Annotated in this window: 33 protein-coding genes and 4 pseudogenes; 14 read left to right on the top strand and 23 right to left on the bottom strand. The window is 62.7% G+C overall.

Features of this window, described 5'->3' with window-relative positions:
• Together H6X51_RS17310 and H6X51_RS17305 are read right to left on the bottom strand one after the other, a co-directional pair.
• Positions 1 to 177: transposase (locus tag H6X51_RS17310; RefSeq protein WP_185268717.1), on the bottom strand; the 177-nt coding region annotated here is incomplete at its 3' end.
• Between the two features lie 63 nt (positions 178 to 240).
• Positions 241 to 1911, bottom strand: a pseudogene (locus tag H6X51_RS17305) (FdhF/YdeP family oxidoreductase); the annotation flags it as partial.
• A 161-nt stretch (positions 1912 to 2072) separates the two neighbouring features.
• Between H6X51_RS17305 and H6X51_RS17300 the strand changes: the two are divergent.
• From H6X51_RS17300 to H6X51_RS17280, 5 genes and pseudogenes are all read left to right on the top strand, one after another.
• Complete coding sequence (locus tag H6X51_RS17300) at positions 2073 to 2999, top strand: quinone oxidoreductase family protein (protein WP_185268716.1); 927 nt, start codon at positions 2073 to 2075, stop codon at positions 2997 to 2999.
• A gap of 164 nt (positions 3000 to 3163) precedes the next feature.
• Positions 3164 to 3454 (top strand): annotated as a pseudogene (locus H6X51_RS17295) (helix-turn-helix domain-containing protein); the annotation flags it as partial.
• 59 nt (positions 3455 to 3513) lie between these two features.
• Positions 3514 to 3822 (top strand): DUF1153 domain-containing protein, encoded by a 309-nt coding sequence (locus tag H6X51_RS17290; protein WP_185268715.1) that lies wholly within the window; start codon positions 3514 to 3516, stop codon positions 3820 to 3822.
• Between the two features lie 11 nt (positions 3823 to 3833).
• Positions 3834 to 4646, top strand: a complete 813-nt coding sequence (locus H6X51_RS17285; RefSeq protein ID WP_185268714.1) for an IS3 family transposase — start codon at positions 3834 to 3836, stop codon at positions 4644 to 4646.
• Positions 4647 to 4668: 22 nt separating this feature from the next.
• Positions 4669 to 5508 (top strand): annotated as a pseudogene (locus tag H6X51_RS17280) (integrase core domain-containing protein); the annotation flags it as partial.
• A gap of 250 nt (positions 5509 to 5758) precedes the next feature.
• On the opposite strand, the pseudogene H6X51_RS17275 reads toward H6X51_RS17280, so the two are convergent.
• Positions 5759 to 6486: pseudogene (locus tag H6X51_RS17275) on the bottom strand (group II intron maturase-specific domain-containing protein); the annotation flags it as partial.
• 119 nt (positions 6487 to 6605) lie between these two features.
• Between H6X51_RS17275 and H6X51_RS17270 the strand changes: the two are divergent.
• Entirely contained in the window at positions 6606 to 7340 is a 735-nt protein-coding gene (locus H6X51_RS17270; protein ID WP_328795750.1) for a Fic family protein, read from the top strand.
• A gap of 151 nt (positions 7341 to 7491) precedes the next feature.
• On the opposite strand, the gene H6X51_RS17265 is transcribed toward H6X51_RS17270, so the two are convergent.
• Positions 7492 to 8499, bottom strand: a complete 1008-nt coding sequence (locus tag H6X51_RS17265; RefSeq protein WP_185268713.1) for an AraC family transcriptional regulator — start codon at positions 8497 to 8499, stop codon at positions 7492 to 7494.
• A 167-nt stretch (positions 8500 to 8666) separates the two neighbouring features.
• Between H6X51_RS17265 and H6X51_RS17260 the strand changes: the two genes are divergently transcribed.
• On the top strand, positions 8667 to 9509 hold the full coding sequence (locus H6X51_RS17260) for a TauD/TfdA dioxygenase family protein (protein WP_185268712.1): 843 nt from the start codon (positions 8667 to 8669) through the stop codon (positions 9507 to 9509).
• A gap of 87 nt (positions 9510 to 9596) precedes the next feature.
• Here the strand turns inward: H6X51_RS17260 and ypfJ are convergent, their stop codons facing one another.
• On the bottom strand, positions 9597 to 10490 hold the full coding sequence (ypfJ, locus tag H6X51_RS17255) for a KPN_02809 family neutral zinc metallopeptidase (RefSeq protein WP_185268711.1): 894 nt from the start codon (positions 10488 to 10490) through the stop codon (positions 9597 to 9599).
• Between the two features lie 204 nt (positions 10491 to 10694).
• Here ypfJ and H6X51_RS17250 point away from each other — a divergent pair, with 204 nt between their 5' ends.
• Positions 10695 to 11948, top strand: coding sequence for a PQQ-dependent sugar dehydrogenase (locus H6X51_RS17250; protein WP_185268710.1), 1254 nt, complete (start codon positions 10695 to 10697; stop codon positions 11946 to 11948).
• Between the two features lie 96 nt (positions 11949 to 12044).
• Here the strand turns inward: H6X51_RS17250 and H6X51_RS17245 are convergent, their stop codons facing one another.
• From H6X51_RS17245 to H6X51_RS17230, 4 genes are all read right to left on the bottom strand, one after another.
• The gene (locus H6X51_RS17245) at positions 12045 to 12986 is read right to left on the bottom strand and encodes an AEC family transporter (RefSeq protein WP_185268709.1); all 942 of its coding nucleotides are present in this window, start codon (positions 12984 to 12986) and stop codon (positions 12045 to 12047) included.
• Positions 12987 to 13138: 152 nt separating this feature from the next.
• Entirely contained in the window at positions 13139 to 14662 is a 1524-nt protein-coding gene (locus H6X51_RS17240) for a PepSY domain-containing protein (protein ID WP_185268708.1), read from the bottom strand.
• Positions 14663 to 14665: 3 nt separating this feature from the next.
• A complete protein-coding gene (locus H6X51_RS17235; RefSeq protein ID WP_235991390.1) occupies positions 14666 to 16831 on the bottom strand; it encodes a TonB-dependent receptor in 2166 nt (721 codons plus the stop codon).
• Between the two features lie 74 nt (positions 16832 to 16905).
• Positions 16906 to 17286 (bottom strand): DUF2946 family protein, encoded by a 381-nt coding sequence (locus H6X51_RS17230; RefSeq protein WP_185268706.1) that lies wholly within the window; start codon positions 17284 to 17286, stop codon positions 16906 to 16908.
• Between the two features lie 307 nt (positions 17287 to 17593).
• On the opposite strand from H6X51_RS17230, the gene H6X51_RS17225 reads away from it, so the two are divergent.
• Complete coding sequence (locus H6X51_RS17225; RefSeq protein ID WP_185268705.1) at positions 17594 to 18367, top strand: class II aldolase/adducin family protein; 774 nt, start codon at positions 17594 to 17596, stop codon at positions 18365 to 18367.
• Positions 18368 to 18440: 73 nt separating this feature from the next.
• Here H6X51_RS17225 and H6X51_RS17220 read toward each other — a convergent pair whose 3' ends face one another.
• On the bottom strand, positions 18441 to 19400 hold the full coding sequence (locus H6X51_RS17220) for a helix-turn-helix transcriptional regulator (RefSeq protein ID WP_185268704.1): 960 nt from the start codon (positions 19398 to 19400) through the stop codon (positions 18441 to 18443).
• A 157-nt stretch (positions 19401 to 19557) separates the two neighbouring features.
• Here H6X51_RS17220 and H6X51_RS17215 point away from each other — a divergent pair, with 157 nt between their 5' ends.
• The 3 genes from H6X51_RS17215 to H6X51_RS17205 all read left to right on the top strand — a co-directional run bounded on the left by H6X51_RS17215 (position 19558) and on the right by H6X51_RS17205 (position 24476).
• Positions 19558 to 21774, top strand: a complete 2217-nt coding sequence (locus H6X51_RS17215) for a TonB-dependent siderophore receptor (protein ID WP_185268703.1) — start codon at positions 19558 to 19560, stop codon at positions 21772 to 21774.
• 102 nt (positions 21775 to 21876) lie between these two features.
• Positions 21877 to 23763, top strand: coding sequence for a DUF294 nucleotidyltransferase-like domain-containing protein (locus H6X51_RS17210; RefSeq protein WP_185268702.1), 1887 nt, complete (start codon positions 21877 to 21879; stop codon positions 23761 to 23763).
• The gene (locus H6X51_RS17205) at positions 23760 to 24476 is read left to right on the top strand and encodes a 3'-5' exonuclease (RefSeq protein WP_185268701.1); all 717 of its coding nucleotides are present in this window, start codon (positions 23760 to 23762) and stop codon (positions 24474 to 24476) included. The genes H6X51_RS17210 and H6X51_RS17205 overlap by 4 nt, the downstream gene beginning before the upstream one ends.
• Before the next feature lie 257 nt (positions 24477 to 24733).
• Here H6X51_RS17205 and H6X51_RS17200 read toward each other — a convergent pair whose 3' ends face one another.
• Positions 24734 to 26401, bottom strand: coding sequence for a BCCT family transporter (locus H6X51_RS17200; protein WP_185268700.1), 1668 nt, complete (start codon positions 26399 to 26401; stop codon positions 24734 to 24736).
• A 252-nt stretch (positions 26402 to 26653) separates the two neighbouring features.
• On the opposite strand from H6X51_RS17200, the gene metE reads away from it, so the two are divergent.
• On the top strand, positions 26654 to 28957 hold the full coding sequence (gene metE / locus H6X51_RS17195; RefSeq protein ID WP_185268699.1) for a 5-methyltetrahydropteroyltriglutamate--homocysteine S-methyltransferase: 2304 nt from the start codon (positions 26654 to 26656) through the stop codon (positions 28955 to 28957).
• A 102-nt stretch (positions 28958 to 29059) separates the two neighbouring features.
• On the opposite strand, the gene H6X51_RS17190 is transcribed toward metE, so the two are convergent.
• From H6X51_RS17190 to H6X51_RS17170, 5 genes are all read right to left on the bottom strand, one after another.
• Positions 29060 to 29257: a hypothetical protein gene (locus tag H6X51_RS17190; RefSeq protein WP_185268698.1), complete on the bottom strand. Its 198-nt coding sequence runs from the start codon at positions 29255 to 29257 to the stop codon at positions 29060 to 29062.
• A gap of 387 nt (positions 29258 to 29644) precedes the next feature.
• Positions 29645 to 31729: an exodeoxyribonuclease V subunit alpha gene (gene recD / locus H6X51_RS17185; RefSeq protein WP_185268697.1), complete on the bottom strand. Its 2085-nt coding sequence runs from the start codon at positions 31727 to 31729 to the stop codon at positions 29645 to 29647.
• Positions 31726 to 35382, bottom strand: coding sequence for an exodeoxyribonuclease V subunit beta (gene recB / locus H6X51_RS17180; protein WP_185268696.1), 3657 nt, complete (start codon positions 35380 to 35382; stop codon positions 31726 to 31728). Before recB ends, recD begins: the two co-directional genes overlap by 4 nt.
• Positions 35379 to 38846: an exodeoxyribonuclease V subunit gamma gene (recC, locus tag H6X51_RS17175; RefSeq protein WP_185268695.1), complete on the bottom strand. Its 3468-nt coding sequence runs from the start codon at positions 38844 to 38846 to the stop codon at positions 35379 to 35381. The genes recB and recC overlap by 4 nt, the downstream gene beginning before the upstream one ends.
• 35 nt (positions 38847 to 38881) lie before the next feature.
• A complete protein-coding gene (locus tag H6X51_RS17170; protein ID WP_185268694.1) occupies positions 38882 to 40228 on the bottom strand; it encodes a glutamine synthetase family protein in 1347 nt (448 codons plus the stop codon).
• A 198-nt stretch (positions 40229 to 40426) separates the two neighbouring features.
• On the opposite strand from H6X51_RS17170, the gene H6X51_RS17165 reads away from it, so the two are divergent.
• Positions 40427 to 42100: a VOC family protein gene (locus H6X51_RS17165; RefSeq protein ID WP_185268693.1), complete on the top strand. Its 1674-nt coding sequence runs from the start codon at positions 40427 to 40429 to the stop codon at positions 42098 to 42100.
• Positions 42101 to 42162: 62 nt separating this feature from the next.
• On the opposite strand, the gene H6X51_RS17160 is transcribed toward H6X51_RS17165, so the two are convergent.
• The 7 genes from H6X51_RS17160 to cysP all read right to left on the bottom strand — a co-directional run bounded on the left by H6X51_RS17160 (position 42163) and on the right by cysP (position 49320).
• Complete coding sequence (locus H6X51_RS17160) at positions 42163 to 43398, bottom strand: saccharopine dehydrogenase family protein (protein WP_185268692.1); 1236 nt, start codon at positions 43396 to 43398, stop codon at positions 42163 to 42165.
• A gap of 42 nt (positions 43399 to 43440) precedes the next feature.
• Positions 43441 to 44538, bottom strand: a complete 1098-nt coding sequence (nspC, locus tag H6X51_RS17155) for a carboxynorspermidine decarboxylase (protein ID WP_185268691.1) — start codon at positions 44536 to 44538, stop codon at positions 43441 to 43443.
• 168 nt (positions 44539 to 44706) lie between these two features.
• The gene (locus tag H6X51_RS17150) at positions 44707 to 45288 is read right to left on the bottom strand and encodes a porin family protein (RefSeq protein WP_185268690.1); all 582 of its coding nucleotides are present in this window, start codon (positions 45286 to 45288) and stop codon (positions 44707 to 44709) included.
• Positions 45289 to 45424: 136 nt separating this feature from the next.
• The gene (locus H6X51_RS17145) at positions 45425 to 46549 is read right to left on the bottom strand and encodes a sulfate/molybdate ABC transporter ATP-binding protein (protein WP_185268689.1); all 1125 of its coding nucleotides are present in this window, start codon (positions 46547 to 46549) and stop codon (positions 45425 to 45427) included.
• Positions 46549 to 47412, bottom strand: a complete 864-nt coding sequence (gene cysW / locus H6X51_RS17140) for a sulfate ABC transporter permease subunit CysW (RefSeq protein ID WP_185268688.1) — start codon at positions 47410 to 47412, stop codon at positions 46549 to 46551. Before cysW ends, H6X51_RS17145 begins: the two co-directional genes overlap by 1 nt.
• A gap of 4 nt (positions 47413 to 47416) precedes the next feature.
• Complete coding sequence (gene cysT, locus H6X51_RS17135) at positions 47417 to 48283, bottom strand: sulfate ABC transporter permease subunit CysT (RefSeq protein WP_185268687.1); 867 nt, start codon at positions 48281 to 48283, stop codon at positions 47417 to 47419.
• A 14-nt stretch (positions 48284 to 48297) separates the two neighbouring features.
• The gene (gene cysP / locus H6X51_RS17130; RefSeq protein WP_328795749.1) at positions 48298 to 49320 is read right to left on the bottom strand and encodes a thiosulfate ABC transporter substrate-binding protein CysP; all 1023 of its coding nucleotides are present in this window, start codon (positions 49318 to 49320) and stop codon (positions 48298 to 48300) included.
• Between the last annotated feature and the right edge of the window lie 462 nt (positions 49321 to 49782).

The following is a 49782-nucleotide window of genomic DNA, read 5'->3' as shown; positions in this document are numbered from 1 at the left end:
GCCTTTGGGGGTGACACCCTGGCGCTCCTCGGCCAGCTGTTTCACCCACTTGCGCAGGACGCTTTCAACCACGCCCATGGATGTGCTGGCTTGGGTAATGCTGTAGCCTTGGTCCAGCACCAGGCTGGCTGCTTCCTGCTTGAATTCAGGGGTAAAAGTACGTCGCTTTCTTGTCATCGAACACCTCTCAATGGCGAGTATTGTCGCCTAGTTGGTGTCCGGTTTCATTAAACCACTACATTCCGAGCGCATCTGCTTTGACAGAGGCTCTAGTTGCCCAAACGATGCGTGCACCATGCTGAAGGAATCCTCAACGGTGACGCATTGAGCGCCTGTTGCCTGCTGGTCGATATCCGTTCTGCCAAGACATGGCAGAATCAGGGCATCCCTGCCCACCATCAGATGGCTGCGATTGAGCTTGGTGCTGATCTGCACCGTCAGTGCACAGTTGCTCAGTGCCTGATGAGTCAACGTGCTATCGGGCGTGGCTTGCGCAAAGTTACCCCCCAGAGCTACAAACACACGGGCTTCGCCTTTGAGCATGGCGTGGATGGCTTCAACGGTGTTGTGGCCATTGCGGCGTGGCGGCTCGAAACTAAAGCTCTCTGCCAACCGGTCGAGGAAGTCCTGCGGCGGCCTTTCGTTGATGCCCATGGTGCGGTCACCCTGGACGTTGCTGTGCCCGCGCACAGGGCAGAGGCCAGCACCCGGGCGGCCGACGTTCCCGCGCAATAACTGCAGGTTTACTATTTCCTGAATAGTCGCCACACCGTGATGATGTTGGGTGATGCCCATCGCCCAGCAGAAGATGACGTTGGAGGCCTCGCAATAGAGCTTGGCGGCCCTCTCGATCTGACCCAGACTCAGGCCTGATTGCTCGACGATATGCGCCCAATCGGTGGCGTCCAGTACCTCAAGATAGGCGGCAAATCCATCGGTCTGCAGAAGAATGAAGTCATCGTCCAGTACGCCGGAAACCCCGCGGCGTTGCGCATCTCTTTCCCATGCCAAAAGGTATTTTGCCATGCCCCGGAGAATGGCCATATCTCCACCCAGCGCCGGTTGAAAGAAATCCGTATGCATAGGTTTCGATCGGTTGGTGAGCATTTCCGTCATTTTCTGCGGATGCTGAAATCGCTCCAGCCCACGCTCCTTCAATGGATTGAAACACACCACCTGCGCGCCGCGCCTGACAGCATCCCGCAGCGGCTCAAGCATGCGCGGGTGGTTCGTGCCAGGATTCTGCCCCAGAACGAATATGGCATCGGCGTGCTCGAAGTCTTCGAAGGTCACCGTGCCCTTGCCCGTTCCCAGACTCCCGTTCAGCGCTACACCGCTCGGCTCGTGGCACATGTTCGAGCAATCGGGGAAATTATTGGTACCGTAGGCACGGGCGAACAACTGATAGAGAAAAGCCGCCTCGTTGCTGGCACGACCCGACGTATAAAATTCAGCCTGATCCGGAGATTCCAGATGATTGAGGTGCTCGGCAATCAACGCAAAGGCAGCATTCCAACTGATCGGAAGATACCGATCGGTCGCTGCGTCGTAGCGCACCGGCTCCGTCAAGCGCCCCTGATATTCAAGCCAGTAGTCACTTTGCTCACGCAACTGGGTGACGCTATGCCGGGCAAAAAACGTGGCATCCACTTGGCGGCTGGTCGCTTCCCAATTGACCGCCTTGGCACCATTTTCACAGAATTTGACCGCGCCGGATTCCGGTGAATCACCCCAGGCGCAACCGGGGCAATCAAAACCTCCCTGTTGATTGGTTCTGAGCAACGCTTTGATGTTCTTGATGGGCTGTTCGCTGTTCAGCCACGCATGGGTAACGCTCAGCAACGCACCCCAGCCAGCTGCAGGACCCTTGTAGATTTTGAACTGCGTTTTGCGGTTTTGTAACCAACTCATCTGATATTCACCAAGTGCGGGTGCTTCATTCGCCACACCCGTTCTTTTGACAGAATATAAATCTTACTACAGAATCATATCCCACTACAGCGCACAAACATGCCAGACATCAGCCGGAGCTTCCCTCTCGCGCATTTGTTTGTCGGCAATAGGAGATAACAATGAAAGCAGCTGTCATTACCGAACGCGGCGCCCTCCCCGTCATGCAGGACTTCAAGGAACCGGAAGCCCAGGACGGCGCGATACTGATCGATGTTGATACTGCAGGCCTCGGCGGCTGGGACGTGCTCGGCGCGTATCGACTGGGCGTAGCCTATCCCTGCGTCATCCGGGGCGAGGGCGTCGGTCGCACGGCGGAAGGCAAGCGAGTGTATTTCGGCGAACGTTCTGTACTGCCTTTTGGCGCTTGGGCCGAACGCACACTGGTCCCTGCCGAAGAAGTCTGGGATGTGCCGGATCATATCGATGACCGTACCGCCATCACCATGGGCATTGCCGCAACCGGCGCTCTGATCCCGCTGGAAACCGCAAAGATTCAGCCCGGTGAGACCGTATTGATCCTCGGCGGCACCGGCACGCTCGGGCAGATCGCCCTGCAGCTTGCCCGTTATCTGGGAGCGGGCAAGGTCGTTGCGGCAGGCAGAAGTGAAGCCGCTCTGGCACGTTTGAAAGAGCGCGGAATTACCGACGCGACGGTATGCCTCAAGGGCGATGAAACTGATGTGGAGGCACTCAAGGCCGAAGCGGGCGAAGGTTACGACATAGTGCTTGATCTGGTGTGTGGTCAGCCCATGCTGAATGCATTGAAGGCAACCCGTTGGGGCGCCCGCATCGTGACCATCGGTACCGGTGCGGGACGGCAACTCAACCTGGACATCGCCGATCTCTTGTTCAGAACGCTTTCATGCATCGGCACCGGTCAGCGCCCTCCGGCGGATCGTCGCAAGATCTGGGAACGGCTCCTGGATATCACAACAGCAGAAAATATTACCGTAGACTATTCGGAGTTCGCATTCACTGAGGCGCCCAAAGCTTGGGAAGCACAGCTCAACGGCCCTCATGCAAAGATCTACGCCAAAATAAGGTGAAGCCTGTTTCGGGCTGTCACTTGTAACAAAACGGGCATGCGGCTACTCCTACTTATGCTAATTTGTAGAAGTTTCGATCTGATCTGACACTCGTCTTGAAAAGGACGGGGTTACCGAGTTTGATGGTTGGCGACCAATCATCTCACTCATAGGAGTAACCCCGCATGAATGTTGTAAATCAATCGACAGTCAAACACAAGCGGGGCCTGCTGAACCTCGGCGAGGAATTAGGCAATGTGTCACAGGCCTGCAAGATGATTGGCGTCTCGCGTGACACCTTCTATCGCTACCAAGAAGCCAAGGCCAGTGGCAGCGTAGAAGCGCTGCTGCAGAAGGATCGCAAACGTCCCAATATCAAGAACCGCGTGGATGAAGTCATTGAGCAGGCCGTGTTGGCGTACGCCGTCGAACAGCCTGCTCATGGCCAGGTTCGCGTCAGTAATGAGCTGCGCAAGTGTAATGACCCAGTGAAAACCTGCACATGCTAAAGTCGCTTCAGAAATTGGAGTGAAGCATGACGCAAGAACCCGACATCAAGCGCTGGACAGCCAAACGCAAAGCGGAGCTGATCAAGCAGATCTACCGAGGGCAGACTACAGTGCCCGAGGCTGCGCGCCACTACGATCTCACCCAGCAGGAGATCGAGAAGTGGATGGACGATGCGGAAGCCGGAATGGAAAACGCCCTTAAGGCCAATCCCAAGGATATCGCCGAGCAGTATGAAACCCAGCTGCGCGAACTCCGGAAAGCCTATGGCGAGGCCATGCTGGAGCTCAAGTTCCGAAAAAAGTTGCAGCGCCATCTCGACTCGACCGACGATTGATCGATCAGGTCATGGCCGAGATGGCTACCCAAGGCGATGTCGTGACGGTGGTGCAGGCCTGCCGCTGGGCCGGTGTGTCCCGCCGCAGTTATTACTATCGGCCTACCAAAGCCAAACCCAGGGTCAATGAGCACTTGGCGGCGCGGGTAAAGCGGGTGATCACCGATCTGCCGTATGCTGGCTACCGTACCGTTGCCTGGCTGTTGGGTGAGAACAAGAACACCATCCAGCGCCTGTTCCAGATCAAGGGCTGGCAGGTGCGCAAGCGCCGCAGTGGAGCCCGCCCCCGGGTGCAGGCATTACCTTCGGTGGCCTCACGCCCGAATGAGCGCTGGGCAACAGACATTGCACGTGTCTGGTGTGGTCCGGTTCACCGCTGGTGCGCCCTGACCATCGTTATGGACTGCCATACCCGAGAGGCACTTGGCTGGCGGTTGAGCCCCAGCGGCAACGCCAAGGCAGCTGAAGCAGCACTGGAGGAGGCGCTCATTACCCGGTACGGCACGCTGGGCAGGGCTCAGGATCCGATCACGCTGCGTAGTGACAACGGTCTGGTATTTACCTCTCGGCATTACACTCGGACGGTGTACCAATACGGTCTGAAACAGGAGTTCATCCGTCCCCACACCCCGCAGCAGAACGGGATGGTTGAGCGATTGATCCGAACTGTGAAAGAGCAGTGTCTCTGGCTTCATAACTTCCAGACACTGGATGAAGCCAGGCAAACCTTGAGGGCGTGGTTCAAGTACTACAACGAGCAGCGCCCTCATCAGGCACTGGGGATGAAAACACCCAGTACGATTTACCAACAATTAGCGGCTTGAGTGTGCAAATTCCGCTGGGTCATTACACAAGCGCGGTACCTTTGTCAGCCCGTCTGGCGTGCGCTCGATCTGGCTACGCAACGAACTGGCTAACGTCAAGCAGCGGCTTCGTGCACTGGAAAAACATGTTGCCGAAACAGGTGCGGTGCTGACGGAAGCGCAAGTCGTCGCTTTGGAGAAGAAGCGGGATGACGATATCGCCTGCGGCGAGATCGAAACGACTCATCCAGGCTATCTGGGCTCTCAGGACACGTTCTATGTCGGCACCATGAAAGGTGTTGGACGGATATATCAGCAGACCTTCGTGGATACCTACAGCAAGGTGGCATTCGCCAAGCTGTACAGCACCAAGACGCCGATTACCGCTGCTGATCTGCTGAATGATCAGGTACTGCCGTTCTTTGCCGACGAAAAGGTGGGAATGCTCCGAATCCTTACTGACCGAGGCACGGAATATTGCGGCAAGGTGGAGCAACATGATTGCCCGCTTTATCTGGCCATGAACGATATTGAACACACCCGTACGAAGGCAGCCTCACCCCAGACCAACGGGATCTGCGAGCGCTTCCATAAGACCATTTTGCAGGAGTTCTATCAAGTCACTTTCCGCAAGAAGATCTATCAGAGCATGGAGGCGCTTCAGGCCGATCTTGACGAATGGCTCGTCCACTACAATCATGGGCGAACCCATCAGGGGAAAATGTGCTGCGGACGGACACCAATGGAGACCTTCGCTGATGGAAAGAAAATCTGGCAGAAAAAATCCGCCGGCGCCAGTTTCTCTTTTTTTCATACATTCCTCCAACAGGTAGGGAGAAATGTTACCGAAACAAGCCCTGACGATGTTTCGTCTAATTTGTGAAAAAGCCCAAAAACACGCCTGAACATGAGGAAGCATCTTGGAAAACCCGCGACAATGATAAATCTGCCGCACAGCAATGCCATCAGGTGCTGGACAGCAATGTCCGATGGCTACGTCATTTATGGTGAAATCAGAAAGGAGCCGAGAAGCTGTGACCAAAACAGTCACTGAGGCCTAGAATCGAGTAGGAGGCGGGTTCACACCCGCCGTCCTCTCACACCACCGTGCGTACGGTTCCGTAGAAGGCGGTTCAGATTATGCGACTGAGCCGATTGATCATATCCAGTGTCGAGACCAGTCCGAGCCGATCCCACAGTTTCTTCGGCAGCGCCTGATTCATATGTGACGCCCCCGAGTTCCACCATGGGCCTCGACCGTTGGAGGCTGATTTGCAGGCACGCTCTTCACTTAGACCCAAGCGCATTAGGTTGCGCGCCCTCGTCGAGGGCCGCTTCCATTGGCGCCAGATGGCGCAGCGAAGTTTATGCCTGATCCAGCCATCCAGCTCCTCAAGTGGCCGTTTGCTTTGACTGAGCTTGAAGTAGCCCGCCCAGCCTCGTAAAACAGGGTTTATCCGCTCGATGGTGTTCGCCATCTTGCGACCCCGCGCACCGCGTAGCAGCTCTGCGAGCCGGTCGCGCAGGCGACCCAGGCTCATCGCAGCCACACGCAGCCTCGGCTGTTGATGCCAGCTCATTCCATAACCCAAGTAGTCGCACTTCCAGGCCCTTGCGACTTGGCTCTTCTTCCGGTTCACCGTCAACTTCAGACGCTGACCCAAGAAGCGCTCCACACTGGCCAGCACCCGTTCGCCAGACCGGGGACTACGCACATAAATGTTCGCGTCATCAGCATAGCGCACGAAGCGGTGGCCCCGGCTTCAAGGTAGCGACGGATCAGTCTGAGCACACTCTTGTCTTCGATACGGCGCTCGATACAAGCCATCAGGATGTCGTGGTTGACCCCATCGAAGAACTTCTATTGAAAACAATACACTATCGCTGGAGCAAGTAACCGCAGTCATCGACGGCAAGCGAATCCTGGGCCACCCACGCGAAATTCAGAAAGTACGCAACGCCTTCACTGCCTACGAGACCATGGAGACATGGAGCGCCACTGCCGAGACTGACCTGCAGCAAGCACACGCATTGTTGATGCACGGCCTGGTCGATGGTCCAGGCCGATACCGTTCCAGCGATGTTGGTATATTCCGTGGTGAGACGCTTGTGCATATGGCACCACCCGCCTCCCAAGTCTCTCGACTGATGGCCGACCTGCTAACGTGGCTCATGACGACTGAAGAACACCCCCTGGTATCCAGCTGTACCTTCCACTACGAGTTCGAGTTCATTCATCCCTTTGCCGATGGTAACGGTCGGATGGGCAGGTTGTGGCAAACACTGATTTTGCGCCAGTGGAAACCACTCCTCGCCTACCTGCCGGTAGAGACGGTTATCCGTGAATACCAGACAGACTACTACCAGGTATTGGCGGAGTCCGACCGTCAGGCAGATGCCACTCCGTTTATCGAGTTCATGTTGCAAGCTTTGCATGAAGCTATGCGTGAAGCGACGGAAACCGACCAAGTAACCGACCAAGTAGTCAACCTCATGGCCGCCTTGGCGCAAAACGAGCTGGGCAGCAACGATCTGATGCAAACATTGGGGCTGGCACACCGTCCCACGTTCCGCAGCAGTTATCTCAACCCCGCGCTGGAAGGCAACTGGATTGAGCGCACCCAACCCGACTCCCCTCGCAGTCCAACTCAGCGTTACCGGTTAAGCGCCAAGGGCAAGCGGTGGTTACTGCGCAGGCGCGCAATTACCGGTTGACATGCCGCCCGTCCGTCCCAAGCTCGGGTTCGGATAAATATACCCGGTAATTCTTCCCCACAGTCAGGTTTGGCGCCATTTCCAGACTGCTCCACCTCCTTTGCGTAAAGCAAAATGGAAAACGACACAGGAATACCAGCCAACGGCCCGCTCAACTCCCAATCTGACTCTTGAACTGCCCCGGCGTCACACCAAACCATGTCTTGAAAGCACGATGCAGGGTGCTCACATCGGCGTACCCCAGCACCTCGACGATCTCCTCCGTAGGTAATTGCCGCACCACCAGAAGCTCCAGCACTTTTTCCTTCAGCAGCCCTTCCTTGAGCTTGCGGAAGCTGGTGCCCTGTTCATCGAGATGCCGTTGCAAGGTGCGTTTCCTGAATCCAACGGCATCTGCCAGGGTATCGATATCCAGCCTGACCAGGCCATTCCTGTCCATGTGGCTTTTGACATGCTCCAGGAAACCCTGGCCGGCGCGCTGCGCCCTGGCCAGCCCATCGGCGTAGCCCAGCAACAGCTGGTATAGGTGCTCATCACGTCCCACGATCACATCATCAATACCCGTGTTATCCAGCTCAACGATGTAACGTTCGCCGTCTGACACCACAGCGCATTTCAATTTTCCCGCCACCCCCTGCGCATCCGCCCCCGCCGGCAAACGCACGAGACGCGCCCGGGTTCCCCCACCGGAAATCAGCGAAAAGCTTTGCAGGGTTGCGGTTATCACGGACAGCACATGCTGCAGATGCACGGAAACGGACGATTGCGCGGGAAGGTATTCAAGCGCCAGCACACCGCTGTCCGCGGCGTCAACGAAGCGGAAGCGACCGTTTTCGCTGATCAGGCCCTGATAGCGGACGAGAAGCTCTATCCCGGTCCGTACCGACGGGCTGTGCAACAGCAGGGGCGATAGCAGTCCTGACGAACGGGGGCTGAGACGCCGGCCTACGTCCACGCCCAGATGCTCCCGGTCAGACGTAGCCACCGCCCGATGCCAGAGGGTGCGGGCCTGCACCACATCCAACTGCTCGCCAACCGCGAGCCTGCCCTCCTGGATCCCCTTGACGCCCTTGGTCAAGGTAGCGACATCCACCCCCAGATCGGCAAGCACCAGCAGCAGTTCGTTGACCCAGAGATTGTTGATATAGCGATGATCCATACCTGCCGTCTCGCTCAAAGCGCAAAATAATACGACCTATTGTGGCATCAAATGCAAATCGATAGCACGGATTCTCAATGAGCCCGGCTCCACAATCTCTTACAGTGAGTGTGTGATTAGCAGCTATAAATTAAAAAAAACATCTACGGCACAGGCAGGAGCGAGACATGAGTTACACGATTACACCGACTTCAGGTGCATGCGGAGCAACAGTGGCAGGCCTGGACCTGTCCAAGGAACTGGACCAGGCGACCATCGAGAACCTGCGCGCAGCCTGGCTGCAACACCAGGTACTGGTTTTCACCGGGCAGGACATCAGCGATGCGGACCTTGAACGCTTCAGCCTCTACTTCGGCTCATTCGCTGGCGACCCCTATATTGCCTCGCTGGACGACAATCCGAACATCATCGAGTTGCGACGTGCCGCAGACGAAACCACGCCGATTTTTGCTGACGCCTGGCATACCGACTGGAGCTTCGGTGCCAATCCACCCTCGGCAACCATCCTGTATGGCATCACCATTCCTCCCCATGGCGGCAACACCGACTTCGTGAATCAGAAGAAGGCCCTGCAGAAGATGCCCCAAGAACTGCGCAGCCGCCTCGAGGGCAAGAACGCCATCCATTCGGCGCGCCGAGCATATGCTCCGACGGGTGCCTATGGCGATGGCGAGAAGGAAAGTGGCAAGGAGCGTGGGTTCAAGATCAAGACATCCGAGTCCGCCTATGACACCCAGGCTCACCCGATTATCCGCAAGCACCCTGAAACTGGCGAAGAGACCCTGTTCGGATGTGTTGGCTACATCATCGGCGTTGAAGACATGGCCGAGGACGAAGCGAATCAACTGCTGATGGAGCTGTACACCTGGCAGACCCGCCCGGAATTCCAGTACAACCACGAATGGAAGCCCGGCATGGTGGTCATGTGGGATAACCGCTCGGTCCTGCACAAGGCCAACGGCGGCTATGAAGGTTATGAGCGCGTATTGCACCGTACGGTAATCTCATAAACCCAACAACCGACCGACGTGCATGATGAACAATCTGCACTTTAACCTGCGGGGCTGTGCCAGCTCAGCCCCGCGCGGTGGACTGCGCTAGAGCGTCGCCGAAAACGTATCGCACTGCCCCATATCCCCACTCTCGAACCCACGCCTGAACCACTCCACCCGCTGCGCTGAAGTGCCATGGGTAAAACTGTCCGGCACCACCTCGCCGCCACCGCGCCGCTGCAGGCGATCGTCACCGATGGCAGCGGCGGCCTGCAGTGCTTCCTCCAGATCGCCCGGCTCCAGCATATTGCTATAGCTCTGGGCGGCATGCCCCCATACACCGGCAAAGCAATCGGCCTGCAGTTCCTGGCGCACCGACAGCCCATTGACCACCGCCGCCGGCTGGCCCCGCCCGGCAGCGCGCACCTTCTGGCTGATGCCCAGCAGGGTCTGGAGGTGATGGCCGACTTCATGCGCGACCACATAGGCCTGGGCGAAATCACCCGGCGCGCCGAGCTGGCGATCCAGATCGTGGAAGAAACTCAGGTCGAGGTAGACCTTGCGATCCGCAGGGCAATAGAAGGGGCCAACCGCCGCACTGGCCGAGCCGCAGGCTGATGCGACACGCTGACTGAACAGCACCAGCACCGGCTCCTCATAGCGCATGCCGGACTCAGCGAAGATCTTCTGCCAGGTGCTCTCGGTATCGGCCAATACCACGGACACGAACTCGGCCAGCTCCTGTTCCTGCTCGGTGAATGTATAGCTCTGCTGGGCGCCAGGCCCTCCGGCCAGTTGCAGCAGGTCGATGCCCAGCATCCGCGCGCCGAAGAACACCACCACACCCAGCCCCAGCATGATGCGCCCGGCGCGGGTACCCAGCAGCCAGGGCAGCAGGCGCAGCACAAGCAGCAGCCCGACACCCCCACCGCTGCCCTGCAACGGCTGCCCGCGGCGGTCTTCGATATTGCGGCTCTGCCGCCTGCCTCGCCAATCCATATCCGGTCTCCAGCGCTAAAGCATGAGTGGAACATAGTGTAGCGTCCCACCCGAACGGCGGCCCGCGCTGCGTCCTGTCTCCTGTCTGCAACTTCCAGCAATCATTCGGCAAGTTGCGAAAACCCTCGATCGTCCTACTATCAATTAATTGAGCTCCATTGCGGGACATTGGTACCCCCCTCTTCCACAGACACAGGAGTTGTCATGCATCCCTTCAAACATTCATTGATCTTCCTCGCCACTCTGGGCTTATTGGCAGGCTGCGACAACTCGTCTGACTCCGCCAACCAGAACACCACCTCCTCGCCGGCGACCACGACCGAAGCCGAACCGGTAACACCGGCGAACCCGGTCGAGCCAACCGAGGAACCGACCAGCGCTGCCGAGGAACCAACCGAACAGGCAAATGACGGCCAACCCTTCAACGTCACCGAGGTAACCCAGTTCGACGCTCCCTGGGCCATGACCTTCCTGCCGGACGGCAGGCTGCTGGTCACCGAGATGGCCGGCACGCTGCGTCTGCACGACCTTGCGAGTGACAACACCGGAACCATCAGCGGCGTGCCAGAGGTGGCCCATGCCGGTCAGGGCGGTCTGGGCGATGTGCTGTTGCATCCGCAGTTCGAGAATAACCAGCAGATCTATATCAGCTATGCCGAGGCCGGCGATGGCGGCTCAGGCGCAGCGGTAGCGCGCGCCCGTCTGGCATTGGACGAGAATGGAGAAGGTACGCTGGAAGACCTGCAGGTGATCTGGCGGCAGACGCCGAAGGTCAGTGGTGACGGCCATTTCGGTCATCGCCTGGCCTTCGACAGTGACGGCATGTTGTGGATCACGTCCAGCGAACGCCAGAAATTCGATCCGGCCCAGGACATGACCTCCAACCTCGGCAAGATGATACGGCTCAATGACGATGGCAGCGTTCCTGACGACAACCCCTTCGCCGATCAAGGCGAGGTCGCTGCGCAGGTCTGGTCCCTGGGCCACCGCAATATTCTGGGGCTGGCATTCGATGCTGACGGCAAGCTCTGGGCCCATGAAATGGGCCCCAAGGATGGCGATGAGCTCAACTTGATCGTCAAAGGGGAAAACTACGGTTACCCGCTGGTTTCCAACGGCAATCATTATGACGACACGCCCATTCCCGATCATGAGACCCGACCGGAATTCAAGGCGCCAGCGATCACCTGGACCCCGGTGATCTCACCGGCCGGCTTCATCATCTATGACGGTGAGCTGTTCCCGGACTGGCAGGGCAGCGGTTTCATTGGCGGCCTGTCCTCCCTGTCCCTGGTACGCGTGGAGTTCGATGGTGAGGAGGCCCGCGAAGCGGAGCGGCTTGATCTGCAGAAGCGTGTACGCGAAGTGGAGCAAGGCCCGGACGGTGCGATCTGGGTACTGGAAGACGGCACCCGCGGAGGTAATGGTGCGCTGCTGAAACTGACGCCGCAGGGGTAGCGATAATGACCGGAGCCGGCATGTTGCCGGCTCCATCCCCTCTTCGGATCAGGCCTGCGGCACCTGATCGCGTACCGGCGCCCTGCCGTACTTTTACTACTGCACAAGATGAAGAAAGAACGAGATCGTCAGCAGCGATAGCACGGTGGACAGCAGGATAACGTTGGAGGTCATGGCAGGATCCCGCTGATAGAGCTGCGCCGCCATGAAGGGTCCCGTCCCGGTAGGCAACGCGGCCAGCAATACCGCGCTTTTGACCAATAGTGCCGATAGCCCGAACAGCTGCGCAGCGAACCACCAGGTGACCAGCGGCTGCACCACCAGTTTGAGTCCGACCAGCATCACCAAGGCGCCGATAACCCGTTGCGCGTGCGATCTTTCCTCCGCCAGAAACAGCCCCAGCGCCACCAGCGCGCAGGGCGATGCCGCACCTCCCAGTAACTGGAGAAAGCTCGCCACCGGGGACGGTATCCGTAGGCCGAACAGAAGCACCAGCAGGCCGAGGGCGGGCGCGACCAGCAATGGATTACGCAGCAGTTGCAGCCCCACCTTGCCCAGCATGTGCCCTGGCCGTGCGCCGTCGCGGCCCTGCAGACCGACCTCGATAACGATCAGCGCCACGGCAAACAGCATACAGACGGTGATGATGGTGGCGATCAGCGACGGTATCAACGACTCCCGTCCGATGATCGCCAACAGCAATGGAATCCCCAGAAAGCCGGTATTGGCATAGCCCGCGTTCAATCCATCGACGACTGAATCAACCAGAGGTTTGCCCCGCCCCAATTGCAGAATGACTGCCATACCGAAGACCACCGCGACACCCAGGCCGAAGGCAGCGACAAAACCGGGCTGCCAGATCACCTGCCATTCGGAGCTGGCCACCACCTCGAACAACAGCGCCGGCAGTGCAAGATAGATGACGAAGCGGGTAATCTCCCCCGCCGCATGCGGCCCCAACAGCCCGGCCCGACGTACCAGCCAACCGGCCAGAATCAGGGCAAATACCGGCAAGGTCACGGACAGGATGGAGAGCATTGGTTGTCCCACTTTGCGCAAAATGACCAAGCTTAGAGGTTCATCCCGCCGTATTCCAATACCACCTTCGGCGTTGATTGCTTCTGTCCTCGGCCTCCTGATGACGGCAGCCGTCCTGGCAGGCCGCGGCGCAGTCTCCGTACCCTATTCCGCTACTCCGTGATGGGTGGTACCACCCGGGTTCGCCGGGCCCGGTTCCGGAGAGCGGATTTCCGTCGTCGGGAGCCGCGCAGCCGGCGCCAGCCCAGTACCGTGCCGCTGACGCAGAGGACCAGCCCGCCGACGCCACCCAGCCACATCCAGCCGTCCCACAGCGGTCGACGCTGCAGCAGCGGCAGCCAATCCCAGCTGTGCAGCAGGCCGAACAGCCAGCGTGAGGCCCGCTGGCGCTGGTCGAGCTGGCCGAGCAGCGCGCCACTGTGCGGGTCCATGTGCAGCCAGGTCCGGGCCGGGTCGTCGAAACGTACACGCAGGATCGGTAGAGGGCGCTGCAGATGGCCGAGCATGCTGTGCTCGGTGCGTGGGTAATAGTAGAAGTCGTAGTCGTCCAGCAGTTCGACCTGCAGTTGACCCTGCGGCCGGATCAGCTGCGCGGCGCGTTGCAACTGCTCCAAAGGCAGGCTGTGCACGGGCTCGCCCCCCGCCGCCGGCAACAGCAGGCTGGCGCCAGTGCCATCCACACCCAGCAGATAGCCCCGGCCACCGACCAGTTGCCAGTGCAACTCGCGCACCGCCAGCCCGGTTGCCTGCAACTGCTGCACTGCCTGCTCTGCGGCCATGGGAAAAACCTCGGCGCCCAGCTCGCCACCCTGATAGGCGGACGTATCCAGCGGCACTCGGCTATCGAATACCCGCCAGGGATTCATCGACATCAGGCCGCTGAAAATCCATGCCACTGCCAATAGGCCGAACAGCAGCCCGCCGACATGATGCCAACGGGCAAAGCCCCTATAAGGACTGCGCGAGCCGCTGCGGTAGGGCTTGGCAAAGCGCCAGCGCAGCAGCCCGACGACGATGCCCAGCAGGGTCATCAAGGTAGCGGCCAGCGACAGATAGATCACCACATCCGTCCACCAGCGATCCAGCACACCACCGCGCAGCGGATAGACCCAGTGCAGCCAGGCACCCACCCAGTTCCAGGCTCGCTCGGTGGCGGTGGCGTCACGCACTACCTCGCCAGTCCGGCTGGAGATATACAGCAGGGTGCCATTGTCCAGCGCGATGCGGTGCAGTGGCCGATCCACATCCAATGACCGCGTGTGGGTCCAGGCATCCTCCTCCACCCGTCCCCGATACTGCAGCTGACCAGGCCCGGCGAACTGGCGTGCGGAGGCCAGCGCCTCGGCTTGCCCGATGCCATCGATCAGCTCACCACTGCGCGCATCCACCGCCACCTTGCGCGAGCCGTAGTGCAGAACATAGCGCGGCTCGCCGGCCACGGTGGTCAGGCGGATGCTGCGCGGCGCCGGGCTTTCGCCGCTGGCGGGCAGCGCCTGCGCCAGCGGCACACAGCAGTCCTGCTGCGACAGCACCAGCAATTGCGCCAGATGCTCCCGGGGCGTCAGCTTGGGATAGCCGACATACAGCATGACCAGCCCCGAAAAGAACCACAGCGCCATCAGCAGGCACAGACCGATCCCCAACCAGCGATGCCATAGATAAAGGTAACGTTTCATGGCTCAGAACCGCAGATCGAGGCTGACATCGACGCTGCGCGGTGCGCCCATGTAGTACTGCTCGCCATAGGCCTGCTTGGCGTAGATCTCGTCGGTGAGATTGCGCAACCGGGCGGTGATCGTCGTGTGCTCGTCCACGCGGTAACGGGTGAAGGCGCCGTACAGGGTGTAGGACGGTGCCTTGAGGGTGTTGGCATTGTCCGCATAGACCGAGTCGACATGGCGCACGTCGGTTCCAATCTCCAATACCGGACTGAGGCTGTAGCTCAGCCACAAATTGGCGACGCGGTCCGGCACATTGATCGGACGGTTGCCCTTGCGCGAGACCGACACGCCATCCACCGCCTCGTTGAACTCGTCATACTCGGCATCCACATAGGCATAGTTGGCCTCGACCAGCAGCGCCGGAGTAACCTGCAACCTGCCGGCCAGCTCGATGCCCCGTGACGTCTGCTGCCCTGCCTGCACCGTCAGGTTGGGATCAGTCGAGTCGCGCACGGCAAAGTCGCGCCGCACGATCTGGTACAGCGCCAGGGTGGCCGCACCGCGCCCGTCGAGAAAATCGAACTTGCTGCCGACTTCCCACTGCTCGCCCTTGGACAGGTCGAACAAACCGACGTTGGAATAGGTGGCCGAGGCCAGCGAGCCCGCCGGCAGATCCGCCGAGGTGCTGTACTGGGCATAGAGATTGGCTGTCGGGGTCAGTTCGTAGAGCAGACCGATGCGCCCACTCAGCGGCTCCCAGCGGCGCTCGAAAAACGCCGGGCTGGTGGGCGTAACCGCCCCGTAGTTGGTCACCTCCATCTGCAGATGGTCGTAACGCAGGCCACTGAGCAGTGCCAGGCGCCCGGTCAACTGGAGGTGGTTTTCCAGGAACAGCGCACGGGTATCGATCTCATGCCGCCGCTGCTTCTGCAGACCCACATCCATACCGGGAACATCATCGAAACGGCCCGGATCGAACTGCCCCGGATCGACCGTATCGAATGCACCACCCGCCCGGGGGTACAGCGTCTGGCGCATACGCGAGTAATCCAGCCCCGCCGCCCACTGGCTGGCCAGCCCGACCAGTTGATGGTGATGCTGCAGTTCCAGGCGGTTGCCCAGCACATTCTGGTCATGGCGCTGCAGATAGGCGCCGGAGCGCTCCACCAGACTGTTATCCGCGTTGTAACGATAGTTCTCCAGATTGCGGTAATCGCGCTGGGCATCGTAGTAATACAGTGTGTTGCGCAGGCTGCTGGCGTGGCTCCACTGGTAATCGGTGATCGAGCGCAGCCAGCGTACCCGTTGCTCGTAGCGCCCATCGCCGACGTTGTAGTTCTCGAAGCGCCGGCGCTTGTCGATCTTCATGCTGCTGCCAGCGGTATTGAGCACCGGTGTGCCCCAGTAGGGGCTGTCTTCCTTGTCCTCCAGGTATTCCAGCGCCAGCGTGTGGCTCAGGTTGGGCGTCAGATCACTGAGCAGCGACAGGGCCAGACTGCCTGTTTCCCGCTGGTTACGGTCGATATAGGCGTTGCTGTCGCCACGACTGACGTCCAGTCGCAGGAAGTGCTGGCTGTTGCCGATATCCGCCAGTGCCTGGTTGAAACCGAGGGACAGCTCCGACTCGTCGAACCTGCCGTAGCGCAGCCGCCCTTCCAGTACCTGCTCCTCACGGCTGGCCAGCTTGCTGATGTAGTTGATCGAGCCACCCACCGCACCAGCACCATGCAGAAAGGATGATGGGCCGCCGAGCAGTTCGACGCGGTCGATCTGCCAGGCATCCACCGGCCGGGTGGCACTGCTGTAGCCGAGGTTGATGCCGTTATACAGCTGGGTGATCTGGTTCTGGGTAAAGCCGCGATAGGACACGAAACCGCCGTAACCGGGGTTGGCCGAGGCGTTGATCCCGGTCATGCCGTTGATCACATCCTGGGTGTTCACGGCGCCGCGCGCCTCGATCACGCTGCGGTCGGCGACGCTGACCGAGGCGGGTGTCTCGCGGGCGGTCAGATCCAGACGCGATCCGGTGCTGATGGGTTGATCCAGGCCCAGGCCAGAGGGCGCACTGCCCTGCTCACGGGCCTGAGCCGATACGGTGCTGGCTGGCAGAGTCAGGGCGTCATGCTGCGCCCATGCCAAGGGGGTGGCGCCGATACACAGCGCCAGTATGGAAATGCGTAGCAACATGCATAGCCTCCAGGCTTTTTTGACAGGCCCAGCCACGCCCGGGCATGGCAGCCCGTGCGCGCAGGGTGATTTCAAAGCACAGGAAGCGGTTCTGGAGAGGCGCGGGGGTTGGCGGGTGGCCAGCGCGCCCGTACCAGACGCGGCAGATGGAGCACCGGCAGGGGCCGGGCCGACTCCACGGCAAGACGACCAAGCAGGCCAAAGAAAGCCGCCAGGATGATGGCGCTGAAGGGACTGGCGAAATCGCAGCCGGTATCGGCGGCGGCATGGGCATGCGCTGTGGCCTGGTCATGTCCGGCATGCGCATGGTGCTGGTGATGAGCATGCTCGCTATCGAGCGCCGGTAGCGTACTCATCTGCTCATGTCCGACAGCACAGTGCAACGCGCTGAACAGGACGCTGAGAAACAGCATCCAGGCCAGCAGCGAGCGCTCCTTGCGAGCCAGTTTCATTGGATACAGCTCAAGATGGCAGCTACCTTGATAGCGGGCCGCGCAGCGCACCGGGCCATCCCGATATGAGCTTGGCTGCGGCCCATTTGCTACATATAGAAAACAGAGTAGCAGGAGATTCTGTGAAGCGGTATGCCGAGGTGGTGACGGAGGTGCATGCAACCAGTCCCGGATGTTCATCGCAGGCAGACTTCGCACTGTCACCTGCAAGACAGTCCACCACCACGGCATCGACTAGACTGCCGATGATCCATCGCTGCCAGTGCGACCCCGCACCCAGCCATCACAATCACAAGAGGAAAGCCCGATGAACGCAATGCAGAAACTACCGGTTCTCGACGTCAGGGATCAGGTCAGCGCCGAAGAATGGCAGACCCGTGTCGACTTGGCCGCCTGCTACCGCCTGGTCGCCATGAATGGCTGGGACGATATCGTGTTCACCCATATCTCGGCGAAGATTCCCGGTACCGAACACTTCCTGATCAACCCCTACGGCCTGATGTTCGAGGAGGTCACTGCCTCGAACCTGGTGAAGATCGACCTGCAGGGCAACAAGCTGATGGACTCGCCCTACGAGATCAATCCGGCGGGCTTCACCATCCATAGTGCAGTGCATGAGGTGCGCCACGATGTGGGCTGCGTACTGCATACCCATACCGCTGCCGGGGTGGGCGTGTCGGCACAGAAGGAAGGTCTCCTGCCGATCTCGCAACAGGCGTTGTTCGTGCTCGCCAGCCTGTCCTATCACGATTACGAAGGTGTGGCCCTGCGTGAGGATGAGAAGGTGCGCCTGCAGCAGGATCTGGGCCGGACCAAGAGCATGGTGCTGCGCAATCACGGGCTGATGACCTGTGGCCGGGACGTGGCCGAGGCCTTCCTTGGCATGCATACCCTGCAGCGCTGCTGCGAGATTCAGATCAATGCCCAGGCTGGGGGTAGCGAGCTGCTGCCGATTCCGCAGAGCATCCTCGACAGCGCCATCGAAAGCATGCGCCAGGTCACCAAGGGCGCCGGCGCCAACCTGGCCTGGCCGGCGTTGCTGCGCAAGGTGCAGCGCGACAGTCCCGGTTTCGATAGCTGAATAGGGGCCGCAGGCGTAGCGCAGGGGCGCTACACCCCGTTATTCACCGCCTGCGCACCGGTGCCTGTATGGGTCAGTAGAATTTCTGTACTCGCTGCGGTGTCACGCCGAACTGGCGCCGGAAGGCAGTGGTGAAATTGGCGGTGCTGGAATAGCCGGCCTGCCATGCCGCCTCGCTGATACTGGTGCCGCCCTGCAGGGCGGCATGCGCCTGCTGCAGCTTGCGCTGGCGCTGCCAGGCGAACACCGACATGCCCTGGGCCGCCTGGAACTGGCGTTGCAGGGTGCTGGCACTGGCGCCGACAGCCGCGGCGATCTGCTCCAGTGACCAGCCATCGGCCTCGCCACTGTGCAGCAATTCCAGGGTGCGCTGCACCAGGCGCTGCTGGTGCGGCCGCTGGCGCAGCGGTCGGGCCGGTTCGCCGGCCAGTTGCTCGATCACCCCGTGCACCAACCCCAATACCCGCACCTCCTGCTGCAGATGGCTCAACAGATCGCTGCCGGCATCCTGCTGCATCACCCCTTCGGCCAGCGCCAGCAACGGCGCGGTCGGTGTCCAGCGGTGCAAGGCCAGATGCTGGCTGGGCTCGATCAGCCGGCGGATGCCGGCATGCGCATCGAAGCCGCCACTCTCGAACCATTCCGGCGTCAGGCAGATCGACAGCTTGCGGATATGCTGGCCAGCGTGCGCCTGGCGGGTGAAGGTCGCCGGCTCGGTCAGGGCGATGGCCAGTCCCTCGGGGCGCCCCGGCCTCGGCGCGACCTGTAGCCGCCTATCGTCGTACTGCGCCTGGCCATCGCCATGCATGAACAGCACCAGGCTCAGGCGCGGGCTGACCTCGACCTGGGTCGAGAAGTCATGCAGTTCGATGCAGTCGGAACAGTGCAGCGACAACCCCGAGCGCAGTTGCTGCCAGCTCAGGCGCCCCTGGAACAGAGGACGCTGGTCGGGCCCCTGTTCGGCCAGCCGCACCGGGCTGCCCAGTCGCCGGGCCAACTCCCCCACCCTGACCAACTCCTGCTCATTGCCCATCTCACTGCCCCCTGCTTTTGCTGTCGGCGCAAAGGAAATTGATGCTGGCGCAAAACGATTTTGCCCAGCGTTGTGCCAGACTACGCGCCGGCATCAATAGATGCAAATCATTCGCATTATCGGGCGATACGCCCACACCGTTCAAGGGACGATATACATGCCACTCTCCGCCACCCGCCATACGTTGTGCTACAGCCGACTTTCACTTGCCATCCTGCTCGCCCTGGGCGCACAGCACGCGCTGGCCGCCGATGATGTCATCGAACTGGAGAGCATTCAGGTACTGGGTACGGCCCAGGAGGAGCTGCTGCAGGCACCGGGGGTTTCGGTGATCACCGCCGAACAGATCAGCAAGACCCCACCGGTCAATGACATCGCCGAGCTGATCCGCAAGCAGCCGGGGGTCAACCTGACCGGCAACAGCGGCTCCGGGGCACGCGGCAACAACCGGCAGATCGATATCCGCGGCATGGGCCCGGAAAACACCCTGATCCTGATCGACGGCAAGCCGGTCTCCTCGCGCAATGCGGTGCGCTACGGCTGGCGTGGCGACCGCGACACCCGCGGCGACACCAACTGGGTGCCGGCCGAGCAGATCGAGCGTATCGAGGTGCTGCGCGGCCCGGCAGCGGCACGCTACGGCAATGGTGCCGCCGGCGGGGTGGTCAACATCATCACCAAGGGCCCGGGGCTCGAGCACCATGGCGACATGACGCTGTACATGAGCATGCCGCAGCATGATGAGGAAGGCGCCAGCCGGCGCTTCAACTTCGGCCTCAACGGTCCGCTGAGCGAGAGCCTGGCCTACCGGGTGTACGGCAATATCAGCAAGTCGGACATGGACGACGCCGACATCAACGCCGGCCACAGCCTGCCCGGGCAGAGCACCGCCGGGCGCGAGGGGGTACGCAACCGGGATATCAATGCGGCGCTCAGTTGGTACCTGACCGACGAGCAGAAGCTGGAATTCGAGGCCGGCTACGGCCGGCAGGGCAACATCTACGCCGGCGACAGCATGAACAACGTCGAGTCCCCGGCGCTGGAAGCCCTGCGCAACCCCTGGCTGGGCCGCGAGACCAACATCATGTACCGCCAGAGCTATGCCATCACCCACCGTGGCGAGTGGAGCTTCGGCGACACCCTGAATTACCTGCAGTATGAACACACCGACAACCGCCGGCTGCAGGAGGGCCTGGCTGGCGGCCCGGAGGGCAGCATCCTCAACAGCAACTTCGGCACCATCGAGCTGGAGACGCTGACCGCCCACAGCGAAGTGCACCTGCCGCTGGCGACCCGCATCGAGCAGATGTTGACGCTGGGCGCGGAATGGGTCGGCCAGCGCATGGACGATCCCTTCTCCAACACCCAGACCACCACCGAAGCCGGCGAGATCCCCGGCTTGAGCGATACCGGTCGCGACACCAAGAGCTCGGCGCGCATCGCCTCGGTGTTCATCGAGAGCAACATGCAGTTGCGCCCGGGCACCATACTGACCCCCGGCCTGCGCTTCGATCATCACAGCCGCACCGGCAGCAACTGGAGCCCGGCGCTGAACCTGTCCCAGGCGCTGGGTGAGGACTTCACGCTCAAGGCCGGTATCGCTCGCGCCTACAAGGCACCGAACCTGTACCAGACCAACCCGGACTACCTGCTGTACAGCCGCGGCCAGGGTTGCTGGGGCGGTGGCGGCGCCTGCTACCTGCGCGGCAACGAGAACCTGGACGCCGAGACCAGCATCAACAAGGAAATCGGCATCGAATTCCGCCGCGACCAGTGGGTCGCCGGGATCACCTGGTTCCGCAACGACTACCGCAACAAGATCGAGGCGGGCCGCGACAGCATCGGCAACGCCATCGGCGGCAGCAACCCGGCCTACGCCGATGCCGATATTTTCCAGTGGGAGAACGTACCCAGGGCGTTGGTGGAAGGTCTGGAAGGCACGCTGAACCTGCCGTTGGCCAGCAACCTGGACTGGCATACCAATTTCACCTACATGCTCAACTCGGAGAACAAGGAAACCGGCGAACCACTGTCGATCATCCCCGAATACACGGTCAACTCGACCCTCGACTGGCAGATCAACCAGCCCTGGTCGGCGCAGGCCACCGTCACCTGGTACGGCAGGCAGGAGCCGGGCAAGTATGGCTACCAGGGCAATGTGCTGAGCGGTGACGCGCGCCGCTCGATCTCGCCCTACAGCCTGGTCGGCCTGAGCAGCCGCTACGCCTTCACCGACAACCTCAGCGTCAGTGCCGGCGTCAGCAACCTGTTCGACAAGCGCCTGTACCGTGAAGGCAACGCCAACGTGGCCGGTGCCTACACCTACAACGAGCCGGGCCGGACCGTCTACACCAGCATCAGCAGCAGCTTCTGAGCAGAGCCTGTGCTCCATGGCCCGACCGTACCGGACTGGCCATGGAGCATGTCCGCCGCATAGGCATTACACTGTTCCGCAAACCCGTGCGGAACCTTGTCCATGCAAGTCGAACTGATTGAAATACGCGACCACCTGAGTCGCTTCGCCCCCTTTGACGAACTGCCCGAAGACACCCTGGACGATATCGCCCGGCAAACGCAGGTGCGCTACTTCAAGGCTGGCACGCCGATTCTGCAGCAGGACGAGGCCATCACCGAACTGCACTATATCCGCAGCGGCGCGGTGGAAATCTATCGGCGCAATGGCGAGCTGTTCAACCGCCTGGGCGAGGGCGACATCTTCGGCCAGGCCGGGCTGCGCCGCCACGGTCGTGTACGCTTCCCGGCCCGCGCCCTGGAAGACACCCTGATCTACTTCATTCCCGGGGAGCTGTTCAGCCAGCTGTGCGACCAGCACGACAGCCTTGCCGACTTCGTCGATACCGAGGGCTCCGGGCGGCTGCGCTCGGCGGTCGAACCCCAGGGCCGGGCCAGCGAACTGATGAAGATCCGCGTCAACAAGCTGATCAGCCGGCCGCCGGTGATGCTCGACGCCCAGTCCAGCATTCACCGTGCCGCCGCGGTAATGACCGAGCAGAGCGTATCGGCGCTGCTGATCACCGAACCGGCGCCGGACGATCCACAGCAGCAGCGCGTGGCCGGCATCATCACCGACCGCGACTTCCGCACCCGGGTGGTGTCCGAGGCATTGCCACCGGAAACGCCCTTGCACAGCATCATGACCGCCGACCCGATCACCCTGCAGGCCAGCGACTCGGTGTTCGAGGCCATCCTGTGCATGCTGCGGCACAACATCCACCACCTGCCGATCCTCAACCGGCGCCGCCCGGTAGGCCTGATCAACCTGGCCGACGTGATCAGGTACCAGTCCCAGAGCAGCCTGTATCTGGTCAATGACATCTTCAACCGGCAGTCGGTCAAGGAACTGCAGGGCCTACTGCCGGACGTGCGCGCCACCTTCCTGCGCATGGTCGAGGACGAGGCCAGCGCGCATATGATCGGCAGCGCCCTGTCCAGTATCGGCCGCAGCTTCATCCAGCGCCTGGTGGACCTGGCCGAAGAGCAGCTGGGGCCACCGCCGGTACCCTACTGTTTCATGGTGATGGGCTCCATGGCCCGGGATGAACAGCTGGTCGTGACCGACCAGGACAATGCACTGGTCATCGACGATCGCTTCGACCCGGCCGAGCATGACGATTATTTCCTGCGTCTGGCGACCTTCGTCAGCGACGGCCTGGCCGCCTGCGGCTACAGCTACTGCAAGGGCGACATCATGGCCACCAACCCACGCTGGCGCCAGCCGCTGAAGGTGTGGAAGGGCTATTTCAGCGACTGGATCGAACGGCCCAATCCGCGCACCCTGCTCAACAGCAATATCTTCTTCGACCTGGAGGCGGTCAGCGGCCAGTCCGACTTCGTCGAGCAACTGCGCGAGCTGATCGCCAGCAAGGCCAGCCAGAACCCGCGCTTCCTCGCCCTGCTGGCACGCAACTCGCTGAACCGCACGCCGCCGCTGGGCTTCTTTCGTACCTTCGTCATGGAGCAGGACGGCAAGCAGAAGAACATCATCAACATCAAGGGCCGCGGCACCGCACCGCTGACCGACCTGATCCGGGTCCACGCACTGGCCAGCGGCTCCACCGCGCAGAGTTCCTTCGACCGGCTGGAGGATATCGCCAAGACCCGGCTGATGCCGCCCGAGTCGGTCGAGCGGCTGCGCTATGCGCTGGAGTTCCTGTCGCTGGCGCGCATCCGGCATCAGGCACTGGATATCCAGGAAGGCCGCGAGCCGAACAACTATATCGAGCCAGAGAATGTCTCGGCGGCGGAACGGCATGGCCTGAAGGATGCTTTCCAGATCCTCAGCAATGCACAGAAATTCCTGCGCTACCGCTATCCCTATACCAACGGCGGCCGGCAGCCATGAACGATGTCACCCGGCAACCACGGCTCGACTGGCCGCAGTACATGCAGGCCATGGTCGAGGCCACCCAGCAACCGCTGCTGGCACGCTTCTATCAGGCCGACTGGCCGGGCCCGGACACACCGCTGAGGGACGTCGAGTTCGTCGCCCTGGATATCGAGACCACCGGCCTGGATGCACGGCACCATGCCATCGTCAGCATCGGCCTGATCCCCTTCACCCTGGCGCGCATCCGCAGCGACCAGGCCTGGCAACAGCTGGTGCGACCACAGAGCGACCTGCTCGCCGAGTCGGTGGTCTTCCATCACATCACCCACTCGGACATCCGCCGGGCGCCACGCTTCGCCGAGATCCTGGAAGACTTGCTGGAGCGCCTGTCAGGCAGGATCGCGGTGGTGCACTATCGCAATATCGAGCGTGCCTTCATCGACCAGGCGGTGCAGCAGGTCCTGGGTGAGGGCCTGATGTTCCCGATGATCGATACCATGCAGATCGAGGCCCAGCTGTATCCTCGGCGCCAGCCGGGCTGGCTGAAGCGCCTGCTGGGCAAGCAACCGATCTCGATTCGCCTGGCCGACAGCCGCACCCGCTACGGCCTGCCGCTGTACCAGGCACACCATGCCTTGACCGACGCCCTGGGTACCGCGGAACTGCTGCAGGCGCAGGTGGCGACGCACTTCTCGGCGGAGTGCCGGTTGGGGGACGTTTGTTGTTGAGGGAGGGCTGGCCCCCTCTCCCCAACCCCTCTCCCGCGAGGGGAGAGGGGCTTGCCTGTGCCTGCTGCACCTTATCAGTACTTCTGAAATTTTGGCGCTGCAGGGAAATGCAAATCCTGCAGCAAAGCACCTTCTAGCCCCTCTCCCCTCGCGGGGCGAAAGCGGATAAAGCGAAGCACTGCTTCGCCCGCTTGAGCGCCCTGAGCTCTGCGAAGGGCCGGGGCGCGGAGCGGGGGCTGGGGAGAGGGGGAGAAAACCTACCGCGGCTCGCTCATCAGACCCTTGACGATGGCGATGCAACCAACCAGCAGCACCACAGTGAACGGCAGCCCGGTGGACACCGCCATGGCCTGCAGCGCCACCAGCCCGCCACCGAGCAGCAAGGCGATGGCCAGCACGCCCTCGATCACCGCCCAGAACACCCGCTGGCCGACCGGCGCGTTGACCTTGCCGCCAGCCGTCACGGTATCGATCACCAACGAACCGGAGTCAGAGGAAGTGATGAAGAACATGACCACCAGCACGATGCCGACGAACGAGGCAATGCCCGACAGCGGCAGTTGGCTGAGCATGGTGAACAGCTGCAGCTCCAGTGCCGCCTCCTGCACCCCGGTGAAGTTGTCCACCAGCACCTGCTGGATGGCACCACCGCCGAACGACGTCATCCACAGCACCGAGACCAGCGAGGGCACCAGCAGGACCGCAATCAGGAACTCCCGCACCGTGCGTCCACGGCTGACCCGGGCAATGAACATACCGACGAAGGGCGACCAGCTGATCCACCAGGCCCAGTAGAAGGCGGTCCAACCCTGCACGAAGTTGGTGTCCTCACGCCCGACGGGATTGGCGAGCGCTGGCAGGTAGGCAATATAGGCACTCAGGTTGCTGAACAGGCCCTTGAAGATTTCCAGAGTCGGCCCGACGACGATAACGAACAACAGCAGCGCCAGCGCCAGCAGCAGGTTGATCTTGGACAGTTGCTGCACCCCCTTGTCCACGCCCGATACCACCGACCATAACGCCACCGCAGTGATAGCGATGATCAGCAGCACCATGGTCAGGTTGCCAGTGGGTATGCCGAACAGATGCTCCAGGCCCGCTCCCGCCTGCTGGGCACCGATCCCCAGGGAGGTAACCAGGCCGAACATGATGGCGAACACCGCGAGAATGTCGACCACATGCCCCGGCCAGCCCCAGACCCGCTCCCCCAGCAGTGGATAGAAGATCGAGCGTACACTCAGGGGCAGTCCTTTGTTGAAGGAGAAGATCGCCAGCGACAACGCGACTATGGCGTAGATTGCCCAGGGGTGCAGACCCCAGTGGAAGATGGTCGCCGCCATGCCCAGGCGCACCGCCTCCTCGGCATTGCCGGCAGCTCCGCCCAGCGGCGCCCAGTCGGTGCGCTCTCCGTTGGCACCCAGGGTGATGCCGTCATAGGCCGCGGTGAAATGCGACATGGGCTCGGCAACGCCATAGAACATCAGGCCGATGCCCATGCCCGCAGCAAACAGCATCGAGAACCAGCCGAAATAGGTGTAGTCCGGGGTCGCCTCCTTGCCACCGATGCGCACCTTGCCCAGCGGTGAGACGATCAAGGCCAGGCACAGCAACACGAAGATGTTGGCGGCGCCCAGGAAGAACCAGTCCATCTTGCCGGTCACCCAGCCGCGCAGACTGCCAAATACCGCCTCCGCCTGATCCTGCAATGCCAGGGTCAATAGCACGAACAGCAGGATGGTGCCCGCCGAGATGAGGAAAACCTTGCTATGGATATCCAGATTGATGGTCAGCTGACCGGAAAAGTTGTCCTGCCCTATCACATAATCGGTGTCGATCAGGTTGGTTTCGCCGGACGGCGCGGGGATGCCATCGTCATTGATGATGGTCGCTTTTGCCTCGGTTTCATTCGTGGGCTGGGTTCCCATGGAACTACTCCTTGCATGTCATTATGTCAGCAGCACACCGCCTTAACCTTAGCCGTTTGGCTGGAAAATGGCCGCAAAAGCACTACAGCATAACGCAACGGCCGGCTCGGGAAAAATCCGCGGCCATTGATGGGCCCGTTATCCACCGCAACAACATGAGCCATTTCGATCTTCATCAAGAATAAATTGAGTTTGTCTCATGTACCGAGACTGCCGAGAATTCTCTCCGGATTATTCAATGGAGAGATTGCAATGACTCTGGCCCACAACCTCGGCTTCCCCCGCATCGGACGGGATCGCGAGCTGAAGAAAGCCCAGGAAGCGTTCTGGAAAGGCGATCTGGATGAAGACGGCCTGCGCGCCATCGGCAAGCAGCTGCGTGCCAGCCATTGGCAGGTTCAGAAAGAGGCGGGTATCGACCTGCTGCCGGTCGGGGATTTCGCCTGGTACGACCAGGTGCTGACCCACTCCCTGACCTTCGGCGTCATTCCCGAGCGTTTCCGCAAGGACAACGCCAAACCCACGCTGCAGACGCTGTTCGCCATGGCCCGCGGGGCCGTAGGCCACGACAGTTGCTGTGGCGGCGCGCATGCCCAGGAGATGACCAAGTGGTTCGACACCAACTACCACTACCTGGTCCCCGAGTTCACCGCCGACCAGCGATTCGAACTGAGCTGGAATCAGCTGTTCGAGGAAGTGGACGAAGCTCTCGCCCTCGGCCATCGGGTCAAGCCGGTGGTCATCGGCCCGCTGACCTACCTGTGGCTGGGCAAGATCAAGGGTGCCGACTCTGAAGACAAGAGCTTCGACAAGCTCGACCTGCTCGAGCACCTGCTGCCGCTGTACGGTGAGATCTTCCAGCGCCTGGCCGCGCAGGGTGTGGAATGGGTGCAGATCGACGAGCCGATCCTGGTACTGGACCTGCCGCAGGAATGGAAGAACGCCTTCGAGCGTGCCTACAACCTGCTGCAGAAGGAGCCACTGAAAAAGCTCATCGCCACCTACTTCGGCGGCCTGGAAGACAGCCTCGGGCTGGCGGCCGGTCTGCCGGTCGACGGCCTGCATATCGACCTGGTACGCGCACCGGAGCAATACCCGACCATCCTCGACCGCCTGCCTTCCTACAAGGTGCTGTCGCTGGGCCTGGTCAACGGCCGCAACGTCTGGCGCTGTGACCTGGAAAAGGCCCTGGAGGTGGTCCGCCATGCCCACGAGCACCTGGGCGATCGCCTGTGGCTGGCACCGTCCTGCTCGCTGCTGCACAGCCCGGTGGATCTGGATCGGGAAGACCAGCTGGACGCCGAACTCAAGAGCTGGCTGGCGTTCGCCGTACAGAAGTGCGCCGAAGTCGCGACCCTGGCCCGCGCCGTCAACCAGCCGGACAGCACCGAGGTGGCTGCCGCCCTGGCCGAAAGCCGCGCCGTGCAGGCCAGCCGCGACGCCTCCACGCGTATCCACAAGCCGCAGGTACAGGCCCGCCTGGCGGCCATCCGCCCGGCGGATAGCCAGCGCCATGCGCCCTTCGCCGAGCGCATCGCCAGGCAACGTGCCGGCCTGAACCTGCCGGCGTTCCCGACCACCACCATCGGCTCCTTCCCGCAGACCCCGGCGATCCGCTTGGCCCGCCAGTCGTTCAGGCAGGGCAAGCTCAGCCAGGCCGAATACACCGAGGCCATGCACAGTGAAATCCGCCATGCGGTCAGGCTGCAGGAGCAACTGGGGCTGGATGTGCTGGTACATGGCGAGGCCGAGCGCAACGACATGGTCGAGTACTTCGCCGAGCAGCTCGATGGTTATGCCTTCACCCGCTTCGGCTGGGTGCAGAGCTACGGCTCACGCTGCGTCAAGCCGGCGGTGATCTATGGCGACCTGAGTCGGCCCAGGGCCATGACTGTCGACTGGATCAGCTACGCCCAGGGTCTGACCAACAAGGTGATGAAGGGCATGCTGACCGGCCCGGTGACCATGCTGATGTGGTCCTTCCCGCGGGACGACATCTCCCGCGAGGAACAGGCGCGGCAGCTGGCGCTGGCGATCCGCGACGAGGTGGTGGACCTGGAAGCCGCCGGTATCAAGGTGATCCAGATCGACGAGGCCGCCTTCCGCGAGGGCCTGCCACTGCGCCGGTCCGGCTGGCAGCACTACCTGGACTGGGCCACCGAGGCCTTCCGCCTGACCGCCAGCGGTGTGCGCGATGAAACCCAGATTCACACCCACATGTGCTACAGCGAGTTCAATGATGTGATCGAATCGATCGCGGCGATGGATGCCGACGTGATCACCATCGAGACCTCACGTTCGGACATGGAATTGCTGGAAGCCTTCGAGCAGTTCGCCTATCCCAACGAGATCGGCCCGGGGGTATATGACATCCACTCGCCACGCGTGCCGAGCCAGGCGCAGATCGTCGAGCTGTTGCGCAAGGCGGCGCAGCGCATTCCCGCCGAGCGACTGTGGGTCAACCCGGACTGCGGCCTGAAAACCCGCGCCTGGCCGGAGACCGAGGCCGCGCTGGTGAACATGGTTGCCGCCGCCCGCGAACTGCGTGGCGCTTGAGGCTGGCGGGATGCTCGCCATCCCGTGGGAGCGCCGCCCCGGCGCGAAGCGGCCTGCCAGCGAGCGCTGTCTTGCCGGCCAGGCGACCCCGGCCCGGAATGATCAGGGCCGGGCGTCAGCCGACTGGATGATGCCCAGCACATCGGGTGCGCTCAGCCGGTAGCTTTTCATCAGTGCCTTGAGTTCATCACTGAACTCCCGCGCCTCGCGCAGGCGTTCAGTCTTCTTTCTGGATTCAAGCTGTTCCAGACTCTCGGCAAGTTTGCGTTCGATTTCCCGAAACGCAGCATTCTTGGTCATAGGCAACCTATCACGAAACTTAATGAATACCTGTCTTGCAGCGAACGGCCACCGGGCATCAGCCGGCGACGGCTGGGCTGAACCTGCACAGGTCAAAGCGTGTTCAATGGCGTGAGGGCCGTATACATCGGTGACAACGGGTCATGCTGTCAGACCACCCTGGCCGGACATTGTCCCTTCGACTCCGCTTCATGCGACGAATGGAACAGTCAGCTTGCAATGATCGACCACATCAGCGCCGGTGCTCGGGAAAGCGGCATGCGGTCGAACGATATTCAGGCCGGACGGCCAGCGGAGCGAATGGATTCTAGGGGCTGTTGCCGCTTCATTGCAAGCCGCACCGGCGCCATCCGAGGGTATCAGCGATGTGAATGCCAGCGCTGATACTCAGTTATCCCCCAGATCCAGCCCACTCAGGCGCCGCACCGGCTGGGCCACCGCCGCCTCGAAAATCCCGGCTCGGGTCTCGACCAGGGTGAAGTCACGACTGGCGCGAGTGATGGCGGTATACACCAGCTCCTTGGTCAACAGCGGGCTGCGGTTTTCCGGCAACACCAGCGCCGCATGAGCGAACTCCGAGCCCTGGGACTTGTGCACGGTCATGGCGAACACGGTCTCCACCCCGGACAACCGGCTGGGCAACACGAAGCGCAGGCCGCCGGAGCCATCGTTGCGCGGGAAGGCCACCCGCAACACCCGGGCCTCGGCCTCGCCAGGCTGCAATGCCGGCTCCCTGACCATCAGGGCGATGCCGATATCGCCGTTCATCAGCCCCAGGGCATAGTCGTTGCGGGTCACCAGCACCGGCCGGCCCTCGTACCAGCCGCGCGGCTCCGGCAGCAGGCCGCGACGGTGCAGCAGCGCGGCGATATGCTGGTTCAGGCCCTCCACGCCCCAAGGCCCCTGGCGCACCGCGCACAACACCTGGAAGCTATCGAAGGCCTGCAGTACCTGCCGTGCCCATTGCTCCCAGGCCGGGTCGCGGGCGGCCAGCTGCGCGGGCGGTCGCTGCTCGGCCAGTATCCGCAGGTAGTCGGCGTAACCGGGCAGGCGCTCGCTGCCCAGCATCAGCTGCGCCAGCAACGGATCAGCCTGGCCGCGCACCCCGTGGCTGCGGATATCGGTGAACCGGGTCTCGGCCAGTACCTGTCTGGCGGCTGTGGACTCGGCACGGTTGACCGCCCGGGCCAGCTCGCCAATGCCGCTGGCCGCACCAAAGCGATGCGAGTGACGCAGCATCACCGTCTGCTGCGCCAGCGGATGGCGGCGCTCATCGCCGGCCTGCAGGCCAGCCCCGGCCAACGACTGGCCGCTGACCTGCTCCAGCCACTGGCGGGTGGCGTCGCTGTAGCGGCCGGCCTCGGCATCCCGGCACAGGTCACCGAGCACCGCGCCGGCCTCCACCGAGGCCAGTTGGTCCTTGTCGCCGAGCAGTATCAGTCGCGCCTGGGGCGGCAGCGCCGCCAGCAGGCAGGCCATCATCTCCAGGTCGATCATCGATGCCTCGTCCACCACCAGCACATCCAGCGCCAGCGGGTTACCGGCATGATGGCGGAAATGCCGGCTGTCCGGACGGCTGCCGAGCAGGCGGTGCAGGGTGGTGACCTCACGGGGGATCTGTTCGCGCACGGCCTCCGCGACCCGCAGGCTGCCGACCTGGCGGCCGATCGACTCGGTCAACCGCGCCGCGGCCTTGCCGGTGGGCGCGGCAAGGTGAATACGCAGCGGCTGCCCGGCGTGCACTGCCGGCGCCTGCAGCAGGGCCAACAGGCGCACCACCGTGGTGGTCTTGCCGGTACCGGGGCCACCGGTGATGATGCTGAAGGCGCCGCGCGCCGCCAGGGCGCAGGCCAGTTTCTGCCAGTCCGGCTGCTGGCGACTGTCGGCGAACAACTGGTCCAGTTGCCCGGGCAGGTCCGCCGGCAGCGCCAGTGCGGTCCGCAGGCGCTGTTGCAGGGCCGCGGCCACCTGCCGCTCGTAGTTCCAGTAGCGGCGCAAATACAGCCGCCGGCCATGCAGTACCAGCGGCCGCTCATCCGGCGCCACATCCTCACCGCCGACCAGCTCGACCAGCGGGCTGGCGGCCAGCAGCTGACACCAGTGCTCGACCGTCACCGCCCGCAGCAGCTCCGACGGCAGGCGCACATCCTCGCCGGCCTGCTGCCCTTCCGGCGGCAGTGACAGGCTCAGGTCGGCAGCGCCCAGGGTCTCGGCCAGGTCCAGGCACACATGACCATGGCCCAACTGATGGCTGGCCAGCGCCGCCGCCAGCAGCACCAGCGGCTCGGCGGTCGGCTGCATGTCCTGCAGGAACAGCGCCAGCGACCGGTCCAGGGCGCGCAGCCAGCCAACCTCGACCCACTGCGCCAGCTGGTGCAACACATCGGCAGTGGCCGGCACTGCCGATGGTGAAGGCGGCAGCTCGCCCAGCAGATCCAGTTGGCCATACTGCTCGGGATCGCCTCGGGTCATGGCACACTCTCCTCCAGCGGCTGACCGGCAAACAGCCGGTCCAGACTCTCGATCAACTGTCGCGGCGGACGCTCATCCCAGATGCCGGCGCTCGGCGCTTCGACCCCACGCACGAACCAGTACAGCGCACCGCCGATATGCCGGTCGTAATCATAATCCACCAGCCGCGCACGCAACTGGCGGTGCAGCGCCAGCAGGTAGAACACGTACTGCAGGTCATAACGGTGCTCCAGCACCGCCGCGCCCATGGCCTCTGGGGTATAGGCGCTGGCGTCAGCGCCCAGCCAGTTGGACTTGTAGTCGACCACGAAATAGCGCCCCTGATGCTCGAATACCAGGTCGATAAAGCCCTTGAACAGGCCGTTCAGGCGGTCACGCAATAGCGGCGCCCGTGGTCTGGCATCCAGGGTATGGGCGCAGACCAGGTGGTCGATGCGCTGCACATCGGCCCGCGCCGCGCTGAACAGGAACTCCATTTCCACCTGATACTGCTGCGGCGCCAGCCCGGCCAGGCTCAGCTCGCTGCCGGGCACCAGGCCCGGGCGCTGCAGCAACTGGCTCAGCCACTGGGCCAGGCAGTCGCTCCACTGACCCCAGCCACGGCGCTGGCAGCGGGGATACAGCCGCTCCCGGCACATGGCAGGGTCGCTCATCCGGGCAAAGCCTTCGCGCCCGGCCAGCTCCAGCAGCCCATGCAGGAAGGTGCCCGGCTGCGGACCGCGGGGGAAGCGATGGATACTGGGCGTCTCGCCGGCCCTGAGCGGCAGGAAGCGGTGGCTGCGCTCATCATCGTTGAGCTGCCCGGACAGCGGCGAGTCCGGCGTGTCGCTGCCCACCGCCAGGGCGCTGTAGGAGCCGATCCACCAGGACTCGAAGGGTGCATGGGTCGGGCGGCGCTCGCGCAACTGTCCAGCGCTGTCGAGTACCGGCTGGTATTGCTGCTCGCCGACCTCGGGCGCCGGCGCTACGGCGACCACGGCGTCATCCTGCTGCCGCCAGCGGTCGAGCCAGCCCGCCAGGCTGGCCGGCTCGGGCAACGGCTCGCCACCGGCCAGCAACCAGGCGATGGCGCTGTGGTGCAGCACCGACTGGCGCCCCTGTCCGCTCTTGAGGTCCGCCAGCCCCAGCCAGCAGGCATGCCGGGCGCGGGTCAGGGCCACGTACAACAGCCGCAGGTCCTCGCCCAGGCGCTCGCGGCCGGCCTGTTGCAACTGTTCTTCAGTGGGTTCCAGCACCCACTGGGCCCGCCGGCCATCGTGGATGCGCACCGGCTCGCCGGCCTTCACCGCCCGGCTGTGGGCAATGAACGGCAGGAACACCAGGGGATACTCCAGGCCCTTGGACTTGTGGATGGTCACCACCTTGACCAGATCGGCATCGCTCTCCAGGCGCAGTATCTGCTCGTCGCCGCCGCTGCCCTCCTGTGCCCGGCGGATAAGCTCGGCCAGGTGGCGGATCAGCGCCTGCTCGCCATCCAGTTCGCGGGCCGCCTGTTGCAGCAGCTCGGCCAGGTGCAGCAGGTTGGTCAGCCGGCGCTCGCCGTCCCCCTGCTCGACCAGCCGCGCCGGCAGGCGGAAGTCGTGCAGCAGGCGCTGCAGCATCGGCAGTACCCCCTGCCGTAGCCAGCGCTGGCGGTAATCACGGAACTGGTCGACCCAGCGCTCCCACAGGCGCTCATCCTGGTTCAGCTGTTCCAGTTCGGCCCAGCTCAAGCCCAGCGTCGGGCTGGCCAGCGCCGCCCGCAGCAGGCGGTCATTGCCGGGGTCGGCACAGGCCCGCAGCCAGCGCAGCACATCTTCGGCCTCCAGGGTGGCGAGCACCGAATCCTTGTCCGACAGATAGACGCTGCGCACGCCCCGCGCCGCCAGCGCCTGGCGGATCGCCTGGGCCTCGCGGCCGGTGCGCACCAGTACCGCCATGTCAGCCGGACGCACCGGCTGCAGGCCGCGCTGCGGATCGTCGAAGCCCGCCGCCCCATGCTGGCCTGCCTGTAACAGCTCGACCATGGCACTGGCGCAGCGTTCGGCCATCTGGCTGCGGTAATGCTCGCCACTCAACGGCTGTTCGCTGTCCAGCCGCCAGGCGGTCAGTGCCGGGGCTGGCTGGCCCTGCCGCGTCCACACCTCGGCGCGCCCCTTGGCCTCGACCGGCAGGAATGGCAACGGGTTGGCCTCGCCCTGGCGGAACAGAAAGGCGCCGGCCGGCCAGCTCTGCTCGGCCAGGCTGAACACCCGGTTGACCGCCGCGACCATGGCCTGGCTGGAGCGGAAGTTGGTATCCAGGTTCTCGTGCCGTCCGGCGGTGGCGGCCCGCGCACCGAGATAGGTATGGATATCGGCGCCACGGAAGGCGTAGATCGCCTGCTTGGGATCACCGATCAGCAGCAGCGCAGTGTCCGGGTCGTTCTGTTCGACCCGGTAGATACGATCGAAGATGCGGTACTGCAGCGGATCGGTATCCTGGAACTCATCGATCAACGCCACCGGGAACTGGCGGCGGATGACCTCGGCCAGGCGCTCGCCGTTCGGCCCCTGCAGCGCCGCATCCAGCCGGCTGAGCATGTCATCGAAGCCCATCTGCGCCCTGCGCTGCTTTTCCGCCTCGAAGCGCTGGCTGATCCAGCCGGCGGCGTGCAGCAGCGCCGGTTGCGCCGGATCGGGCAACAGCTCAAGCCGCTGCTGCAGGGTGGCCATGTCATCCAGCGCCGCGCAGACTGCCGCGGACAGTTCCAGCTCGACGCCTTTCTTGCAGGCATCCTGCAGCCCCTCGTGGGTCAGGCGCTTGAAGTTGTCTTTCTTGAAGTTCAGCTCACCGCTGCCGGCGCACCAGGCGCGCAGCTGATCGAGCCGCGGCTGGTAGATAGTCGGCTTGAGCTTGTTGCCATTGAACTTGCCGGCCTCGCAGCACTGGTCGAAGAACCGCTGCAGCTCATCCAGCCAGGCCGGCCACGGCTGGCGGATTTGCTGCAGCAAGGCCTCGGCCTGTTGCAGGGTCTGGTCGAGCAGCGCCTGCAGGCTGGGCGGCTGCTCTGCGACCGGAGCATCCAGCCAGCGGCGCACCTGCAGGCCCAGTTGATCCGGCTGCTGCCAGTGACTGTTGACCCAGCCCAGCGCCGCACCCTGCAGGGGATAGCAGTGCTGGCGCCAGTAGTCGCGCACCACCTGCGCCAACAAGTCGCTGTGGTCGGTCTCCAGGCTCTGCTCGAACAGGCTGCCGCTGTCGAAGGCATGTTCGCGCAGCATGCGCTGGCACCAGCTGTGGATGGTGGATACCGCCGCCTGGTCCATCCACTGGGCGGCGATATCCAGCTTGCGGGCGCTGCCGGGGTGCTCGGCCGGGTCGATGGCGGCGAGCAGTCCACTGAGGATCGGATCGGGGTCGTCCAGCTCGCCGCGAAAGGCCTGCGCCGCCTGCACCAGCCGGGCACGGATACGGTCACGCAGCTCCTGGGTGGCGGCATCGGTGAAGGTCACCACCAGGATATCCGGCGGCAGCAGCTCGCGGCCAAAGCCCGTCTCGCCACCGTGACCCAGCACCAGGCGCAGATACAGCGCGGAAATGGTGAAGGTCTTGCCGGTGCCGGCGCTGGCCTCGATCAGCCGGCTGCCACGCAGTGGGCAACGCAGCGCCAGCGGTGTCTGGGTGCCACTCATGCCTCATCCTCCCCGCTGCGTGTCAGCTGCAATGTGCGCTCGGCCTGGGCCTGGACCAGCGGCTGATACAGCAACTGCGCCCAGTGCTCGAACTCACCGTCCTGCCACAGGCTGGCGAAGTCCGGGTAGCTGCGCTGCAGCGCCAGGCTCTTGTGCATTTCGCCGGTCAGGTAGGCCGAGCCTTCGTAGCAGCCCTGCGCCCTGGCCATGCGCTGCTCGTCCTTGCCGCCGAGGTAGGCGAAGGCAGTTTCCAGGGCGACCGGCAGCGGGCGCTGCAGCCCCTGCTGACGGGCCTCAAGCCAGGCCTCGGCCAGCGCCCGCGCCGGCGCGGCATCCAGTGGCCGGATCAGCACACTGGCATCCTCGCCAATCAGCTGGGTCTGCAATCCATGGCCGCTGGCGGCGGCCAGCACATGCAGGCACCAGTCCGCCAGCAGCTTGCGCCAGCGCAGCTCCTTGCCCTTGTTGTCCAGCAGCCTGCCAGTGATCAGCACCACCCGCGCCGCGCCGGCCTGGCTGGATGAACCGCGTACGGCGCCCAGCCAGCTGCGCAGCGCAAGGTCCGGGGTCGCTACTGTCAGGGCCAGGGGTTGCGCCTGCGGCTGGTCCCACAGCAGCAGCTGCTCGCGGTAACGTGCCAGTTGATCCTGCAGCGGGCTGAGCAACTGCTCGCGGACCAGCTCGCCGAAGCCGGCCAGTGGCAGCTCGCCTCGGGCACTCAGGCGCGCGGCGGCCTGCTGCAGGCGCTCATCCCAGTCCGCCTGCGGCTCGGCCACCGCCTGTTGCAGCAGCCACTGGCTGAGCTGATGCCGGTCCAGACCGTCCAGGGCAAAGGGCTCGTCATCCTCGGTGATGCTGTCCTGCTCGCGCAGATGCACCTTGAGCCGGGTGGCGAAGAAGTGCTCCACCGGGCTGCGCAAAAAGTGCTGCAGGCTGTCCGCCTCGATCGGCGCCGGTGCCGGCAATGCGTCCAGCGGCCTATCGGCCTGGCGCACGCCGCCACCTTCGTGCAATGCACGCCATTCGCCGGCGTAGCTGAACAGGGCGCTGCGCCCATCGAAATAGCGGCGACTGAACGGCTGCAGCGGGTGCTCGGTGGTCAACGCGGCGAGCAGGTCAGCGCCGCCTTCGAGCTGCCAGCCGGCGGCCAGGTGATCGCGCAACTGGCCGACCAGCACCGACGGCGGCCGTTCGCTGTTGTCGCGGATGCTACGCCCGACCCAGCTGATGCTCAGGCCATCGCGGGCCGACAGCAAGGCCTCCAGCAGCAGGTAACGGTCATCCTCGCGGCGCGAACGGTCGCCGGGGCGGTAGTCATTGCCCATCAGGTCGAAATCCAGCGGCGGCTGGGCCCGGGGGTAGTCACCATCGTTCATGCCCAGCAGGCAGATATGGCGGAACGGGATAGCGCGCATCGGCATCAATGTGCAGATGTTCACCGCACCGGCGAGAAACCGCTGGCTGAGACTGGACTGGCCGACACTGGCCAGCCAGGCTTCGGCGACCACGGTCAGCGGCAGTGGCTCCACCAGCCCCACCGAGTCGCACAGCTCCAGCCAGTGTTCCAGACCTTCCTGCAGTTGCGCCAGCAGCAGTTGGTCGCGCTCGCCCTCGGCCAGGAAGAAGTCCTCCAGCAACTGGCGCAGGCGCTCGCCCCACTGCACCGGCGGCGCCGGTTGGCCCAGCACCCGCTCATGCTCGCCCAGGCGCTCGAGCAACTGGCTCAGGGGGCCGATCAGCGCCGCATCCAGCCCGCCGATCTCGTCATAGGGCTCGATTCCCTGCCAGGCCGGGGCCGCGCCGCAGGCATAGCCGAGCAGCATGCGCCGCATGCCGAAGCGCCAGCTGTTGTTGTCCAGCCCCGCGGGCAGCCCCTGGGCCTCGCGCCGCTGCTGGTCCAGCCCCCAACGGATACCGGCGCCCTCGATCCAGCGCTGCAGGGTCGGCAGGTCGGCCTCGCCCAGGCCGAAGCGCCCGCGCAGCGCGGGCACGTCCAGCAGGTCGAGCACCTCGCTGACCGGCAGGCGGCTATCGGGCAGGCGCAGCAGGTGCTCCAGGGCGATCAGCAGCGGCTCCTGGCCACGCTGGCCCTGGTCGGCCAGGGTAAAGGGTATGTGCCGGGGATCGTCGGTCGGGTACTGGCCGAACACCGCCTGCACATGGGCGGCATAATTGTTCACGTCCGGCACCATGACGATGATGTCCCGGGGCTTCAGGCTCGGGTCGCGGTCGAAGGCCGCCAGCAGTTGGTCATGCAGGATCTCCACCTCGCGCTGGGCGCTGTGCGCCACCTGGAAACGCAGCGAGGCATCCTCCGCGGGCCGGACCGGCGGCCACTGGTCGCGGCTTTCCGCCAGCGGCCGCAGTTCGAGAATGTCCTGCTGCAGCTGCTGCAACAGGGTCTGGCCGGCCGGCGCCTCGAACAGGTCGACCCGCCCGCCATTAATCGCGGCGAAGCGCGACTCATAGCTGCCACGCTCATCATGCTGGTCGAGCAGGTTGATGTAGTCCCGGCCCTGCTTGCCCCAGGCCGCCAGCAGCGGATGGGCGTGCTGGTGCAGCAGCGCGTCATCCAGCTGCAGCGGCACGCCGGGGCGACGCTGCTGGCGCCGGTACTGATGACGCAGCAGGTCCTGGTCGGCGACGATATCTCCCCAGTGGTACTGGCAGGGGTTGAGCACCGCCAGCAATACCTGGCTGAAGCGGCCGATCACCGCCAGTGCCTCCAGGGTCTGCGCCGGCAGCGAGGAAATACCGAACACCACCACCCGGCGCGGCAGCCCGGCCGGCCGCTGCCCAGCAACCAGCAGATGCTCGACGAAGCGTGGGTGGATACCGGCCCGGCTGTCGCTCAGCCGTTCGGCGCCGACATCGGCCAGCACCGCCCGCCACAGCGCCGGCTGCCAGCACTCCTGCGGCTCCAGCTGCCGATGGCCCTGGCGTGCCAGAGCGATGCGGTCGTGCCCGGCGGCCCAGTCATTCAACCAGTCGGCGCGATACACCTGGTATTGGTCGAACAGATCAGCCAGGCGCTCGGCCAGCTGGTAGCGCTTGCGGCAGTCGTGGTCATCGGCGAGGAAGCGCTGTAGCGGCTCGAACCCCGGCTGCGCGAGCAGCGCCGGCAACAGGCGCATCAGCCGCCAGGTCAGCGGCTGCTTGTCCAGCGGCGAGGTTTCCGGCACCGCCGCACGCCCCAGCACGCTGCGGTAGGCATCCCACAGAAAGCGCGCCGGCAACTGCACCTCCAGCGCGGCGGCGATGCCACAGCCGCCCTGCTCCGGGTCCGCCGCCAGGGCCATGCGCAGCCACTGGGCGATGCCGTTGCTCTGCACCAGCATCACCTCGTTCTCCAGCGGCGCCAGCGGATGTGCACGCAGCCAGTCGACCACCAGTTGGCGCAGGTTCTCCAGGCGGTTGCCGTGGATGATCATCAGACCGGGGGCGAGATCCTGGGCAGCCTGCATGGCACCTCCGTTAGTTCCGTGGAAAGGGTCGGCGGCTATACCTGGCTGCCCAGATAGCGCCGCTCCCAGGGGCTGATCTCGTCCATGAAGCTGTCCAGTTCCAGCTCCTTGCAGGCCAGATAACCGTCGATGAACTCCGGGGTGAAGAAGTCCGCCGCCACCTCACTGATGCGCAGCCGGCGGATGGCCCGGTGCAGGGTACAGCTCAGGCGCAGGTCATCCGGCACCTGGAACTCGCCCTGGGCCGGCAGATCCGGCTGCAACTGCCGCTCGATGCCATGCAGCCCGGCGGCCAGGGTCGCGGCGATCGCCAGGTACGGGTTGGCATCGGCGCCGGGTACGCGATTCTCCACCCGCCGGGCATCCGGCTCGCTGGCCGGCACGCGCAACCCGGTACGCCGGTTGTCCTGCGACCAGCACAGGTTGTTGGGCGAGGCGTAGGTGTGGCAGTAGCGTTGGTAGGAGTTGATGTTCGGCGCCATCAACAGGATCAGGTCGCCCAGCCCGGCCTGCAGGCCGCCGATGTAGTGCTGGAACAGCGGGGTCGCCTGCTGGCTACCAGCGTCGGTGAAGATATTCTGCCCGGCCTGGTCCACCACGCTCTGGTGGATATGCATGGACGAGCCGGGCATCTTCGACAGCGGCTTGGCCATGCACACCGCGATCAGGCCGTGCTTGAGCGCGATCTCATGCAACATGTACTTGAACAGGAAGGTCTGGTCGGCGATCAGCAGCGGGTCGTCATGGATGAAGTTGACCTCGTACTGGCTCAACCCCATCTCGTGCATTACCGCCTCGCAGGGTATCCCCACCGCCGCCATGCCGGCCTTCAGCTCGGCGAAGAACGGCTGCAAGCCGGTCACCGAACCCAGGGCGAATGCCTGGCTGCCGATCTCGCGCCGGCCATCCAGCCCGACCGGCGGGCGGAACGGCTGCAACACATCGGGATTGTGTTCGAAGACATAGAACTCGATCTCGGTGGCCACCTTCGGCGACCAGCCGTGGGCCTGGTAGCGCTCCACCACCCGCCGCAACATGCTGCGCGAGGACAGCCGAGATGGCGTACCGTCCACCTCCAGCGCTTCACACAGCGCCAGCGCCCTGGGCGAGGCCGTCCACGGCGTGACATGCAACTGCTCGGGGATGGTACGCAGGATGAAATCACTGTCGTCGTAGCCATAGTAGCGCGGGTCCGGATACTCCCCGGTCAGGCACTGCACCAGTACCCCATGCGCCATCTGCACCCGTCGCCCCTGCGCGTAGGCCTGGGCGTTGATCACCTTGCCCCGGGGTATGCCGTTCATGTCGGCGATCACGCATTCGACCTCAGCAATGCCGGCCAGGCGCTGGGACAGCGATTGGGCTACGGATAGGGAAGTCATGAAAATCACCTTGTTGCGACAGCTGCCTGTCCGGAAAGGTGACGATATTACCCCATCGAGCCGGCAGTGAATAATCCCGCCGCCCCCAACAGCCGGAATACCGGGCCGGTACTGGCGCATCCCGAGCGGATCGGATACTGTACCCATACCAGATGAACGAACATTCATTCTATTCCAGAACAATAACAAGGAATCCTCATGAACAAGCCCACTCCCCGGCGCTGGCTGACCACCCTGCTGCTACCGCTGTTGCTTGCCGGCTGTCTCGGCGGTGGCGGATCAGGCAGCGACAGCGCCGAGCCGCCGACCAGGCCGGCAACCAACCCGAGCTACCTCGAGGCGATCGGCCTTGGGGTCACCGATCTTGACGCCGCAGTCAGCTTCTACCGCAACGGCCTGGGCATGCGCGAACTGCAACGGCTGACCAGGGAAGACCGCATCGAAGTGGTCATGGAGTCGGCTGACCGCCGCGGCTCGCAGCTGTTGTTGATGGAGTTCACCGATGGTGTCGGCCGCCATTACCAGCAGAATCCGGGCAAGCTGGTGTTCTATGCCAAGGATGCCGCCGCCTTCGCCGAACGCTTCGAGGCCGCCGGCGGGCGCATCACAGCCCCGCCCAGTCCGCAGGCGGAGTATGACGGCACCCTGGTGGGTTTCGGGCGCGACCCGGACAACAACCTGATCGAGATGGTCGGCGTGCCCACGCTCACCGATTCCTTCCTCGCCGCGGTCGGTATCGGTGTCAGCGACCTGCAGCAGGCGCGCCGCCTGTATGGCGACGCCCTGGGGCTGACGGAGCAGGAGTTCCTGCAGGTGCCCGGCCTGTACGATGAATACACCCTGTTATCGCCGGTGCCCGGCGGCTCCGCCCTGGTGCTGATGCACTGGACCAATGGCAGCCAGCCGAACTATCAGGACAACCCGGTGAAACTGCAGCTGGCCAGCGCCGATCCGCAGGCGTTGGCTGACAGCCTGGCCAGTGCCGGCGCGGACATCCTCCGCCAGCCGGCCCCGTCCACTGAAGTGGATCTGCCACACACCCGTGTCGGCTATGCCAGCGACCATGACGGCAACCTGATCGAGATCCGCCAGTCCATTCGCTCCTATCTCGGGGCCGCCGCCATCGGCGTGGAGGACCTGGCCGCCGCGGAAGCCTTCTATACCAACGGGCTGGGCATGACCGTAGTGCAGCGGCGCAGTCGTGACGACCGGGATGAGGTGGTACTGGCGTCGGCCGATGGCACCGGCTCGCAGGTGGTACTGATGGAGTTCACCGACGGCCTGGCGCGCAACTTTCGACAGAACCCCGGCAAGCTGGTGTTCTATATCCGCGACCTGGCTGACTACATCGACGCCTTCATCGCTGCCGGCGGACGTATCACCCTGCCACCGGCCACCGACCCGGTGCTGGGAGTCACCGTTGGCTTCGGGCGCGACCTGAACAACAACCTCATCGAGCTGGTGGCCGACCCCACGGCGCAGCATTCCTACTTCGGCGCCTTCGGCATCGGCGTCAGCGACCTGGAACAGGCCCGGGCGTTCTATGTCGACCAGTTGGGTTTCCGGCAACTGATGTACCTGCCGATTCCCGGCATGTACAACGAGTACATCCTGCAGGGCCATGGTGGTTCGGCACTGGTGCTGATGAACTGGACCAACGGTGGCAACCAGCACTACCAGGACAATCCGGTGAAGATGGAAATCCGCAGCATCGCCCCCGACGCCTTTGCCGAGGCTGTTGAGCGGGCCGGTGGCGAGCTGCTGCGGATGCCCGAGGCGGATGACAGCCTGGCGGGTGAGAGGGTTGGCTATGCCAAAGACCTGGATGGCAGTGTGATCGAGATCCAGCAGGCACAATGGGGACTGGAATAATCAGCAGGCCATAACGACGATCCCCGGCCGGGGCCGGGGATCGTCAGTCACGCACAAGCGCCTCAGAAACTCAGCGGGCGATCGCCATCCTCATCCTTGATACGGGTCGGCAGGCCAATCTCGTTGAGCAGGTTGATGAACGGCTTGCAGTCCAGCTCTTCGACGTTGACCATCTTCTGCACGTCCCATACGCCCTGGGCGATCAGGATCGCCGCGGCCACCGGCGGCACCCCGGCGGTGTAGGAAATGCCCTGGCTGCCCACTTCCTCGTAGGCTTCCTTGTGGTCGGCGACGTTGTAGATGAAGATCTCCTTGTCCTTGCCGTCCTTCTTGCCCTTGACGATGTCACCAATGCAGGTCTTGCCGGTGTACCGGGGAGCCAGCGATGCCGGGTCGGGCAGCACGGCCTTGACCACCTTCAGCGGTACCACTTCCAGCCCTTCGGCGGTGGTGACCGGCTGTTCCGACAGCAGGCCGAGGCTGTTCAGCACGGTGAACACGTTGATGTAGTGATCACCAAAGCCCATCCAGAAACGGATGTTCGGCACGTCGAGGTTCTTCGACAGCGAGTGCAGTTCGTCGTGCCCAGTCATGTAGCTGGTACGCTCGCCGACCACCGGTAGATCGTCGGTGCGCTTGATCTCGAACATCTTGTTCTGCACCCACTGGCTGTTCTGCCAGCTCCAGACCCGACCGGTGAACTCGCGGAAGTTGATTTCCGGATCGAAGTTGGTGGCGAAGTAGTGACCGTGATCCCCGGCGTTGATATCGATGATGTCGATATCGCTGACGCTGTCGAAATACTGCACGCCGAGCGCAGCATAGGCGTTGACCACACCCGGGTCGAAGCCGACACCGAGGATCGCGGTGACCTTGTTCTCTTCACAGAGCTCGCGGCGCTTCCATTCGTAGTTGGCATACCACGGCGGCGTCTCGCAGATCTTCTCCGGGTCTTCGTGAATGGCGGTATCCAGGTACGCGGCACCGGTCTCGATGCAGGCCTGCAATACCGACATGTTAATGAAAGGCGATCCGACGTTGATGACCAGTTGCGACTGTGTCTTGGCAATCAGAGCCTTGGTCGCTTCGACATCGAGCGCATCCAGGGCATGGGCTTGCAATTCACCGGCAGTTTTCAGGCTGCCCTTTTCCCGCACGCTGTCGACTATCTGCTGACATTTCTCGACAGTACGCGAGGCGATATGGATGTTACCCAGTACGTCGTTATGCTGTGCACACTTGTGCGCGACAACCTGGGCAACCCCTCCGGCACCAATAATCAGAACGTTTCTTTTCATTACTTTTCCTCTATACGCCTCCTTGGGCTTGGGACCATGACCTCAGGAGAGGCCGCTTTCAAAGTCGTTGTAACCGAACTCGCGCACCAGCTCGACCTCACCGTTGAGCTGCCGCACGGCAATGGATGGCATTTTCACGCCATTGAACCAGTTCTTCTTTACCATTGTGTAACCGGCGGCATCGATGAACGACAGCCGATCACCTATCTGCAATTCCCGGTCGAAACGGAATTCACCGAAGATATCCCCGGCCAGGCAGGACTTGCCACACACCATGTATTCATGGGGGCCGTCACAGGGCGCCATCTTCGCCGACTCGCGGTAGATCAGCAGGTCCAGCATATGCGCCTCGATCGAGCTATCCACGATCGCCAGTTGCTTACCATTGTAGAGGGTATCGAGCACTGTCACTTCCAGCGAGGTGCTGTTGGTGATGGCGGCCTCGCCTGGCTCCAGGTAGACCTGCACGCCATAGCGCTCGGCAAAGGCTTTCAGGCGGGCGCACAGGCGATCCAGCGGATAGCCCTCGCCGGTGAAATGAATGCCACCACCGAGACTGACCCATTCGACCCGTTCGAGCAGCGAACCGAAGCGCTCCTCGATCTGCGTGAGCATGCTGTCGAACAGCTCAAAGTCGCTGTTTTCGCAGTTGTTGTGGATCATGAAGCCGGAGACCTGGTCGATCACCTGCTCGACCTTCTGCGCATCCCACTCCCCCAGCCGGCTGAACGGGCGTGCCGGATCGGCGATCAGCCAGTCGGAGCTGCTGACCTGCGGGTTGAGGCGCAGGCCGCGCACGTGGTTAGCGGAGGCATCGGCAAAGCGCTGCAGCTGACCGATGGAATTGAAGATGATCTTGTCCGAGTGGGCCAGCACCTCTTCGATCTCGTCATCGGCATAGGCCACGCTGTAGGCATGGGTCTCGCCACCGAACTTGAGCTTGCCCAGCTTGACCTCATACAGCGAGGAGGAGGTGGTACCGTCCATGTACTGCCCCATCAGGTCGAAAACCGACCAGGTGGCGAAGCATTTGAGAGCCAGCAACGCCTTGGCACCGGAGTGTTCGCGCAGATAGGCGATCTTCTCCATATTGCGCAGCAGCTTGCTCTTGTCGATCAGGTAATACGGCGTCTTGATCACGGTGTCACAGCCCTCAGGTCAGTCCGGCACGGGGCCAGGCATTACGCAAACGGGCGATTATAGTGCAAAGGGTGCAGGGCTTCGAGAAAATTTGCGGGACGGCCGGGACAGCCTCATACCATTTGTAACCGAGAGAAGCCCCGGCATGAGAGGCCCGGGCGGGGCAGATCAGAAGTTGTAGCGCAGACCGATGGTGGCTAGGTCGATATCGATATTGACATCAAACTTATCAGCAACGTCGTCGTAGCGCTCATACTCAGCTACTACTTCAAATTGAGGGGTCAGTGCATAGGTAGCACCTACCGCGTAGGAGGTAATCCAGTCTTTTTCAGAGTCACTCCAGGTTCCCCAGAAATCGTCCTTTATCTGGGCCTCGAACTTCAGCTTGTGGTAACCGACCTTGCCATACAGCTTGAATCGATCCAGCGGCAAAGTGGCCACCAGGTTCGCCCCGAAGCCCTCAACTTCAACCATTTCCTTGTAGCCTGGTTCCTTATAAGCAGCTTCGCCCAAATCGACATATTGGAATTCGATACCAATATAGGGATTCAGTTGAACGCCCGCGCCGAGCTTGAAGGCGGTATCAGTCTCATCCACCGAGCCGATAAAACCTTGGTAAAGATTGCCCAAGTCATAGTCAGCCTGGCCGATATTGCCAAACAGATAACCATTGACCTGATTCTCCGCAGCCTGAACGCCGGCTACCATCAGACCGGAAACCATTACCGCCAACAGTGATTTACGAAACATGAACTTGCTCCATCTAGTCCTGTGAGGCTGTCTCCATGACAGCCTGTCCTTTTACGTGCCTGATAACACGCAGCTGGATAGTAAATCACCGCAGAGAAGGATGTCACCTCAATATCACACCAACATCATCACAGCGTCATATCATCGCAGCCGGGTCATCCATTTCCCCTGCCTGCCAGTGCAGAGTCTCCGGCGTATCGGTACCCTGAGCAATGGCATGGGCCACCTGGGGCACGGCGTAGCAGTGATCTCCGCGGCTCGGCTGCCAGCTGTTGAACTGGGCATGGGTGATGCCGATCTCCCACGGCTCTTCCGAGTCCCAACCCACGGGCGACAGCTCCAGGCGCACTTCCGCACCCACCAGGCTGATGGACTCGATACGCAGGGGCAGATGGGCGTACGCCGCCGGCGCTGTCTGCAGCCGCACCTCGTGGGAGCGCATGTACAACTGCAGCGCCGGGGCCGGTGATGGCTCCGGCAAATGCACCCAGGCCTCGCCCTGGCGCAGCAGCTGCTCCTCGACCTGACCGGCAAACACGTTCACCTGCCCCAGGAAGTCGAATACGAAGCGGCTGGATGGTTGGGCATAGAGTTTCTGCGGGCTGTCCACCTGCTCGATGCTCCCGGCACTCATCACCGCCACCTGGTCGGACAGTTCCAGAGCTTCTTCCTGGTCGTGGGTGACGAATACGCTGGTAAAGTGGAACTCCTCGTGCAGCGCCCGCAGCCAGCGGCGCAGGTCCTTGCGCACCTTGGCATCCAGCGCGCCGAAAGGCTCGTCCAGCAGCAGGATCTGTGGTTTCATCGACAGCGCGCGGGCCAGTGCGATGCGCTGCTTCTGGCCGCCGGACAACTGCGCGGGATAACGCTGCGCCAGGTGATCGAGCTGGACCATCTCCAGCAGCATCTGCACACGCTGGCGAATCTCCGCCGCTGGCGGACGCTCGCGTGCCGGCAGCACGTCCAGACCGAAGGCCACGTTCTGCGCTACGGTCATGTGCCGGAACAGGGCGTAATGCTGGAATACGAAACCGACCCGGCGCTCACGTACATGCAACCGCGTGACATCCTCGCCGTGGAACAGTATGCGTCCCTCATCGGCGGTTTCCAGACCGGCGATGATGCGCAGCAAGGTGGTCTTGCCCGAGCCCGACGGGCCCAGCAGACCGACCAGTTGGCCATCCGGGATCTCCAGCGAGATATCCCGCAGTGCCTGGAAAGAACCAAAGTGCTTGGTAATACCTTCGATGGAAATACTCATCAGCGACTATCCGATAGATCATCCAGTGGGGCACGCTGACGGGCCTGGCGCCACTCCACAAAACTTTTCACGACAATGGTCAGCAACGCTATACCGGCCAGCAGCGATGCGCTGGCAAAGGCGCCAACCACGTTGTAATCCTGATACAACAACTCGACATGCAGCGACAGGGTATTGGTTTCGCCGCGAATATTGCCCGACACCACCGACACCGCACCGAACTCACCGACCGCGCGAGCGTTGGTCAGCACCACACCATACAGCAGCGCCCACTGGATGTTCGGCAGGGTGATCCGCCGAAACAGCTGCCAGCCCGTGGCACCCAGCACTACGCCGGCCTCTTCCTCTTCCCGCCCCTGCTGCTGCATCAGCGGAATCAGTTCGCGGGCGACGAAGGGACAGGTAACGAACACCGTAACCATGACGATTCCCGGCCAGGAAAACATCAGCTGTACATCCCGTTCCATCAGCCAGCCGCCCAGCCAGCCGTTGCTGCCATACAACAACAGGTACAGCAGGCCCGCCACTACCGGCGATACCGCGAAGGGAATATCGATCAGGGTGATCAGCGCCTTGCGCCCGGGAAACTCGAAGCGCGTCACCAGCCAGGCGAGGAATATGCCGAATACCAGGTTGATCGGCACCGTCAACGCCGCCACCAAGAGTGTCAGGCCGATGGCGTGCTGGGTATAGCGGTTGGTGAGATTATCCCAATAGGTGCCCGCTCCAGCGGACAGCGCCATATCGAAGATCAGGACCAGCGGAATCACCAGCATCAGCATGGTGGTGATGATCGCCAGCGTGATCAGCGACCACTTGACCCAGGGCTGGTCACCGCTACGCATTGTCTTGCGTTGCTGCATGATGTTATCTCCCGTGCAGCCGACGCAGATAGCGCGCCTGCCAGAGGTTGATACCCAGCAACAGCACCAACGAGGCCATCAAGACCACCGAGGCGATGGCACTGGCGGCAGCATGGTCGAACTCCTGCAAGCGCACGAAGATCATCAAGCTGGTGATTTCGCTGACATAGGGCATGTTGCCGGCAATGAAGATCACCGCACCGAACTCACCCAGGCTGCGGGTGAAGGACAGGCCGATACCGGTCATCAATGCCGGCCAGATGGCGGGAAACAGGATGCGGCGAAACACCGTCCAGTCCGAAGCACCGAGGCTGACTGCCGCCTCTTCATCCTCCGGCGCCTGGTCTTCCAGCACCGGCTGCACCGTGCGCACCACAAAGGGCAGACTGGTGAAGGACATGGCGACGATGATACCCAGCGGGGTGAAGGAGATCTTCAGTCCAAGCAAGTCGAAGAACTGACCATACCAGCCATCCTGCGCGAAAAGCGCTGCCAGGGTGATGCCCGCCACCGCCGTGGGCAGGGCGAACGGCAGGTCCACCAGCGCATCCATGATGCGCTTGCCGGGGAACTCATAACGCACCAGCACCCAGGCCAGCAGCAGCCCCACCAGGGCGTTGATGACGGAAGCCACTGCAGCCGTCCACAACGTTACCTTGTAGGAAGCGACTACCCGCTCATCGGTGATGACGGCCCAGTACTGCTCCCAGCCCATGCCCGCGGTATGGGCAATCAGGCCGGTCACCGGCAGTATCAATACGACACTGATGAAGAACAGCGAAATGCCCAGGCTCAAAGCAAAACCCGGCAAGACACGCTTGCCGGGTTGGCTGGAACGGCCTGGCAACAGGCCGGAAAGAGATCGATTCATTAGATGAAAACTAGTTACCGACGTTGAAGTTGGTCAAGTTTACCACCGCTGGCAAAATGTTCCTTCATCACATTCTCCCAACTGCCGCCGATCTGCTCGACCGTAACCAGCTCCAGCTCCGGGAAACGGTCGGCAAACTCGGCCGTTACCTTTTCGTTATGTACGCGGTTGTAGAAACCAGCAATCAGACGCTGGGCTTCTTCGCTATACAGTCCTTCAAGATAAGCCTTGGCCAGTTCCTCGGTGCCGTTCTGTTTCACGCTGCGATCCACCCAGGTGACCGGGAACTCGGCCAGGAAGCTGATCTTCGGCACCACGACCTGGTAACCCGGATTCTGCTCGGCGATATTGTTCACCTCTGCCTCGAACGTCAGCAGCACATCACCGATACCACGCTCGACGAAGGTAGTGGTAGCACCACGACCGCCGGTATCGAAGACTGCCACGTTGCCGAGGAAGGTGCGCAGGTAGTTATCAATGGCCTGCTGGTCTTCACCAAAGGTCCTCTGCGCATAACCCAGGGCGGCCAGGTAGGTATAACGGCCGTTGCCCGAGGTCTTCGGGTTGGGCAGCACCGAGCTGACATCGTCGCGCGCCAGGTCATCCCAGTTCTGGATGTTCTTCGGGTTGCCCTTGCGTACCAGGAAAGCCATGGTCGAATAGTAGGGTGAGCTGGCATTGGGCAGACGCTCGCGCCAGTTCTCCGGAATCAGGTTGCCACGCTCGTGCAGGATATCGACGTCGGTCACCTGGTTGTAGGTAACCACATCGGCACGCAGCCCCTGGATGATGGCCTGGGCCTGGCGCGAGGAGCCGGCGTGGGACTGCTTGATCTCCACCGTCTTGCCGGTCTTCTCCTGCCATTGCTCGGCGAACAGCTCGTTGTAGGCGGAAAACAGCTCGCGGGCGATGTCATAGGAGGAGTTGAGCAGCTCCTGGTCGGCTGCCTGCACATGGCCAACGGATAGCCCGGCACTCAACATCAAGGCTCCGCCCCAACGGCTGGCTCGCTTGAACAGGGAACGGTGAGTGGTCATACATCCTCCAGGCAGTGACTGCTGCGATTGATCAGGCCAAAGAGAATAACGAAGCCGGCTTTATATAACAATATTCCAGTTAGAACGTTTTGCTTATCACTCAAAACGATAAGGAATAAGGCCGAGGGAGGGGAAAGCGCAGCCTGTACGAAGGCTCATGGTGCAGCGCGTCGGGGGTGTAGCGCCCCGACGCTACGCCGTATCCAGCACGGCCGCTGCGGTGAACGCGATGCGAGACCTGGCGTGGTTGCCAGACCGCAGGCGTAGCGCAGGGGCGCTACACCCCGCCGGGTTGTCGAGCGCCTGCTCGACGACAGGGTTTCCCGGCTGGCTTGTTGCACAGGCAATAAAAAACCCCGACCTGTTTCCAGACCGGGGTTTTCCATTTGAAGCTTGACGATGACCTACTCTCACATGGGGAAGCCCCACACTACCATCGGCGATGCATCGTTTCACTGCTGA

This window comes from Halopseudomonas xiamenensis, assembly GCF_014219065.1.
In the GTDB taxonomy this organism is placed as follows: Bacteria; Pseudomonadota; Gammaproteobacteria; order Pseudomonadales; family Pseudomonadaceae; genus Halopseudomonas; species Halopseudomonas xiamenensis.
This window is presented reverse-complemented; position numbering and strand designations above follow the sequence as displayed.

Bases quoted from the DNA above. Each gene is read 5' to 3' on its own strand.
- H6X51_RS17215 (WP_185268703.1), top strand. From the start codon at position 19,558: ATGCCACTCTCCGCCACCCGCCATACGTTGTGCTACAGCCGACTTTCA.
- H6X51_RS17250 (WP_185268710.1), top strand. From the start codon at position 10,695: ATGCATCCCTTCAAACATTCATTGATCTTCCTCGCCACTCTGGGCTTA.
- cysP (WP_328795749.1), bottom strand. From the start codon at position 49,320: ATGACCACTCACCGTTCCCTGTTCAAGCGAGCCAGCCGTTGGGGCGGA.
- cysW (WP_185268688.1), bottom strand. From the start codon at position 47,412: ATGCAGCAACGCAAGACAATGCGTAGCGGTGACCAGCCCTGGGTCAAG.
- cysT (WP_185268687.1), bottom strand. From the start codon at position 48,283: ATGAATCGATCTCTTTCCGGCCTGTTGCCAGGCCGTTCCAGCCAACCC.
- H6X51_RS17265 (WP_185268713.1), bottom strand. From the start codon at position 8,499: ATGGATCATCGCTATATCAACAATCTCTGGGTCAACGAACTGCTGCTG.
- H6X51_RS17245 (WP_185268709.1), bottom strand. From the start codon at position 12,986: ATGCTCTCCATCCTGTCCGTGACCTTGCCGGTATTTGCCCTGATTCTG.
- H6X51_RS17260 (WP_185268712.1), top strand. From the start codon at position 8,667: ATGAGTTACACGATTACACCGACTTCAGGTGCATGCGGAGCAACAGTG.
- H6X51_RS17145 (WP_185268689.1), bottom strand. From the start codon at position 46,549: ATGAGTATTTCCATCGAAGGTATTACCAAGCACTTTGGTTCTTTCCAG.
- H6X51_RS17210 (WP_185268702.1), top strand. From the start codon at position 21,877: ATGCAAGTCGAACTGATTGAAATACGCGACCACCTGAGTCGCTTCGCC.
- recC (WP_185268695.1), bottom strand. From the start codon at position 38,846: ATGCAGGCTGCCCAGGATCTCGCCCCCGGTCTGATGATCATCCACGGC.
- H6X51_RS17190 (WP_185268698.1), bottom strand. From the start codon at position 29,257: ATGACCAAGAATGCTGCGTTTCGGGAAATCGAACGCAAACTTGCCGAG.
- H6X51_RS17220 (WP_185268704.1), bottom strand. From the start codon at position 19,400: ATGGGCAATGAGCAGGAGTTGGTCAGGGTGGGGGAGTTGGCCCGGCGA.
- recB (WP_185268696.1), bottom strand. From the start codon at position 35,382: ATGAGTGGCACCCAGACACCGCTGGCGCTGCGTTGCCCACTGCGTGGC.
- H6X51_RS17165 (WP_185268693.1), top strand. From the start codon at position 40,427: ATGAACAAGCCCACTCCCCGGCGCTGGCTGACCACCCTGCTGCTACCG.
- metE (WP_185268699.1), top strand. From the start codon at position 26,654: ATGACTCTGGCCCACAACCTCGGCTTCCCCCGCATCGGACGGGATCGC.
- H6X51_RS17200 (WP_185268700.1), bottom strand. From the start codon at position 26,401: ATGGGAACCCAGCCCACGAATGAAACCGAGGCAAAAGCGACCATCATC.
- H6X51_RS17160 (WP_185268692.1), bottom strand. From the start codon at position 43,398: ATGAAAAGAAACGTTCTGATTATTGGTGCCGGAGGGGTTGCCCAGGTT.
- H6X51_RS17290 (WP_185268715.1), top strand. From the start codon at position 3,514: ATGACGCAAGAACCCGACATCAAGCGCTGGACAGCCAAACGCAAAGCG.
- recD (WP_185268697.1), bottom strand. From the start codon at position 31,729: ATGACCCGAGGCGATCCCGAGCAGTATGGCCAACTGGATCTGCTGGGC.
- H6X51_RS17300 (WP_185268716.1), top strand. From the start codon at position 2,073: ATGAAAGCAGCTGTCATTACCGAACGCGGCGCCCTCCCCGTCATGCAG.
- H6X51_RS17270 (WP_328795750.1), top strand. From the start codon at position 6,606: ATGGAGACATGGAGCGCCACTGCCGAGACTGACCTGCAGCAAGCACAC.
- H6X51_RS17240 (WP_185268708.1), bottom strand. From the start codon at position 14,662: ATGAAACGTTACCTTTATCTATGGCATCGCTGGTTGGGGATCGGTCTG.
- H6X51_RS17230 (WP_185268706.1), bottom strand. From the start codon at position 17,286: ATGAAACTGGCTCGCAAGGAGCGCTCGCTGCTGGCCTGGATGCTGTTT.
- H6X51_RS17170 (WP_185268694.1), bottom strand. From the start codon at position 40,228: ATGACTTCCCTATCCGTAGCCCAATCGCTGTCCCAGCGCCTGGCCGGC.
- H6X51_RS17205 (WP_185268701.1), top strand. From the start codon at position 23,760: ATGAACGATGTCACCCGGCAACCACGGCTCGACTGGCCGCAGTACATG.
- H6X51_RS17225 (WP_185268705.1), top strand. From the start codon at position 17,594: ATGAACGCAATGCAGAAACTACCGGTTCTCGACGTCAGGGATCAGGTC.
- ypfJ (WP_185268711.1), bottom strand. From the start codon at position 10,490: ATGGATTGGCGAGGCAGGCGGCAGAGCCGCAATATCGAAGACCGCCGC.
- H6X51_RS17150 (WP_185268690.1), bottom strand. From the start codon at position 45,288: ATGTTTCGTAAATCACTGTTGGCGGTAATGGTTTCCGGTCTGATGGTA.
- H6X51_RS17285 (WP_185268714.1), top strand. From the start codon at position 3,834: ATGGCCGAGATGGCTACCCAAGGCGATGTCGTGACGGTGGTGCAGGCC.